The organism is Hydrogenophaga sp. (assembly GCF_019264445.1).
In the GTDB taxonomy this organism is placed as follows: domain Bacteria; phylum Pseudomonadota; class Gammaproteobacteria; order Burkholderiales; family Burkholderiaceae_C; genus Hydrogenophaga.
The window spans coordinates 1-52,035 of the sequence record NZ_JAHVAB010000015.1; the positions used below are offsets into that span (position 1 = coordinate 1).

Sequence of the window (52,035 nt, forward strand, 5' to 3'; positions counted from 1 at the left end):
TCACACGCCGTTCTTCAACAACTACCGCCCGCAGTTCTACTTCCGCACGACGGACGTGACCGGCTCGATCGAGTTGCCAGAAGGCAAGGAGATGGTGATGCCTGGTGACAACGTGTCGATCACGGTCAAGCTGATCGCCCCGATCGCCATGGAAGAAGGCCTGCGCTTCGCCATCCGCGAAGGTGGTCGCACCGTCGGCGCCGGCGTCGTCGCGAAAATCATCGCTTAAGTTAACGCCCTATGTGGGGCAAAAGCCAGTAGGGGTATAGCTCAATTGGCAGAGCGTCGGTCTCCAAAACCGAAGGTTGTAGGTTCGATTCCTACTGCCCCTGCCACCCAACAGGACATCGCCGGAAACTGAATCCACCCTGTTGCGTGGTTGAACAAGCCCACCGAAGTCGTGAAGACCTCTGGTGGGCTTGCGTGTCTCAAGCTTTCGGGTTTTGAGTGCGCTTTTTGAAAAGAATTGTCTGGATCCTCATGGCCACTTCCGAAGTTCAAACCGTCCACACCGGCGCCGACAAGGCCAAGCTGGCGGCGGCTGTTGCCCTGCTGCTGGGTTCTTTTGTGGCCTTCTACCTGCTGTCGTCGCGCGGTGCGCTCGCCCAATGGGGTGCGTTGATCGTGTTGCTCGCCGGGGCGGTGGTGGTGTTCGCGATTTCCGAGTCTGGCAAGCAGTTGATGGCGTTTGGGCGTGATGCCTGGCGCGAAGTCAAGAAGGTCGTGTGGCCCGCCCGCAAGGAGGCCATCCAGATGACAGCTTACGTGTTCGCATTCGTGTTCGTGATGGCCCTGTTCCTGTGGTTGACCGACAAGACGGTTGAGTGGGTGTTTTACGACCTGATTCTGGGCTGGAGGAAATAATGACCGAGCAAAACAGTCCTGTGGCCGCAGAAGGCATGCGCTGGTACGTGGTTCATGCCTACTCCGGCATGGAAAAGGCCGCTGAGCGCAACATCGTCGAGCGCATCAACCGCGCTGGCATGCAAGACAAATTTGGCCGCATTCTCGTGCCCACCGAAGAGGTGGTGGAGATGAAGAATGGCCAGAAGCGCACCACTGAGCGCAAGTTTTTCCCTGGCTACGTGCTGGTCGAAATGGTGATGGACGACGACACGTGGCACCTGGTGAAGCACACCAACAAGGTCACAGGCTTTGTGGGTGGTGCCAAGAACCGGCCGGCGCCCATTTCCGAGGAAGACGTTCAGAAGATCGTCAACCAGATGCAGGAAGGCACCGACAAGCCTCGCCACAAGGTGGAGTTCGTGGTCGGCGAATACGTTCGCGTCAAGGAAGGCCCGTTCACCGACTTCAATGGCACGGTGGAAGAAGTCAACTACGAGAAGAACAAGATGCGTGTGTCGGTCACCATTTTTGGCCGTGCCACGCCTGTCGAGCTGGAATTCAGCCAGGTCGAGAAAACCTGAGTTTCTTTTGTGGTGCAGGCGGGTCGGCCCGACGCTTGTGCCATGGTTTTTCATCCCGGGTCCCCAACCGCGAGGAGGTTGTCTTGATGGCAGCCGTCTGCACTCGCAGGAGCTAAAAAATGGCGAAAAAAATCGTCGGCTTCATCAAGCTGCAAGTGCCAGCTGGTAAGGCCAACCCATCCCCACCGATCGGCCCGGCGCTGGGTCAGCGTGGCTTGAACATCATGGAGTTCTGCAAGGCGTTCAACGCCCAGACCCAGGGCGTCGAGCCCGGTCTGCCGCTGCCGGTGGTGATCACCGCGTTTGCAGACAAGAGCTTCACCTTCATCATCAAGACGCCCCCGGCGACCACCTTGATCAAGAAGGCCATCAAGCTGGACAAGGGCTCTTCGGTGCCCAACAAGAACAAGGTCGGCAAGATCACCCGGGCTCAGCTCGAAGAAATCGCCAAGACCAAGATGAAGGACATGACCGCTGCCGATGTGGACGCCGCTGTGCGCACCATCGCCGGTTCGGCTCGCTCGATGGGCGTGATTGTGGAGGGCGTGTAAATGGCCAAGCTGACCAAAAAACAGAAAGCCTTCGAAGGCAAGGTCGACAGCAACAAGCTGTACAGCCTGACCGACGCCCTGGCGATCATCAAGGAATGCGCCAACGCCAAGTTTGACGAGTCCATCGACGTCGCCATTCAACTGGGCGTGGACGCCAAGAAGTCTGACCAGGTGGTGCGTGGTGCGGTCGTGATGCCCAACGGCACCGGCAAGACCAAGCGCGTTGCTGTGTTCGCGCAAGGCGCCAAGGCCGAAGAAGCCAAAGCCGCTGGTGCAGACATCGTCGGTATGGACGACCTCGCTGCCGACATCAAGGCCGGCAACATGAACTTCGACGTGGTGATCGCCTCGCCAGACGCCATGCGCATCGTCGGTACCCTGGGTCAGGTGCTCGGCCCCCGTGGCCTGATGCCCAACCCGAAGGTGGGTACGGTGACGCCCGATGTGGCGCAAGCCGTGCGCAACGCCAAGGCGGGTCAGGTGCAGTTCCGCGTCGACAAGGCCGGCATCGTGCACGGCACGATCGGCCGCCGTTCTTTTGATTCCGACAAGCTCCAGGGCAACCTGGTGGCGCTGCTGGACGCACTGACCAAGGCCAAGCCGGCAACCAGCAAGGGTGTGTACCTGCGCAAGGTGGCTGTGTCCTCGACCATGGGTGTGGGCGTTCGCGTCGACACGCAATCCATCTCGGCGTGATGGCTGGATAGAAGCAAAGAATTCGGGTGACGCAAGTTGCCCGGGTGTGGTGGGTCCGCAAAGCGGTTGCAAAACCAGGATGCGGAGCCATCCAAGACCGTTGGTGTCGGGTGGTGCTCTTCGGAGTGCGGCCTGACTTAATAGTGACAAGCCAACGCAGATGGCGATCCCGCTGCAGATGGAACAAGTTCCAAAACAGTTGGTCGCTGCAATGAGGCGTGCCCCAGGTCCATTGGACGGCGGGCACATTTAAGGAGTAGACCTTGAGTCTGAATCGCAGTGAGAAAGAAGCGGTCATTTCCGAAGTGACCAGCCTCGCCGCAAAAGCTCAAACGCTCGTGATGGCGGAATACCGTGGCATCACGGTCGCGAACATGGACAAACTGCGCGTGACAGCCCGCAGCAATGGTGTGAGCCTGAGTGTGTTGAAGAACACCCTGGCCCGCCGTGCGGTGGCTGGCAGCCCGTTTGAAGTGGCCGCTGACCAGATGACCGGCCCGCTCATCTATGGCTTCTCTGAAGACGCCGTGGCCGCCGCGAAAGTGGTGGCTGACTTCGCGAAAACCAACGACAAGCTGGTGATTCGCGGCGGTGTGTACGGAGGCAAGGCCCTGGATGTCAACGGCGTGAAGACGCTGGCCAGCATTCCTTCGAAGGAAGTGTTGTTGGCTCAGCTCTGTGGCTTGCTGATGTCCCCCATCTCGCGCACGGCCGTGGTGCTGGGCGCGCTGGCGGCCAAAAAAGGCGAAGGCGCTGCCGCACCGGCAGCCGAGGAAGCGGCTGCCGCCTGATGGGCGCAGCACGTTCGTTCAATCCAATTGTTAGGAAATCAAAATGGCATTCGATAAAGACGCATTTCTGACCGCGCTGGACAGCATGACGGTCATGGAACTCAACGAGCTGGTGAAAGCCATCGAAGAGAAGTTTGGTGTGAGCGCTGCCGCCATGGCCGCTCCTGCTGCTGGTGGTGGCGGTGCTGCCGCTGCTGCCGCTGAAGAGAAGACCGAGTTCAACGTTGTGCTGGTCGAAGCCGGCGCGAACAAGGTGTCCGTCATCAAGGCCGTGCGCGAAATCACCGGCCTGGGTCTGAAGGAAGCCAAGGACCTGGTCGACGGCGCACCGAAGAACGTGAAGGAAGCCGTGGCCAAGGCCGACGCCGAAGCCGCCGTGAAGAAGCTGGTGGAAGCCGGCGCCAAGGCCGAGCTGAAGTAATTCGCCCGGTTTCAGGGGCTGGAGTGCTCGACAAGGGCCTCCAGCCTTTGGTGCTTTCTGAGCACGTCCTTGTTTCATGCCGCAGGCTTGACAAGGGCGTGCCGATGAAACACCGCTAAGCAGATTGCCACAGTCTGCTTAGCAGTGTTTTCTGACCCCGACTGCAGAAAACGACTTGGTTCGGGCCTGTGTGCAACGCACAGGCCGTCCGCCAATGGTTGGTAGAGGCCAGCCACCAAGAAAGTCACCCGGGAAGCTCCCCGGGTAGGCAAGACAGTCGCCGCAGACCTCAAGCCCGGAGATCTCATGGCCTCAGCATCGAATTACTCATACACCGAACGCAAGCGCATCCGCAAGAGCTTTGGTACCCGCGAAAACGTTCTCGCGATTCCTTACCTCCTGCAGATGCAGAAGGACGCGTACACCGCGTTCCTGCAAGCCGACAACGCGCCCAAGAAGCGCACCAACGAAGGCCTGCAGGCGGCATTCGAAGCCGCTTTCCCCATCGTCTCGCACAACGGTTTTGTGGAGATGAAGTTCGTTGAGTACAACCTGGCCAAGCCCGCTTTCGACGTGCGCGAATGCCAGACGCGTGGCCTCACGTTTGCTTCGGCCGTGCGCGCACGCGTGCAGCTGATCATCTATGACCGCGAGTCCTCGACCGCGCAGTCGAAGGTGATCAAGGAAGTGAAAGAGCAGGAGGTCTACATGGGCGAAGTGCCCCTGATGACCGAGAAGGGCTCCTTCATCATCAATGGCACCGAGCGTGTGATCGTTTCGCAGCTGCACCGCTCGCCTGGCGTGTTCTTCGAACACGACAAGGGCAAGACGCACAGCTCGGGCAAGCTGTTGTTCTCGGCTCGCATCATTCCCTACCGTGGCTCGTGGCTCGATTTCGAATTCGACCCGAAGGACGTGCTGTTCTTCCGTGTCGACCGCCGTCGCAAGATGCCCGTCACGATCCTGCTCAAGGCCATCGGCCTGACGCCGGAAACGATTCTGGCCAACTTCTTCGTCAACGACCACTTCCGCGTCATGGACAGCGGCGCGCAGATGGCTTTCGTGCCCGAGCGCCTGCGCGGTGAAGTCGCACGCTTCGACATCACCGACAAGAGCGGCAAGGTGGTGGTGGCCAAGGACAAGCGCATCACCGTACGCCACACCCGTGAGCTGGAGCAGTCGGGCACCACGCACATCAGCGTGCCGGAAGACTTCATGATCGGCCGCGTCGTGGCCCGCAACATCGTGGACGAGGACACGGGCGAAATCATCGCCAAGGCCAACGAAGAGCTGACCGAAGCCCTGCTGAAGAAGTTGCGCACCGCCGGTGTGCAGGACCTGCAGTGCCTCTACACCAACGAACTGGACCAGGGCGCCTACATCTCGCAGACCCTGCGCATCGACGAAACCGCTGACGAGTTCGCCGCGCGCGTGGCCATCTACCGCATGATGCGCCCTGGCGAGCCGCCGACCGAAGACGCGGTGCAGGCGCTGTTCCATCGCCTGTTCTACAACCCGGACACGTACGACCTGTCGCGCGTGGGCCGCATGAAGTTCAACGCCCGCGTGGGCCGCGACGAATCCACCGGCCCGATGGTGCTGTCCAACGAAGACATCCTGGCTGTGGTCAAGATCCTGGTGGACCTGCGCAACGGCCGCGGTGAAGTCGATGACATCGACCACCTGGGCAACCGCCGCGTGCGCTGCGTCGGCGAACTCGCCGAGAACCAGTACCGCACCGGCCTGGCGCGTATCGAAAAGGCCGTGAAGGAGCGTCTGGGCCAGGCCGAGCAAGAGCCGCTGATGCCGCACGACCTGATCAACTCCAAGCCGATTTCCGCGGCCCTCAAGGAGTTCTTCGGTGCATCGCAGCTCTCGCAGTTCATGGACCAGACCAACCCGCTGGCGGAAATCACGCACAAGCGCCGCGTCTCGGCCCTGGGCCCGGGCGGTCTGACCCGCGAACGCGCTGGCTTCGAGGTGCGCGACGTGCACGTGACCCACTACGGTCGTGTGTGCCCGATTGAAACGCCTGAAGGCCCGAACATCGGTCTGATCAACTCGCTGGCCCTGTATGCGCGCCTGAACGAATACGGCTTCATCGAGACGCCGTACCGCCGTGTGGTGGACGGCAAGGTCACGAACCAGATCGATTACTTGTCGGCCATTGAAGAAGGCAAGTACGTCATCGCCCAGGCCAACGCCGCACTCGATGCCGAAGGCCGCCTGACCGGCGACCTGATCTCCGCCCGTGAAAAGGGTGAATCGATCCTCACGCCAGCAGACACCATCCAGTACATGGACGTGTCGCCGGCGCAGATCGTGTCTGTGGCCGCTTCGCTGGTGCCGTTCCTCGAGCACGATGACGCGAACCGCGCGCTGATGGGCGCCAACATGTCGCGCCAGGCCGTGCCCGTGCTGCGTCCTGAAAAGCCGCTGGTGGGCACCGGCATCGAGCGCGTCGCTGCGATCGACTCCGGCACCGTGGTGACCGCCAAGCGCGGCGGCGTGGTGGATTACGTGGACGCGACCCGCATCGTGATCCGCGTGAACGACGCCGAAGCCGTGGCCGGTGAAGTGGGTGTGGACATCTACAACCTCATCAAGTACCAGCGTTCCAACCAGAACACCAACATCCACCAGCGCCCCATCGTCAAGAAGGGCGACAAGCTGGCCAAGGGTGACGTGATCGCCGACGGCGCGTCCACCGACCTGGGCGAGATCTCGATCGGCCAGAACATGCTGATCGCCTTCATGCCCTGGAACGGCTACAACTTCGAAGACTCGATCCTGATCAGCGAGCGCGTGGTCGCCGATGACCGCTACACCTCGATCCACATCGAGGAACTGGTGGTGATGGCGCGCGACACCAAGCTGGGCGCGGAAGAAATCACCCGCGACATTCCCAACCTGGCCGAGCAGCAGCTCAACCGCCTGGACGACAGCGGCATCATCTACGTGGGCGCTGAAGTGCTGCCTGGCGACGTGCTGGTCGGCAAGGTCACGCCCAAGGGCGAGACCACGCTGACGCCGGAAGAGAAGCTGCTGCGCGCGATCTTCGGCGAGAAGGCTTCCGACGTGAAGGACACCTCGCTGCGCGTGGACCAGGGCTCGCAAGGCACCGTGATCGACGTGCAGGTGTTCACCCGCGAAGGCATCACCCGCGACAAGCGCGCCCAGCAGATCATTGACGACGAGCTCAAGCGCTTCCGTCTCGACCTGAACGACCAGCTGCGCATTGTGGAGGCCGACGCGTTCGACCGTATCGAGAAGCTGCTGATCGGCAAGACGGCCAATGGCGGTCCGAAGAAGCTGTCCAAGGGCACGACCATCGACAAGGCCTACCTGGACGACGTCGAGAAATACCACTGGTTCGACATTCGCCCAGCCGACGACAACGTCGCTGCCCAGCTCGAGTCGATCAAGAACTCGATGGAGCAGACGCGCCACAGCTTCGACCTCGCGTTCGAAGAAAAGCGCAAGAAGCTCACGCAAGGCGACGAGCTGCCCGCTGGCGTGCTCAAGATGGTCAAGGTGTACCTGGCTGTCAAGCGCCGCCTGCAGCCTGGCGACAAGATGGCCGGCCGTCACGGCAACAAGGGTGTGGTCTCCAAGATCGTGCCCGTGGAAGACATGCCGCACATGGCCGACGGCACCCCCGCCGACATCGTGCTCAACCCGCTGGGCGTGCCTTCGCGCATGAACGTGGGCCAGGTGCTGGAAGTGCATCTGGGCTGGGCCGCCAAGGGCCTGGGTCAGCGCATTGGCGACATGCTGCAAGCCGAAGCCAAGGTGGCCGAGCTGCGCAAGTTCCTGGAGAGCATCTACAACCAGGCCGGCAAGAAGGAAACGCTGGGCGCCCTCAGCGACACCGAAGTGCTGGAGATGGCGGAGAACCTGCAATCCGGCGTTCCGTTTGCCACCCCGGTGTTTGACGGTGCCTCGGAAGACGAGATCCGCGCCATGCTCAAGCTGGCCTATCCGGATGACATCGCACAACTCAAGGGCCTGACCGAGACCCGCACCCAGGCGCAGCTGTACGACGGCCGCACGGGTGACGCTTTCGAGCGCAAGACCACCGTGGGCTACATGCACTTCCTGAAGCTGCACCACTTGGTCGACGACAAGATGCACGCCCGTTCGACCGGCCCGTACTCCCTGGTCACCCAGCAGCCGCTGGGCGGCAAGGCGCAGTTCGGCGGACAGCGTTTCGGCGAGATGGAAGTGTGGGCGCTGGAAGCCTACGGTGCTTCGTACATCCTGCAGGAAATGCTCACCGTCAAGTCCGACGACGTGCAGGGCCGCACCAAGGTGTACGAGTCCATCGTCAAGGGCGAGCACACGATCGACGCCGGCATGCCCGAGTCGTTCAACGTGCTGGTCAAGGAAATCCGTTCGCTCGGTATCGACATCGAACTCGAACGTTCCTAATTCACCGAAAAGGAAAGAGTCACATGAAATCTTTGCTCGACCTGTTCAAGCAGTTCACGCCCGACGAGCACTTCGATGCGATCCGCATCGGCCTGGCTTCGCCGGAAAAAATCCGCTCGTGGTCCTTCGGTGAAGTCAAGAAGCCCGAGACCATCAACTACCGCACGTTCAAGCCTGAGCGCGACGGTCTGTTCTGCGCCAAGATCTTTGGCCCCATCAAGGACTACGAGTGCCTGTGCGGCAAGTACAAGCGCCTGAAGCACCGCGGCGTCATCTGCGAGAAGTGCGGCGTTGAAGTGACGCAGACCAAGGTGCGTCGCGAGCGCATGGGTCACATTGACCTGGCCGCGCCTTGCGCCCACATCTGGTTCCTGAAGTCGCTGCCTTCGCGTCTGGGCTTGATCCTGGACATGACGCTGCGCGACATCGAACGCGTGCTGTACTTCGAAGCGTATGTGATCGTCGACCCCGGCATGACCCCGCTGAAGAAGTTCGCGATCATGAGCGAGGACGACTTTGACGCCAAGCGCAAGGAATTCGGCGATGAATTCATCGCGAAGATGGGCGCCGAAGGCATCAAGGAACTGCTGCAGGCCATCGACCTCGACATCGAGATCGAGAAGCTGCGCAACGACCTGACCGGCTCGGAGCTCAAGATCAAGAAGAACGCCAAGCGCCTCAAGGTGCTGGAAGCCTTCAAGAAGTCGGGCATCAAGCCCGAGTGGATGGTGCTCGACGTGCTGCCCGTGCTGCCGCCGGACCTGCGTCCGCTCGTGCCGCTGGACGGTGGCCGCTTCGCGACCTCCGACCTGAACGATCTGTACCGCCGCGTCATCAACCGCAACAGCCGTCTGCGTCGCCTGCTCGAGCTCAAGGCACCTGAAATCATCGCCCGCAACGAAAAGCGGATGCTGCAGGAAGCCGTGGACTCGCTGCTGGACAACGGCCGCCGTGGCAAGGCCATGACCGGCGCCAACAAGCGCGCGCTCAAGTCGCTGGCCGACATGATCAAGGGCAAGAGCGGCCGCTTCCGCCAGAACTTGCTGGGCAAGCGCGTGGACTACTCGGGCCGTTCGGTCATCGTGGTGGGCCCCACCCTCAAGCTGCACCAGTGCGGCTTGCCCAAGCTGATGGCGCTGGAGCTGTTCAAGCCTTTCATCTTCTCGCGCCTGGAAGCCATGGGCATCGCCACCACCATCAAGGCGGCGAAAAAGGAAGTGGAAGCCGGCACGCCTGTGGTGTGGGACATCCTGGAAGAGGTGATCAAAGAGCACCCGGTGATGCTGAACCGCGCACCGACGCTGCACCGCCTGGGCATCCAGGCCTTTGAGCCGATCCTGATCGAAGGCAAGGCCATCCAGCTGCACCCGCTCGTTTGCGCGGCTTTCAACGCCGACTTCGACGGTGACCAGATGGCCGTTCACGTGCCGCTGTCCGTGGAAGCGCAGCTCGAAGCCCGCACGCTGATGCTGGCCTCGAACAACATCCTGTTCCCGGCCAACGGCGAGCCCTCCATCGTGCCGTCGCAAGACGTGGTGCTGGGCCTGTACTACGCCACCCGCGAGAAGATCAACGCCAAGGGTGAAGGCATGATCTTTGCCGATCTGGCCGAGCTCCAGCGCGCGCTGGAGGGTGGCACGGTCGAGATCACGGCCAAGATCAGCGTGCGCCTGACCCAGCACCAGCTGGACAAGGCCACGGGCGAGTTCGTGGCATCCACCTCGCTGGTGGACACCACGGTGGGCCGTGCGCTGCTGTCGGAAATCCTGCCCAAGGGCCTGCCGTTCGACGTGCTGAACAAGGCGCTGAAGAAGAAGGAAATCTCGCGCCTGATCAACACCTCGTTCCGCAAGTGCGGTCTGAAGGAAACCGTGGTGTTCGCCGACAAGCTGCTGCAAAACGGCTTCCGTCTGGCCACGCGCGCCGGTATCTCGATTGCGGTGGACGACATGCTGGTGCCGAAGGAAAAGCCGGCCATCATCGACCGCGCCGAAAACGAGGTGAAGGAAATCGCCCAGCAGTACGCCTCCGGTCTGGTGACCGCAGGCGAGCGCTACAACAAGGTGGTGGACATCTGGGGCAAGGCCGGTGACGAGATCTCCAAGGTCATGATGGCCCAGCTGGCCAAGCAGAAGACCACCGACCGCCATGGCAAGGAAGTGGATCAGGAGTCGTTCAACTCCATCTACATGATGGCCGACTCCGGTGCGCGTGGCTCTGCGGCGCAGATCCGCCAGCTCGCCGGCATGCGCGGCCTGATGGCCAAGCCCGACGGCTCCATCATCGAGACCCCCATCACGGCGAACTTCCGTGAAGGGCTCAACGTGTTGCAGTACTTCATCTCCACCCACGGCGCCCGAAAGGGTCTGGCCGACACGGCGCTGAAGACGGCCAACTCCGGCTACCTCACGCGCCGCCTGGTGGACGTGACGCAGGATCTGGTGGTCAACAGCCAGGATTGCGGTACCTCCAATGGCACGCTGATGCGCGCCATCGTCGAGGGCGGCGAAGTGATCGAGTCGTTGCGCGACCGCGTGCTGGGCCGTACCACGGCCGAAGAAGTGATTCACCCCGAGACCCGCGAAGTGCTGGTGCCCGCCGGTGAACTGCTCGATGAAGACCTGCTCGACGTGCTGGAAGCTGCGGCGGTGGACGAGGTGAAGGTGCGCACCGCACTGACCTGCGAAACCCGCTTCGGCATCTGTGCCAAGTGCTATGGCCGCGACCTCGGCCGCGGTGGCCTGGTCAACATCGGCGAAGCCGTCGGTGTGATCGCAGCCCAGTCGATCGGCGAGCCCGGCACGCAGCTGACGATGCGCACCTTCCACATCGGTGGTGCCGCATCGCGTGCGGCGGTGGCCTCCAGCGTGGAAGCCAAGTCCAGCGGTGTGATCGGCTTCAACGCCACCATGCGCTACGTGACCAACACCAAGGGCGAGCTGGTGGTGATCGCACGTTCGGGCGAGATCGTCATTCATGACGAACACGGCCGCGAGCGCGAGCGCCACAAGGTGCCCTACGGCGCGATCCTGTCGGTCAAGGCCGACCAGACCATCAAGGCCGGCGCCATCCTGGCGAACTGGGACCCGCTGACCCGCCCGATCATCACGGAATTCGCCGGTCAGGTGAAGTTCGAGAACGTCGAGGAAGGCCTCACCGTGGCCAAGCAGGTGGACGACGTCACCGGCTTGTCGACCCTGGTGGTGATCGATCCGAAGCGCCGCGGTGTGGCCAAGGTGGTGCGTCCGCAGGTCAAGCTGATCGACAGCACGGGCAACGAAGTGAAGATCCCCGGCACCGACCACTCGGTGACCATCGGCTTCCAGATCGGCTCGCTGATCCAGGTGCGCGATGGCCAGGACGTGGGCCCCGGCGAAGTGCTGGCACGCATCCCGGTTGAAGGTCAGAAGACGCGAGACATCACTGGCGGTCTGCCGCGTGTGGCCGAGCTGTTCGAAGCCCGCAGCCCGAAGGACAAGGGCATGCTGGCCGAAATGACCGGTACCGTGTCGTTCGGCAAGGAGACCAAGGGCAAGGTTCGCCTGCAGATCACCGACCCCGAAGGCAAGGTGTGGGACGACCTCATCCCCAAGGAAAAGAACATCCTGGTGCACGAAGGCCAGGTGGTCAACAAGGGCGAGAGCGTGGTGGACGGCCCGGCCGATCCGCAAGACATCCTGCGCCTGCTGGGTATGGAAGAGCTGGCCCGCTACATCGTCGACGAAGTGCAGGACGTCTACCGCCTGCAGGGCGTGAAGATCAACGACAAGCACATCGAGGTGATCGTTCGCCAGATGCTGCGCCGCGTGATCGTCGACAGCGTGGGCGATTCCTCCTACATCGCGGGCGAACAGGTCGAACGTTCGGAGATCCTCAACACCAACGACGCCCTGCGCGCCGAAGGCAAGATCCCCGCGACCTACTCCAACGTGCTGCTGGGTATCACCAAGGCTTCGCTGTCCACCGACTCGTTCATCTCGGCGGCTTCCTTCCAGGAAACCACGCGCGTGCTGACCGAGGCGGCCATCATGGGCAAGCGCGACGAGCTGCGTGGTCTGAAGGAAAACGTGATCGTGGGTCGTCTGATCCCGGCCGGTACCGGCATGGCCTATCACGAGGCGCGCAAGGTCAAGGAGAAGATGGACGACGAAGAGCGTCGCGCCATCGCCGAGGCCGATGCGATCTCGCTGGCCGCCGACCAGGCCGACTCGGCCGATGCCGCGAGCAGCACCAACGAGGCGGCGGAGTAACACTTCTGCCACTCACCCATAAAAAGCCCCCGGTTGTCCGACCGGGGGCTTTTTTCATGGGTTGCGGTGCCGCGTGGACGACAGGGCGCGGGGTATATTGGCCGCGCCTGCGAGGGAGCAGGTGTTGCACACAAGGAGTCTCGACCATGTCCGTTTCGCTGTGGGTCGCCCTGGCCCTGGGCCTGCTGGTGTTCTTCTGGGCAGTGGGTGCGTACAACCGCCTCGTGCGCCTGAAGAACGCGATTGCCAACGCGTTTGGCCAGATCGACGTGCAGCTCAAGCGCCGCTATGACCTCATTCCCAACCTGGTCGAAGTGGCGCGCCGGTACCTTGCGCACGAAGCGCAAACGCTGGAGGCCGTGATTGCCGCGCGCAACCAGGCGCGCACCGCAGAGCAGACCGCCGCCGGCAGCCCCCTCAATGCCGGTGCGCTGGGCGCGCTGGCGGGTGCCGAGCAAATGCTGGGCGGTGCGCTGGGCAAGCTGTTTGCGGTGGTGGAGGACTACCCCGATCTGAAGGCGGACCAGAACATGCGCGAGCTCAGCGAAGAGCTCACCAGCACCGAGAACCGCGTGGGCTTTGCGCGCCAGGCCTACAACGACCACGTGCTCGAATTCAACGATGCTGCGGCACAGTTCCCCACCTTGATCATTGCGCGCCTGTTTGGCTTTCAGCCGCTCACGATGCTGGCCTCCACCACGACCGAGGCGGAGCGCGAAACCTTGCGCATCCAGATGTGATGCACCCTTCGCGCCGCAAGGTGCGGCCCTGACATGCGCTTCTTCAAGCTCCAGCACGATGCGCGCGGCGAGACGCGGCGCCTGCTGTTTGTCTTCGCGCTCACGGTGGTGGTGCTGGTGGTGGCCGTCAACGCCGCGCTGGCGCTTGCGTGGGGGCTGACCTGGGGGTTCTGGATGCCGGGCGCGTTGAGCTACCCGCGCCACTTTTTTGCCGTCAACACCGGCGTGACCCTGCTCTTCGTGCTCGGTGGCTGGTGGGTGGAAACCTCGCGGCTGGCCGATGGAGGCGGCGTGCGACTGGCGGAGCAAATGGGCGCGCGGCCCGCTCAGCCTTCCGGCCACTTGGACGAGCAGCGCTTCTGCAACATCGTCGACGAGATGGCGATTTCCTCGGGCATGAAACGCCCGCAGCCGATGGTGCTGGCCCGCGACCAGGGCATCAACGCCTTCGCCGCCGGCTGGGATGAAGACGACGCCGTGGTGGCTGTGACGCAAGGCGCGCTCGACCACCTCACCCGCGAAGAGTTGCAGGGCCTCGTGGCGCACGAGTTCAGCCACATCGCGGAGGGCGACACGCGGCTGAACATGCGCCTGGTGGGCATGGTCTTCGGGCTGGAAATGCTCTACCGCCTCGGCCAGACCCTGTTTGAGCCCGACACCCGGGACCGCCGCATGGCGGCGGCGTTGTTGGGGCTGGCCATCATGGCGGCGGGCTGGCTGGGCTGGCTCGCAGGGCGTGCGCTGCAGGCGGCGGTGTCGCGCCAGCGCGAGTACCTGGCCGATGCGCGTGCCGTGCAATGGACGCGCAGCCGCGACGGGCTCGGGGGTGTCTTGCGAAAGGTGCTGAGCCAGCAGCGGGACGGGGTGGTGCCGCGACAAGTGGGATCGTTGGTGCAGCACATGTTGCTGGTGGCCCATACCGGTGGCAAGGCCGAACACTGGCTGGACTCGCACCCGCCGCTGGCCCAGCGCATTCGCCGCATTTACGGTCGTGACATGGGGCCGCTGCCCTTGCTGCGCACCGATGAGCCGAAGGCGTCTGCCGTGGAGCCCCCGGTGGCCGCCGATGGCGGTGGGCCCGGCTGGACCTTGAGCTGAGCTCGCCCGCACGGGTGTGTGACACTCGCCGTCTTCGCCGTTCTCGGCGCTTCCCACGGAACCCGTCTTGACCGCCTCGGCCCCGCCCCGCCCCCCCGCCCCCCAAGGCCCCGCGCTGGCCACCCAGCTGCGCCACACGGCAGCCTGCGTGCTCGCGGTGGAGCAAGGGCGTTCGCTCAGCGAGGTCTTGCCTGAGGTTGTGGCCGCTTTGCGTCCAGGCGTGCAGGCGCTCACTTTCCACGCGCTGCGCCACCTGGGTACCTCGCGCGCATTGGTGGGGCTGCTGGTGCAGCGCAAGCCCGCGCCGGCGTTGCAAGCCCTGCTGTGCAGCGCCATGGCGCTGCTGCTGGACGGCGCTGGCGAACAGGCCCCGAGCTACCCCGAGCACACCGTGGTGAACCAGACCGTGGAAGCTGCGCGCCAGGACCGGCGCACCGAGCGCCAGGCGCCCTTTGTCAATGCGTGCCTGCGCCGCTTTCTGCGCGAGCGCGCCGCGCTGCGCGCGCAGGTCGAAGCGGACCCGGTGGCCCGCTGGAACCACCCGCGCTGGTGGATCGAGCGCCTCCAGCGCGATCACCCCGATCGTTGGCAGGCCATTCTGGCCGCCAACAACGCGCCCGGCCCGATGGCCCTGCGGGTGAACCGCCGCCACACCGACCGCGCCCGCTACCTGGCGGCGCTGCGCGACGTGGGTCTGGATGCCACCCCGGTGGGCAGCGACGGGCTGGTGCTGCAGTCCCCCCAACCCGTCGAGCGCTTGCCCGGCTTCGCGCAGGGCGACTGTTCCGTGCAGGACGCCGCCGCCCAGCTCGCGGCCGATGTGCTGCTCGACGGGCGCGACTGGCCTGCTGGCAGCCGCGTGCTCGACGCCTGCGCTGCCCCCGGCGGCAAGACAGCGCACCTGCTCGAACGGGCCGATCTGGACCTGCTGGCCCTGGACGTCGACCCGCGCCGCTGCGAGCGCATTCAGGACACGCTGGCGCGCCTGGGTCTGCAGGCGCGGGTGCGCAGCGCAGATGCCGCGCGGCCTGCCGACTGGTGGGACGGCCAGGCGTTCGACGCCATCCTGCTGGACGCACCGTGCACCGCCTCCGGCATCGTGCGCCGCCACCCGGACGTGCGCTGGCTGCGCCGGGCCAGCGACGTCGAGGCACTCGTCGCCACGCAGCGCTCGCTGCTGGAATCGCTCTGGCCGTTGCTCAAGCCCGGAGGCCGGCTCGTCTACGCCACCTGTTCGGTGTTCCGTGCCGAGGGCTCGGAGCAGGTGCGATCGTTCCTTGTGCACCACACTGATGCAGTGCAGCGGCCTTCACCGGGCCATTTGCTGCCCGGTAACGCCGGTGTGCAAGAGGAGTTCAACGACAATCCTCCAGGTGGATACGACGGCTTTTTCTACGCCTGCATCGACAAGGCCCTGCCTTGAACGAGCGACGCCCGCCCCCCGCGGCACCCGCGCCATGATTCATGGTTTCGGGCTCTGCCTGGGGTTGGTGCTGTCGTTGCTGATGTTCTGGCCCGCCCATGCGCAGGCGCCGCAGGTGCAGCAAATCAGTTTGCTGCGCACCCCCGAGGGCTTGCTGCTCTCCGCCCGCATGGGCCTCCAGCCCGCGTCCGTGGTGGAAGAGGCCCTGTACAAGGCCGTTCCCCTGTATTTCGTGTGGCACGCCGATGTGTACCGCGCCCGCTGGTACTGGACCGACAAGCGCGTGGCCACCGCCACCCGCACGTTGCGGCTGGCTTACCAGCCGCTCACGAGGCGCTGGCGGGTCAGCCTGTCCAATGACATGGCCGCTGCCGCTGGCGGGGCGGGCATGCAGTACGCGCTGCACCAGAACTTCGACTCCCTCAACGAGGCGCTGGCAGGCGTCGGGCGGGTGGCGCGGTGGCGGGTGGCCGATGCCGCACGGCTGGAGCCCGGCGCCGACCACGAAGTCGAATTCTCCTTCCGTCTTGACCTGTCCTTGCTGCCTCGGCCCTTCCAGATCGGCATGGGCAACCAGGCGGAATGGAACGTGGAAGTTCGACAGACGTTGCCCGTGCCCGAGCGCATCGAGCCCGAAAAGGCCGCAGACCACGCCGCGGGCGTGCACGCCATTGAGCTCACCGGCGAAGCCAGCGTGAGCGAGCCCACGCGCTGAACATCATGCGCAGCGCACACGGCCAGACCGGTGTTGACGCCGCCATGACGCCCGTCCACACCACCCCGCCCAAGGCCAAACCGGCGGCCGTGCGATGGGCCATCGGTGCGGGCCTGGTGTTCATGGCTGGCGTGGGCATGGTGTTGTTGTTCCTGCTCACGCTGGCCACCAACAACCGTGCCTTCTACGAGCAGAACTTCAACTGGCTGGTCGGCATCAACGTCGCCGTGGCGGCCTTCCTCCTGCTGGTCATCCTGTGGCTGGCCATGCGGCTGACGCTGCGCCTCAAGCGCGGCAAATTCGGCAGCCGCCTGCTCATCAAGCTCGCGGGCATCATCGGCCTCGTCGGCATCCTGCCGGGCCTGCTGATCTACACCGTGTCGTACCAGTTTGTCTCGCGCTCGATCGAGAGCTGGTTCGATGTGCGGGTCGAGTCGGCGCTGGCTGCAGGCCTCAATCTGGGGCGCACGACACTCGATACCCTCACGGCCGACCTGACCAGCAAGACGCGCGTGGCCGCCGAAGGGCTGTCGCGTTTGCCGAACTCATCGGCGGTGCTGGCGCTGGAGCGCCTGCGCGAGCAACTCGGTGTGACCGACCTGGTGCTGTGGGGTGCGAGTGGCCAGGCGCTGGGCAGCTCGGGCATCTCCCGCTTCGACATCAACCCCGAACGGCCCACGGCCGCGCAGTTTCGCAGCGCACGCTCCGCCCGTGTGGTGGCGCAGATCGAAGGCCTGGAAGAAGACGGCAGTGGCGAGATCGAGGCGCTCATCGCGGCCAGCCAGCCGCGCATCAAGGTGCTGGCCCTGGTGAGCCCGCCCAACTTCGGCTTCAGCGCCGAGTCGCGCTACCTGCAGGTGGTGGTGCCGTTGCCCGGTGCGCTGGTGACCGACGCGCTCGCGGTGCAGGTGGCCAACCGCGAGTACCAGGAACGCGCCCTCACCCGCGAAGGCCTGCGCCGCATGTACATCGGCACGCTCACGCTGGCGCTGTTTCTGGCGGTGTTTGGCGCGGTGCTGCTGGCCGTGCTGCTGGGCAATCAGCTCGTGCGACCGCTGCTCGTGCTCGCCGAGGGCATGCGCGAAGTGGCGGCTGGCAACCTCGCGCCCAAAATGGCCCTGACCTCGCGCGACGAACTCGCCAGCCTCACCCGCACCTTTGCGCACATGACGCAAGACCTGGCGGATGCGCGCACGGCCGCCCAGCAAAACATGGAGCAGGCCGATGCCGCGCGCGACAACCTGCAGACCATTCTGGACAACCTCACGGCCGGCGTCGTCGTGCTCGACGAGCAAGGTCGCGTGCACAGCGTCAACCCCGGTGCGGCGCGCATCCTGCACACACCGCTGGCCCTGCACCTGGGCCAGCCGCTGGCCGATGTCCCCGGGCTCGAAGCCTTCGGTCAGGCGGTGCTGCAGCAGTTCGAGCGGTTCCTGTCGGAGCAGACCCAGCACGAGGGTGGGCACTGGCAGCAGTCGTTCGAGCTCAATGCGGACGGCAGCACCCCGTTTCAGGAAGGACTCACCCTCATTGCGCGCGGCGCGCTGTTGCCCAACAACGAACGGCTGCTGGTGTTTGACGACGTGTCCGAAATGGTCTCGGCACAGCGCGCCAAGGCCTGGGGCGAAGTGGCGCGGCGCCTGGCGCACGAGATCAAGAACCCGCTCACCCCCATCCAGCTGTCAGCCGAGCGGCTGGCCATGAAACTCGAGGGCAAGGTGCAGCCGCCCGAGCAGGCCATCCTCAACAAGTCGGTGCGCACCATCGTCGATCAGGTCGATGCCATGAAGCGCCTGGTCAATGAATTCCGCGACTACGCGCGCCTGCCCGCTGCCCAGCTCGCCGCGGTCGACCTCAATGCCCTGGTGCGCGACATCGTGGTGCTCTACGACAACGCGGCCGTGCCGGTGCGCCTCGAACTCGCCGACGACCTGCCACAGGCCAAGGCCGATCCGCAGCAGGTGCGCCAGACGTTGCACAACCTCGTGCAGAACGCGCAAGACGCCATGGCCGGCGTGCCCGGTGCGCAAGTGGTGCTGCGCACGCGCCGCTCGGACTCCGGCCAGTGGGTGCGCCTGTCGGTGCTCGACCAAGGCCCGGGCTTTGCCGAGCACATCCTCAAGCGCGCCTTCGAGCCCTACGTGACCACCAAGGTCAAGGGCACCGGCCTGGGGTTGGCGGTGGTCAAGAAAATCATGGACGAGCATGGCGGGCGCGTGGACCTGAGCAACCGCATGACCGAAGGCAAGGTGATCGGCGCGCAAGTGTCGTTATCATTCGCAGTTGCAAATTGACAACACGCTCCGAGGGACACACTCCGCGCCATGGCAACTATTCTGGTCGTAGACGATGAACTGGGGATTCGGGACCTGCTCTCGGAAATCCTCAACGACGAAGGCCACACGGTCGAACTCGCTGAAAACGCCGCGCAGGCGCGCGCCGTGCGTGCCCAATTGCGCCCCGACCTCGTGTTGCTCGACATCTGGATGCCCGACACCGATGGCGTGACCCTGCTCAAGGAATGGGCCAGCGGTGGCCTGCTGTCCATGCCTGTGATCATGATGAGCGGCCATGCCACCATCGACACCGCAGTGGAAGCCACACGCATTGGTGCCACCGCGTTCCTTGAGAAACCCATCACCATGGCCAAGCTGCTCAAGGCCGTGGACCAGGGGCTCAACAAAACGCCTGCCAAACCCGGCGGCAACCTCGCGCCCACCCTGCGCATGGTGGGCTCGCTCTCGGCCGACCTCGCCGTGGACACCACGATGGCTGGCGCGGCATTGCCCGAGCCTGTGCTGGACCTGGGCCCGCAGTCCCTGCAGTCGTTCAACCTCGACGGCCCATTGCGCGAAGCGCGCGACGAATTCGAAAAAGCGTACTTCGAGTACCACCTCGCCAAGGAGTCGGGTTCCATGACCCGCGTGGCCGAAAAGACCGGCCTGGAGCGCACCCACCTCTACCGAAAGCTCAAGCAGCTGGGCGTCGACCTGGCCCGAAGCAAGCGCAGCGCACTCTGATCAACGCCCGTCGTCGGGGTGGGCTTTTGAAGCTGCTACAATCTCGCTTCTTTCCAAGGCCCGGTAGCTCAGTTGGTAGAGCAGCGGATTGAAAATCCGCGTGTCGATGGTTCGATTCCGTCCCAGGCCACCAAATCTCGCAAAAGCCCATCCACCGCGATGGGCTTTTGCATTTCTGGGCTGGCTCATTCCATGCGAATGCCGAGCGGCCCCACGCTCTTCTCTGGAGACACGATGGCTGATGTGAATGCGGCGCTGCTGCGCGACGACTTGTTGAACCGGTTCACTGAAGGCCTTGTCATCCGCACCGCCGCGCAGCTGGCCCACGAGGCGCGCGAAGATGGTGAGAGCCTGAAGGACCTGGTGACGCGCTACGAGATCGACTATGCGTGGCACGTGCTCGGTTCGGACCGCACGCGCCAGGCTTGTCTGGCCGTGCTGGAGGCGGGCGGCGCCCGCCCCGCGTCGGACGCACACCGTGCGGTGCTCAATGCGCTGCTGGACGCCGCCGCTGCGGCGCAGCCGGTCGATGCGTTGATGAGTTTCGACAACGACGTGCCGGCTCAGCTGGGCGCGTTGCTGGGCGCGTGGTTCGAACGCGAGGCTGTCACCGCCGTTTGATGGCCTGAGAGAGCGGGTGGCGCCGGGGTGGCGCGCCTGCCCTCGCGGTCAGCGCCAGCCAGGCGCTTTCTTCAGCACGAAGTTCATGACCGGTCCCTCGCCGGTGCGGCCCTGGGCGGGCCTGCGAATGCCGCGCAGTTCCTGTGCGCAACTGGCAGGGGTGACGTTGCCTTCCCACACCGCGTCCATGGTGACGCCGTCGGCCGATTCATCGAGGTTGAATTCGCCGTCGGTGACGTCGCCCGACACCAGGGCCTGCCGGTCGTTGCCGACGGTGCTGCGCTTGAGGTTGCCGCGCACGCTGCCGGGGTACTCGGGGTGGCGCTCGAAGAGCAGCGCGCCGGTGGATGCCGGGGCGGCCTCGCTGCCGCCCTCCTGCGGCCACAGTGTGAGTTGCCACAGGCCGTAGAGCTGGCTGGGTGCCATGTCAGCGGGCTGGGTGCAGGCGGAGGGTGGCGCGCTGGCGGGCTGCGCGGATGCGACGGAGCCCAGGAGCAGGGCCAGCAGGGTGGCACTCACGGAGGGGATGCAGCAACGGGTCATGGGGTGAGGTCGGCCGCTTTCTGTGCGGCCTGATCGTTGGCGCGCTTGGCGAACTCGGCGCGCAAGGCGCGCAGTTTCTCGCGCGGGTCTTCCTTGATGGTGGCCTGGTCCAGCGCCATTTCCTGGATGAAGCGGCTGGCCTGGCCCGGGATGCTTTCGCGCCCCTTCTTGCGCCGCTTGAGCCAGCTCACCGCCAGCGTGCGTTGCGCGCGGGTGATGCCCACGTACATCAGTCGGCGTTCTTCCTGCAGTCGCTGCGCCATGTTCTCGGCCGCGGCGTCGCTCTGGCCCGGCTCTTCTTCCAGCTTGAAGGGCAGCAGGCCTTCGTTCACGCCCACCAGCATGACGTGGGGCCACTCCAGCCCTTTGGAGGCGTGCAAGGTGGAGAGCGTCACCACGTTCTGGTCCTGCTCGCGCTCGCTCAGCGTGGAGAGCAGCGCAATCGTCTGCACCACTTCCAGCAGGCTCTTGCGTTCGGTCTCCACCTGCACGCCCGCGTCGTCCTCCAGCTTGCCGCCGCAGCGCCCGGCGACCCAGTCGCAGAAGTCCATCACATTGGTCCAGCGCGCGGCGGCGACCTTTTCGTTGTCTTCGCTGTCGTACAAGTGCTTCTCGTACCCGATGTCCTTGAGCCAGTCGTTGAGGAAGGCGCGCGCGGCTTCATGGCCGACGGTGCTCTTGGCGCGGTACTCCAGGTCGTTCACCGCGCGGCCGAATTCGTGCAGCGTGGCCACAGCGCGCGCGGGCAGGGCGGTGCCCAGTGAGCTGGCGAAGAGGGCCTCGAACAGGCTGAGCTTGTACTGCGTGGCAAAGGTGCCCAGCGCCTGCAAGGTGGTGTGGCCAATGCCCCGTTTGGGTGTGGTGGCCGAGCGCAGGAACGCCGGGTCGTCGTCGTTGTTCACCAGCAGGCGCAGCCAGGCGCAGAGGTCGCGGATCTCGGCCTTGTCGAAGAAGCTCTGGCCGCCCGAGACCTTGTACGGAATCTGGGCCTTGCGCAGCGACTGCTCGAACGAGCGCGCCATGTGGTTGGCGCGGTACAGGATGGCGAAGTCGCGCCACTCCTTGTGCTGCGAGCTCGACCGCAAGCTCTGGATGCGCGCGACGGCGCGCTCGGCCTCGTGCTCTTCGTTGTCCGCGTCCACCACGCGCACGGGCTCGCCCTCGCCCAGATCGCTCCACAGCGTTTTGGGAAACAGCTTCGGGTTGGGGCCGATCACGTTGTTGGCCGCGCGCAGGATGGCGCTGGTGGAGCGGTAGTTCTGCTCCAGCTTGATGACTTTCAGCTCGGGGAAGTCCTGCGGCAGCTTCTTCAGGTTGTCCAGCGTGGCGCCGCGCCAGCCATAGATGGACTGGTCGTCATCGCCCACGGCGGTGAAGCGTGCGCGCTCGCCCACCAGCAGCTTGAGCAGTTCGTACTGCGTGGCGTTGGTGTCCTGGTACTCGTCGACCAGCACATGGCCCATCTTTTTTTGCCAGCGCGCGCGCACGTCCTCGTGTTCGTTCAGCAGCTTGAGCGGCAGGCTGATGAGGTCGTCGAAATCGACGCTCTGGTAGGCGGTGAGGCGCTCTTCGTAGCGCGCCATGATGGTCGCCATCACGCGCTCGTCCTCGTCCTTGGCCTGCGCGAGCGCCTGCGCCGAGTTGAGACCCGCGCTCTTCCACGCGCTGATGCCCCACTGCCAGCCCCGGGCGGTGGCCGCGTCGGTGGTGCCGCCGCAGTCCTTGAGCAGGCTGGTGATGTCGTCGGTGTCGAGGATGGAGAACTGCTTCTTCAGGCCGAGCGCGGCGCCGTCTTCGCGCAGCAGGCGCACACCCAGCGCGTGAAAGGTGCAGATCAGCACCTTCTTGGCATCGCGGCCCACGAGCTGCGCGGCGCGCTCGCGCATTTCGGCGGCGGCCTTGTTGGTGAAGGTGATGGCCGCGATGCGGTCGGCCGCCAGGCCTGCCTGAATGAGGCGCCCGATCTTGTGCGTGATCACGCGCGTCTTGCCGGAGCCCGCGCCGGCCAGCACCAAGCAGGGTCCGCCCAGGTGGTTCACGGCTTCGAGTTGGGCAAGGTTCAGGCCGTGGGACATGGGAGCGGGAGGGCGTCTCGAAGCGTCAAAAAAGAGCGTTGGATCATACCGGGCGGGGTGTCGGCGGCGGCCCGCTGGCACCTGAGACAATCGGCGCCGTGTTGCACATCCTGCTGGTCACCTTCCCGTTTTTTGCGCTCGTGCTGGCCGGCTACGTGGCGGCACGCCGGCGCATGCTCCCGCTGGAGGCCATTCCGGGGCTCAACGGCTTCGTGCTGTTCTTCGCGCTGCCCTGCATGCTGTACCGCTTCGGCTCCACCACGCCCATCGCGCAACTGCTGGACGCCTGGGTCGCGGGCCTTTACCTTTTGTGCGGCCTGGTGGTGGTGGCCGTCACCATCGCCTTCACGCTGAATGCGCGCACGCGCTGGAACGACGCGGCGCTCGGTGCGCTGGTGGCGGCGTTTCCCAACTCGGGCTTCATGGGCGTGCCGCTCATCGTGGCGCTACTCGGTGCGTCGGCGGCGGGCACCGTGATTCTCACCATGGTGGTCGACATGGTGATCACCAGCTCGCTGTGCATTGCGCTCTCGCGCCTGGACGACGCGCAGGGCAATGGCCGCTCGGCGGTGTTCGATGCCGCGCGCAAGGCGCTCAAAGGCGTGCTCACCAACCCGATGCCCTGGGCCATCATTCTGGGCGGCGTGGCCTCGGCCTGGGCGTTCACCTTGCCCAAGCCGCTGGAGCAGACCGTCTGGCTGCTGGCCGATTCGGCCTCGCCGGTGGCGCTGTTCACCATTGGCGCCGTGCTGGCGCGCGCGCAAATGACGGCCAACCACCCCATGCCGCTGGCCGACTATGTGCCGGTGGCGATGATGAAGCTCTTCGTGCACCCGCTGCTGGTGCTCGCGGTGGGCTCGCTGGCCATCCGTGCGGGCGCGCCGCTCTCGCCCTCAGCGCTCACCGTGATGGTGCTCGCGGCCGCGCTGCCCAGTGCCAGCAACGTTTCGTTGCTGGCCGAGCGCTTCGGCGCGGACAACGGGCGCATCGCCCGCATCATCCTGGTCACCACGGCGGTGGCCTTCCTGACCTTCTCGGGCGCTGTCACGCTGCTGACGTGAGTCGACCCCCACGATGGGTGGGGCGCAGGAACAATAGTCATAGACTATTGAATAAATCTTCTCAATTGTTTTGACATATGCTCTTGGGCTCTTTAAAGTCCATCGAGTCGATTTCAGGAGATGTCCATGCGTTCATTGCCCAAGCCCAGCACCCCGCTGGTTTCTCCCGCGCCCTCGTGGCTGGAGCGACTCGCTGCGCTGGCGTTGGCCCATTGATCCGCACGCTCCCCGCGCGCCCTTTCGTTACCTCTCAGCCCATCCACAACAAGGAGATCCCATGAGCGAAGCCAAATGCCCTTTCCACCACGCTGCCGGTGGAGGCACCACGAACAAGGACTGGTGGCCCAACCAGTTGCGCGTGGACCTGCTGAACCAGCACTCGAACAAGTCCGACCCGCTGGGTGAGGCGTTCGATTACGCCGAAGCGTTCAAGTCGCTGGACTACAAGGCGCTCAAGGCCGATCTGGTCAAGCTCATGACCGACAGCCAGGACTGGTGGCCCGCCGACTTCGGTCACTACGGCCCCCAGATGATCCGCATGGCCTGGCACTCGGCCGGCACCTACCGCCTGGCCGATGGCCGGGGGGGTGGCGGCCGTGGCCAGCAGCGGTTTGCGCCGCTCAACTCGTGGCCCGACAACGTCAACATCGACAAGTCGCGCCGCCTGCTCTGGCCGATCAAGCAGAAGTACGGCCAGAAGATTTCGTGGGCCGACCTGTTCATCCTCGCCGGCAACGTGGCGCTGGAGACCATGGGCTTTCGCACCTTCGGTTTTGCGGGTGGCCGTGAAGACGTGTGGGAACCCGACCACGACGTGAACTGGGGCGCAGAAACCGCGTGGCTGGCGACGGACAAGCGTTTCCACGGGGACCGTGAGCTGGACGACAACCTGGCCGCCACGCACATGGGCCTGATCTACGTGAACCCCGAAGGCCCGAACGCCAGCGGCGACTACCTCGCCGCCGCCAAGGACATCCGCGTCACCTTCAGCCGCATGGCCATGGACGACGAGGAAATCGTGGCCCTGATCGCGGGCGGCCACACCTTCGGCAAGTCGCACGGTGCTGCACCCGAGCACCACAAGGGCCCCGAGCCGGAAGCCGCGGGCATTGAGGCGCAAGGCCTGGGCTGGAACAGCAACTACGGCAGCGGCCACGGCAAGGACACGGTGTCCAGCGGCCTGGAAGTCACCTGGACCAAAACGCCAGCGCTGTGGAGCAACAACTTCTTCGAGAACCTTTTCAACTTCGAATGGGAACTCACGAAGTCGCCAGCCGGTGCCAAGCAGTGGGTCGCCAAGGACGCGCCCGAGATCATTCCGGACGCGCACATCCCGGGCAAGTTCCACAAGCCCACGATGCTCACCACCGACCTCACGCTGCGCTTCGACCCCGAGTTCGGCAAGATTTCCAAGCGCTTCCACGAAGACCCGCAGTCGTTTGCCGAGGCCTTCGCCCGCGCCTGGTTCAAGCTGACCCACCGCGACATGGGCCCGAAGGCACGCTACCTCGGCCCCGAAGTGCCGAAGGAAGACCTGATCTGGCAAGACCCGCTGCCCGCGGCCACGCTCAAGCCCACGGCGGCGGACATCGCCGATGCCAAGGCCAGGATCGCGGCGTCGGGTTTGTCGGTGTCGGAGCTGGTGTCGGTGGCCTGGGCCTCGGCGTCCACCTTCCGCGGTGGCGACAAGCGGGGCGGCGCCAACGGCGCGCGCCTGGCGCTCGCACCGCAGAAAGACTGGGCGGTCAACCAGGTGGCCGTGAAGGCGCTGGACAAGCTGCGCGGCATTGCCGGCAAGGTGTCGCTGGCGGATGTGATCGTGCTCGCCGGGGTGGTGGGCGTGGAGCAGGCGGCGCAGGCCGCGGGCGTGGCGGTGCAGGTGCCGTTCGCCCCGGGCCGTGTGGACGCCACGCAGGCGCAGACCGACATCCCCTCGTTCGAGGTGATGGAGCCCCAGGCCGACGGCTTCCGCAACTTCCGCAAGGGCCGCATCGGCGCCGCCACCGAGGCCTTGCTGGTGGACCGCGCGCAGCTGCTCACGCTGACCGCGCCCGAAATGACGGCGCTGGTCGGTGGTCTGCGCGTGCTGGGCACCAACGCCGACGGCAGCGCACACGGTGTGTTCACGAACAAGGTGGGCGCGCTGACCAACGACTTCTTCGTCAACCTGCTCGACATGGGCACGGAATGGAAGGCGGTGGACAGCGAGGCCGAGGTGTTCGAGGGCCGTGACCGCAAGACCGGCGCGGTGAAATTCACCGGCACGCGCAACGACCTGATCTTCGGCTCCAACTCGGTGCTGCGGGCCTACGCCGAGGTGTATGCCAGCGCCGACGGCCAGCCGAAGTTCGTGCGCGATTTCGTCGCCGCCTGGACCAAGGTCATGAACCTGGACCGCTACGACCTCGTGTGATCCACACCCGCGCGCAGCGCCAAAGCCCCGGGCTTCACCGCCCTGGGCTTTTTCATTTCTTGCCCAGCGCCTCCTGCTCCAGCAGCAGGTAGGTGTTGTAGGCGTTCATGCGGTTGGCCGGGCCAAACATCGGCATGGCCGCGAAGGCCGACCAGTCGGTCTTGTCGTAGGCCTCGTCGAACGGCACGAAGTTCTCGACCGCGTCGCCCATGCTCTGGCGCAGGTGCTTGAGGTAGTCGCGCGTGGTGCCGATGTCTTTTTTCGGGTCGGTGGACACCGCGCCATGGCCGGGCACCACCGCCTTGGCATCGAAGGCGAGCAGGCGATCGAGCGAAAGCACCCACTGCCGGCTGTTGGCCTGGCCCACGAACGGCAGGCGTCCGTGGAAGAACAGGTCGCCGGCGAACAGCACTTTTTCCGACGGCACGTACACCGTGAGGTCCTCCGGCGTGTGCGACGGACCCACCGGCGTGAGCTCGAACACCACGCCGCCGACCTTGAGCGAGGTCGCACCGTCGAGCCAGAGGTCGGCCGGGACGATGCGCGTCTGGTCGTCGATCCAGGGCGCGAGGTCGGTGCGCGAGGCCTCCAGGCGCAGGCGCGCCGTGTCCGACTGGATGTACTCGCGCGAGGCACGGTGCGCAACGATCTGAGCGCCCAGCTGCTTGAAGTGCTGCAGGCCGTAGATGTGGTCGGCGTGGTAGTGGGTGACGATGACGTGGGTGATCGGCCGGTCGGTCAGCTGGCGGATCGCCTGCGTGAGCCGCTCGGCCAGGCGCGGCGAGCCCAGCGCGTCCACCACCACGACGCCTGCGGGCGTGATCACGAAGCCGGCGTTGCTGATGAAGTTCTGGTTCCTCGTCGATCCGAGCTGGGTCAGGCCCTGCACGTAGTGGCTGTGGGGCCCCACCTGCTCCACGCGCATGGGGGGGCCGGCTTCGGTGGAGGGTTGTGCCCAGGTGGCGTTCAGGGTGAGGGCGAGCAGGGGCGCGAGCCACCAGCGGGGTGCGAATCGGGGCACAGGCACGTCTCCTTGGGTGTGATGCCGCTCTTATATCGCAGTTTGCTTATATTTAAGCGCGCCACGGCCGGCGGCCGTTGCGGACTCAGATGGCCAGGGGATCGACGTCCACCGCGAAGCGCACCAGCCCGCGCGCCTCGGGCAGGCTGCGGCAGGCCAGCAGCACGGGTTGCCAGGCGTTGAGGAAACGCTGCAGCGCAGCGCGCGAGGCGGCTTCCACCAGCAGCTGCGCGCGCTCGACGTTCGCCACGCGCTGGATGGTCAGCGGCACCGCCGGGTACAGCGTGACGTCGTCGCGGTGCGGCAGTCCGTCGGCGGCCTGCGCGGCGGCGTTCAGGTAGGCCTGCGCCGCCTGCTGCGTGCGGGCGTCGGCGCGCAGCAGCGCCTGGTGCCCAAACGGCGGCATGCCGGCGCTTTCGCGCTCGGCCAGTTGCTGCGCGGCGAAGGCCGGGAAGTCGTGGCGGCGCAGCGCGTCGAACAGCGGGTGCTGCGGCGTCCAGGTCTGTACCCAGAGCTCGCTCTCGCTGCCCTGGCGGGTCACAAAGGCGGCATCGCGCCCGGCGCGCCCGCCGGCCTGCATGAGCAGCGCAAACAAGCGCTCGGGTGCGCGGTAGTCGCTGGCAAACAGGCCCGAGTCGGCGTTGATGCCCGCCACCAGCGTGATGCGCCGGAAGTCGTGGCCTTTGGCGATCATCTGGGTGCCCACCAGCACGTCCACCTCGCCGCTGTGCATGGTCGCCAGCTGCACCTCCAGGCTGCCCTTGAGGCGGGTGGAATCGGCGTCCATGCGCGCCACGCGCGCCGGGCCTCCGTCGGGGCGTTGCACGTCGGCCAGCAGGCCGGCGAGCTGTTCTTCGAGCTGTTCGGTGCCGCGACCCACCGGCGCAATGTCGAGGTTGCCGCACTCGGGGCAGGCGCGCGGCACGCGTTCGGTGAAGCCGCAGTGGTGGCAGCGCAGGGTGCGGTCGAGTTTGTGGAAGACGCGGTAGGCGCTGCAGTGCGGGCAGGCGCTTTTCCAGCCGCAGTCGTGGCAGGCCAGCACCGGTGCATAGCCGCGCCGGTTGAGCAGCACCATGCATTGCTCGCCGCGCGCGATGCGCTCGGCCATGGCCGCCACCAGTGGGGGCGCGAGCAGCGCGCCCTTGGGCTGGTGGTTCATGTCGACCACGCGCAGGCGCGGCAGCGCGCCGCCCCCGATGCGCGCCGGCATGGACAGGCGCAGGTAGCGGCCCTGGTCGGCGGCGTGCCAGGTCTCCAGCGAAGGCGTGGCCGAGCCCAGCACCACGCGGCATCGGGGGGCGGGCGCAGCTGCGGTGGCTTCTGCCGCCAGCGCCTCGCTTTCCACCTTGGCGCGGTACACCGCCAGATCGCGGGCCGAATACCGCGCGCCTTCCTGGCTCTTGTAGCTGGGGTCGTGTTCCTCGTCGACCACGATCAGCCGCAGCCCCGGCAGGCTGGCGAGCACGGCCATGCGCGTGCCGAGCACGATGCGCGCCTGCCCCGTGTGCGCCGCCAGCCAGCCGGCCAGGCGCTGGGCGGGCGTCATGCCGCTGTGCAGGCAGACCAGCGCACCGGCGCCAAACAAGGGCTCGAAGCGCTCCCGAAAGCGCGCCTCCAGCTGAGGCGTGAGGTTGATCTCCGGCACCATCACCAGCGCCTGCGCATCGGGCTGCGATTGCAGCGCGTGCTCGGTGGCCTGCAGGTAGACCTCGGTCTTGCCGCTGCCGGTGGCGCCAAACAGCAGCACCGGGGCGGTGGCGGCTTCCAGGGCCTGGAGCGCTTCGCGCTGTTCCTCGCTCAGCGCGGGGGCGTGCTGGCCGGGCGCATCGGCGGGTGCGCTCGCGGCGCCAGCGCGCGCGCCCTGCTGCTTTTTCAGGCGCCGTGCGAGCTGCACCGTGCTGAGGTCGCGCAGCTGGGGCGGCAGCGCGGCCAGCGCCACCTCACCCAGGCTGCGCTGGTAGTACTGCGCTGCAAAACGCACCAGCTGGCGCCAGCGGGCGTTGAGCGGCGGCAGGCCTTCGAGCACGCTGGCCACCGCGCGGGTCTGCGCTTCGCTCAAGCCTTCGGGTGGTTCGGTGGGGCATTCCCACACCACGCCCAGCACCTCGCGCGCGCCCAGCGGCACCCGCACCAGGGTGCCCGGCGCGAGCGACAACTCACTTCGGTAAGTGAGCAGGGCACCCACGCCGCTGTGCGCGGGCGTGGCCACGACGACGCTGGGCCAGAAAGCCATGCTTAGCGCCCATTCCTCAGCTGGACTGTCGAAAAGCGCGCTAAGTTGTTGATTTGACAGTGCATCGAAACATATCCAGACTTTTTGTGGATAACTTTGTTGATAGATTGCTTTTCTGCTGCCGGAAGCCTTGCAAATCAAGGGTTTGCTTAAACTGCCTTCAAAAAAAGCACAAATTAAAAGCTATATGAATCAATGGCTTACGCCGGTATTGGAAGAAATGCCTAGTGTGCCGACGGGGCTCGGGTTTATGGCGCACCGCAGCACAGGTTTTGTGCATAAGTGAGCCTTGTCAAGTGCGATTTTTGGCATTTTTTGTGTTATGGCCGCATGTGCCCCGGTGTTTGACAGGCCTGTGACGCTGTCATACAGGCTGGGGAACGGCCAGGAAAAACCACCGGAGCGGGCGCACTGGGCCCCGGTTGCGCTGCGAAAACCGCAGCGCTTCAGGCGGGCTGGCGCAGCCGCTTCGAATGCGAATGCACCGCATCCACCAGCACCGACACGTGTTCCGGGGGCGTGTGCTGGCTGATGCCGTGGCCCAGGTTGAAGATGTGCGTGGGCCCGGTGCCACTGCCCTGGTGCGGGGCACCGAAGCTCTCCAGCACCGCGGCCACTTCGGCATCGATGCGCTCGGGCGGTGCAAACAGCACGTTGGGGTCGATGTTGCCTTGCAAGGCCTTGCCGTGGGCGCCTTCGCCCACCTGCGCGCGCGCGCGCGCCAGGTTCACGGTCCAGTCCAGGCCGAGGGCGTGGCAGTCCAGGTCTTTCATGTCGTCGAGCCACAGGCCACCGCCCTTGGTGAACACGATGCGCGGAATCACGGCGCCTTCGTGCTCGCGCTTGAGCTGTGCCAGCACGCGCCGCGTGTAGGCCAGGCTGAAGTCCTGGAACTTGCCGTCGGCCAGCACGCCGCCCCAGCTGTCGAACACCATGACGGCCTGTGCGCCGGCTTCGATCTGGGCGTTGAGGTAGGCCGCAACCGCGTCGGCGTTGATCGCCAGGATGCGGTGCATGAGGTCCGGGCGGCTGTACATGAGCGACTTGACGGCGCGGTAGTCGTCGCTGCCGCCGCCCTCGACCATGTAGCAGGCCAGCGTCCAGGGGCTGCCGGAAAAGCCGATCAGGGGCACGCGGCCGTTGAGCGCACGGCGGATCGAGGTGACCGCGTCGAACACGTAACGCAGCTTGTCCATGTCGGGCACGGCGAGGGTGGCCACGTCGGCTTCGGTGCGCACGGTCTTGGCGAACTTGGGGCCTTCACCGAGCGCAAACGACAGGCCCAGGCCCATGGCGTCGGGCACGGTGAGGATGTCGCTGAACAGAATGGCCGCGTCCAGTGCGTAGCGGTCCAGCGGCTGCAGCGTCACCTCGGTGGCGTAGTCGGTGTTGGTGGCCAGCCCCATGAAGCTGCCTGCCTTGGCGCGCGTGTCGCGGTACTCGGGCAGATAGCGACCCGCCTGGCGCATGAGCCACACGGGGGTGTGGTCGGTGGACTGACGAAGGCAGGCGCGCAGGAATGTGTCGTTTTGCAGTGGGGCGAAGGGCATGTCGTTGGACCAGTACAAGGGGTGGGGGTATGCGCAGATTATGGAAGGTCTGGCTACGGTGCCAGCACGAGTGGCAAAACCCGAGCTGCCTGTTGCAATGGTGCTGCGCTCACGGCTGTGATGCGCAGCACCCATCGAACAGAAAGGAAGCGCCACCATGGCCGACATCATTTACCCGTGCTACCGGGAAACCAAGGACCACAAAGGCCAGTGGTACTGGGTCTATTACGCGAAGAACGGCAAGGCGATCGCGCGCAGCAGCGAGAGCTATGTTCACCAGAAGGATTGCACGCACTCGATCGAGCTCATGAAGACCTCCCGGGCCGACCCGGTGTTTCTGGAGGGTTGAACGGCGCGCGGCTCAGGCCGCGCCGTTTTTGTACTTGATGCTGCAGCCATAGGCGCGGCTGGTGGCGACGCTCACCGGCTTGCCCGCGCGCAGTTCGGCCAGGCCCTGGCGCACGTAGTTGGTGGCCTTGGAAATGTCGTCCACCCGCGCCGAGGGAATGCTGTCGATGCCGCCGGCGTACACCAGCAGGCCTTGGGCGTTGACGATGTACATGTGCGGCGTGACGCGCGCGCCATAGGCTTCGCCCACCTTGCCGTCTTCGTCCATGAGGGTGGCGGTGGGGCTGGCCTTTTGCTCGGTCATCCAGCGGCCGAGCTGGGAGGGGGACTGGTAGTCCGCGCTGTCGTCGCGCGTGGAGTTGATCGCCAGCCACACGGCACCCTGGCCCGTGGCCTCCTTCTGCAGCGCCTGCATGTTGCCCTGGTAGTGCTTGCGCACGAAGGGGCAGCCCGGGTTGTTCCACTCCAGCACCACGGTCTTGCCCTTGAAGTCGGAGAGCTTCACCGGCTTGCCGGCGGTGTCGGTCAAGGTGAAGTCGGGCGCGGCCTGGCCCAGGCCGGGGGCGGCGATGGCCGGCGTGACCAGCAGCGTGCCCAGGGGTGAAAAAGCGGCGAAGGCGAGCAGGGGACGGCGTTGCATGGGGAAACCTCCTGAAGGCGGACGATTGAAACGGAGCAGCGCTGGCCTACAAACCCGCCAGCGCGGCGCGAACCTCCTCGACACGAAGCACTTCGGTCAGCACCTGCGGGGCCTGACCGTTCTTGTAGATCGCATACACCGGCACGCCGTTGCGTCCCAGGCTGGCCAGCGCCGCCGTGACGTCGGGGTCGCGGCGCGTCCAGTCGGCGCGCAGCAGCGCCACGTTCTTGCGCGCCATGTCGCCGAGCACGCTGGCATCGGCGAGCGTGGTGCGCTTGTTGTACTGGCAGGTCACGCACCAGGCGGCGGTGAAGTCGACAAACACCGGGCGGCCCTGCGCCACCAGTTCGGCCTGCGCCTGCGGGCTCCAGGGTTGCCAGCTCACGCCTTCCACGGCGGTGGCCACGGCCTGGCCGGGCGTGGCGTCTTGCAGTCGGATCACGTTGGGACCGATCGCCCAGCCCAGCCACGCCAGACCCGCCAGCGAGAGCCCGGCGATCACGGTGCGCCCGCGCCCGCGCAAGCCCAGCGCCCACACCAGCAGCGCCAGCACCACCAGCAGCATGAGCAGCGCGGCCGCGCCGTCGATGCCGCTTTGCTGGCCGAGCACCCACAGCAACCACACCACCGTGGCAAACATCGGGAAGGCCATGAGGTGGCGGAAGGTGTTCATCCAGGCGCCGGGGCGGGGCAGCGCCCGTGCCACCGCCGGCACCCAGCTGGCCAGCAGGTAGGGCAGCGCCATGCCCAGGCCCAGCGCACCAAACACCGCCAGCGCCTGCGCGGCCGGCAGGGCGATGGCCAGGCCGAGCGAGGCGCCCATGAAAGGTGCGGTACAGGGCGATGCGATGGCCGTGGCCAGAACGCCCGTGAGGAAGGCATCGCCAGTGGGGTGGCGCGCCTGCAGGCTGGCCACGCGGCTGGGCAGCACATGGCCAAACTCGAACAGGCCGGCCAGGTTCAGGCCGATCAGCGTGAACAGCGTGGCCAGCACCGCCACCACGGCGGGGCTCTGCAGCTGGAAGCCCCAGCCCAGTTGCTCGCCGGCCGAGCGCAGCCCCAGCAGCAACGCGCCCAGCGCCACGAAAGACAGCACCACGCCGGCGGTGTAGGCCAGGCCGTTGGCCCGGTGGGCGCGCCGGTCCTGTGCGTGCTGGGCGAAGGCCATCACCTTGATGGCCAGCACCGGAAACACGCAGGGCATGAGGTTGAGGATGAGGCCGCCGAGCAGCGCGCCCAACAGCGCTGCGACCAGTGTGAGCGGCGGCGCGCTGCTGACCGGGGCGGCAGCCGACGCGCGCGCGGCGTTGGCGTCCAGCGCAGCCTGGAGCGCCGCCGGCACGGCCACCGGCAGCGGTGCCGCGGCGGGCCAGGTGCCCTGCACCGGCACCTCCAGGCGCACGCCTGGGCTGCCTGGGCCCTGCCCGGGTGGCGAGGCCTGCGCCACCACCAGCGCCATGTGCGCCGGGCTCTCGGCGCGGTGGGGCGAGAGCGGCACGCGCGCGGTCCAGCGCTCACCGTCCCAGGCCTGCGTCCAGGGCTGGCCGGGTTCGATCAGGCCCGGGGCTTCGGGGAAGAACTCCAGCGGCTGGCCGCGCCAGCGGGCCGGTAGGCCGGTGAGCACCACATTCAGGGCGTCTGCTTCGGGCGCCACGCGGCTCTCGCCTGCGGGCTGGTCCTTGGGCGCAGCCTGGAAGCTGGCGTCAAACGCCGCGCCATTCAGGCCGGTGGAGCCCTGCACCGGCAGGCGCAGCGAGAAGTGGCCCTCTTCGGGAATGCACTCCTTGCGGCACACCAGCCAGGCGGCATAGAGCTTGATGTCGATGTGGCTGCCCTTGAAATCGGGCGCCACCGTGAGCGGCACGGGCAGCACCACCGTGCCGTCGTAGCCGTAGTTGGCCAGGTTGCCGATGGGGAACTTGCGCGGGGTGGGCCAGGCAATCGGGCCGGCGCTCACACCGGGTGGCAAGGTCCACTGCAGTTCGGTGGGCAGGCCCGAATCGCCCGAGTTTTTCCAGTAGGTGTGCCACTCGGGCGCGTGGGTGATCTGCAGCCCGACCCAGACCGGCTGACCGGGCGTGGCGCCTTGGGGCGCGTGGGCCAGCAGCTCTGCGCGGGCCTGGTCGCTCTGCACCACGGTCTGGGCGGGGGTGCCCGAGAGCAGGCCCTGGGCCAGCGCGCCCCAGGGGGCGAGCGCCACCAGCAGGGCGACCAGCAGGGCACGCGGAGCGCGCAGGACCGACAAAAAGGCGTTCAGGGACATGGGAGAGCGGGGCGGGGATGCAGAGGGCGGCGGTGCCCACCGGAGGTATGAGGGGCTGGGCCCGCCCAAGTTCCTGGGCGGCGCCGCGCCAATATAAGCGAGGGCTGTTGATTTGTCTGGCGCCGGGGGGCCGGTTTCGGCGCTGCGGCTTCACAGCGCCGCCCTGTTTCGGTACAACACGGCGGGTAGAGGGTTGACCAAGCATGGAGGCCAGTGCATGGGATCGATCGTGGAGCGCGCCCTGTTGCCTTGGGCACAACGCATGCGGACGCGGGTGAACCTGCCCGTGCGCCTGAGCTGGGGTGAGGACGGGGCTTCCTCGCTGGCGCTGGGTGAGTTCGAGCAGCCGCGGGTCGAGATCCGTGTGCGCGACCTGTCGGCGCTGCCGCTGTTGATCGACCCGGGCCTGGACACGCTGGGCCAGGCCTATGTGGAAGGGCTGATCGACGTGGAGGGCACCATGGCGGACATCCTGGCCGTGGCGCACCGCCTGGCCGAGACCGCCGAGCCTGAAGCGGGCCTGCTCGGGCGCCTGCGCCGGCGCTTCTCGCACACGCGGGAGAGTGACAGCGAAGCCATCCAGTACCACTACGACGTGTCCAACGAGTTCTACGCCCAGTGGCTCGACGAGCGCATGGTGTATTCGTGTGGCTACTTCGAACACGGCAACGAAACCCTGGCCGAGGCCCAGGTCAGGAAGATCGACCACATCCTGACCAAGATCCAGCTGCAGCCCGGCCAGCGGCTGCTTGACGTAGGCTGCGGCTGGGGCGCGCTGGTGCTGCGCGCCGCGCAGAAGTTCGGCGCGCGATGCGTGGGCGTGACCTTGTCGAAAAACCAGCACGCGCTGGCGTGCGAGCGGGTCAAGGCCGCTGGCCTGGAAGACCGCATCGAGATCCGCCTGCAGGACTACCGCGACGTGAGCGACGGGCCGTTCGACCGCATCACCAGCGTGGGCATGTTCGAGCACGTCGGCATTGACCATCTGGCGGCCTACTTCGGCCACATGCGCGCGCTGCTCAAGCCCGATGGCTGGGCCATGAACCACGGCATCACCAGCACCGACGCGTTTGACGGCGAAACCCGCCACGGTGGCGGCGCGTTCATTGACCGCTATGTGTTCCCGCAGGGCGAGCTGCCGCACATCGGCACGGTGCTGCGCACCATGCAGGAAGGCGGGCTGGAAGCGTTTGACGTGGAAAGCCTGCGCCGCCACTACATGCGCACCACGCAACTCTGGAGCGAAGCGTTCGAAGCCCACACCGACCGCATCCGGCCGCTGGTGGACCCGAAGACGTGGCGCATCTGGCGCATCTACCTGGCGGGCTGTGCCTGGGCCTTCGAGCACGACGAGGTGTCGATCTACCAGGTGATCTGCCGACCCGCAGGCCTGGGCGCGCAGGGGCTGCCGTGGTCGCGGCGGTACATCTACGGTTGAGGCCTGCGGCGCAGGCGGAGCGCGGGCTTAAGATGCGCGCATGCCCGCCCCCACCCGCTTCTGGTCCGAGCTCTCCACCGCCGATTTCGCCACGCTGGACACCGCACGCGCCATCGCCGTGCTGCCCGTGGCTGCCATCGAGCAGCATGGCCCGCACCTGCCGCTCTCGGTCGACACGGACATCGTCAACGGGGTGGCGCAAGCCGCCGTGCCGCACATTGCCGCCGATCTGCCCGTGCTCTTCCTGCCCACGCAGGCCGTGGGTTTCAGCCCTGAGCACACCCGCTTTGGCGGCACGCTCACCCTCAAGATCGAGACCCTGCTGCGCGTCTGGACCGAGCTGGCCGAATGCGTGGCCGCCAGCGGTGTGAAGAAGCTCGTGCTGTTCAACGCGCACGGCGGTCAGGTGGGTGCGCTCGACCTCGTGGCGCGCGACCTGCGCGCGCGCCTGGGCATGCTGGTCTACAGCGTGAACTGGTTTCACCTGCCGCTGCGCGATGCCCAGGGCAACGACCTCAACGCGATGTTCAGTGCCGAAGAGCACCGCTTCGGTATCCACGGCGGCGAGATCGAAACCTCGCTGATGCTGGCCCTGGCGCCCGAGCGCGTGCGCATGGCGCAGGCTGCCTCATTTCGCTCCACGGCCCAGGACCGCGCGCAGCAGTTTCCCATTCTGGGCAACGGCAAGAGCGCCAAGCTGGCCTGGCAGATGCAGGACTACAACGTGCAGGGCGCGGTGGGCAACGCCAGCGCCGCCACCGCCGACAAGGGCCGCGCGGTGCTCGAAGCGGCCGGCCGTTCGCTGGCGCAGTTGTTCAGCGAGATCGACCAGCTCCCGCCCGACACCCTCACCGGGCACACCGCTTTCCCACGCCAGGGCTGACCCGCCTGCTGCCGCGTGCGCGTCACGCGTACGTGACCCACTCGCGAAAGTCGGCGCGGTCCAGGTGCGGCAGCGTGTTGTAGCTCAGCAGCGAATGGCGTTTGGGGTTGAACTGGAACTCCGTCACCGCGCTGTTGCGGATGCGCAGGTTCAGTTCGATGGTGGCCTCCGGGCTCAGGCCCAGCACGTGGCCCACGGCAGTGGAGATCGGCCCGCCGCTGGAGACGAGCAGCACGTTCTGGCCATGGTGGTGGGCGCGCACGTGGTCGAGCGCGCTGGTGATCCCCCGCACGAACTCGTTGTAGCTCGGCATGCCTTGCGGGCTCACCGTGCCCGCCATCCACTGGGTGAGGCCATCGCGCAGCAGCCGGAAGTGATGGCGGTAGAGCTCGGGGGCTTCTTCGGCGTTGCGCGGCTTCTGCAGCGGGTGGGGGTGAATGGCGCGGATCACGGCTTCGCTGTCGTACTCGTTGAGGCCCGGCCAGGCCAGGGGCTCATGCGCGAAGCCCGCACCTTCGGCAATGCCCGCCCAGGTCTGTTGATGCCGGCGCAGCGTGCCCGTGATCACCGCGTCGAACACCATGCCGCGCTCGGCCCAGTAGCGGCCCAGCTGCACGCTCTGCCGCTGGCCCATCTCGCTGAGCTGGTCGTAGTCGTCCGCACCAAACGAGGCCTGGCCGTGGCGCACAAGGTAGAGGGTTCCCATGGGCGGCATTCTGTGGCGCACGCGGGTCGACTTTTGTCCCGGCAGCGACTGCGTGGCGCGGGGCAGTCGCGCAGGTGTCTGTGAGCGAAGGTGCGCGATTCGTGACGGAATGCGGAGGCTGGAACTCGCTGGGCTTTGCGGTCCTTTTTGCGGCCTAGGCGGCGGCGCCCCTGTGCTTCAATCATTGGCATGTGCGTCTCTCACCGTGCCTATGCCTTTTGACATGCCCACCCTGCTCGCGCTGCGGGTGGGCTTTCACACGCTGGTTGCCCTGGCCTTTTTTGCGCAGATGAGGCGCTACCCCACCATTGGTGGGCCGGGCTGGTGGGCGCTCTCCGCGCTGGCGGCCATCGTGGGTTCGATCGGGTTCTGGTTCCGGGACAGCTGGCCCGATGCCGTCACCTACGGCGTGGGCAACGCATCGCTGTGCATCGCGCCCATGCTGGCCTGGCTGGGCCTGCGCAGCCACCTGCATTTTTCCCTGCCGCTGCGCCGTGCGGCGCTGGCCGCGCTGGCCATGCTGTTGATCCAGGTGCTCAGCGTTTCGGTATGGGACCTCCCGCTGGTGCGCCAGGGCCTGTTTGCGTTGTCGGTGCTGGTGACGATGGGCCTGGGTTACCGCGACCTGACGCGCGCCGATCCGCAGCGCCGGGTGCCCGAGATACAGGCCCTCAAGCTGCTGACCGCGGTCGAGTTTCTGGCCATGGTCGGTTTTGTGGCGGCGGCACCGGTGGCCGGGCTGCCCTTGCCACAGGTGGCTGCCGCCACCATGTTCTTCTTCCTGCTCTCCGGGCTGCTGCGCGTGGTGCTGTTCGGTGCGCTCGTGACCTACCAGCTGCGCCTGGAGGGCGATCGCGCGCGCCAGGGTTTGCAGATTCGCGAGGCCGATTCGCGCGCCTTGATCGACAACCTCAGCGCCGGTGTGGTCGTGTACCGGCCCAACCACACGATCTCCAGCATCAACAGCGCGGCCCGCCGCTTCTTTGGCTGGAGCGAAGGCGGCGCGAATTCGGCCCTGCCCGAGCCGACGGGCCCGGGCTGGCAGATGCTGCGCGAAGACGGGCAGCCCATGCGCCTGCACGACATGCCCTTCGAGCGCGTGCTGGCCACCGGCCTGCCGGTGAAAAACGTGGTGGTGGGCGTGCCCGTGGGCGATGGCGACGATGTGCGCTGGGCGGTGTGCAACGCGTACCCCGAGAACAACGCCCAGGGCGGCCTGCGCCATGTGGTGCTCACCTTCATCGACATCACCTCGCTCAAGGTCGCGCAGAGCGAGCAGAAGGCGCTGCAGGCGCAGCTCTCGCAGTCGCAGAAGATGGAAGCGCTGGGCACGCTGGCGGGCGGTGTGGCGCACGACTTCAACAACATCCTGGCGGCCATCCTGGGCAACGCCGATCTGGCCCGGCAAGACCTCTCCCGCGAAGCGCCTGCGCGCGAGAGCCTGCACGAAATCAGCACCGCTGCGCGCCGCGGGCGCGAGCTGGTGCGGCAGATTCTGGCCTTCAGCCGCCAGCAGCCCGCCGAGCGCACCCGCGTCGATGTGGGTGCCATCCTGGCCGAGACCTGCGGGCTCATGCGCGCGGCCACGCCACCGCAGGTGCAATTGCTGTACGACCGCCACCCGGAGACGCCCGACATCCTGGCCGACGCCACCCAGCTCGGACAGGTGCTCATCAATCTGTGCACCAACGCCATCCACGCGCTCGAGGGGCGCTCCGGCCGCGTCGAGTGCCATGTCGACGGCTTGCCCGGCAACGACCCGCGCCTGCCTGCGGACATGGCCCGGGCGTGCGCCAAAGGCGGCGTGGACGCCGTTCGCCTGCGCGTGAGCGACAACGGCTGCGGCATGACCGAGGCGGTGCGCAGCCGCATTTTTGAACCCTTTTTCACCACCCGCGTGGTGGGCCGGGGCACGGGCCTGGGCCTGCCGGTGGTGCTGGGCATCGTGCAGGTGCACGGTGGCACGATCGAAGTGGAGAGCGAGCCCGGGCAGGGCACCACGTTCACGCTGTACTTTCCGGCGGCGCCCAAGGGAGCGGCGTGGTCGTCTCATGGCAGTGGTGTTGGACAGACCTCTGGCGATCCCGTCACAATGGCCCCTCGCCCGCCCGACGGCCCCGAGACCGACCCAATGGAGAGCCCACCCATGGCCGAAGCCCCGCCAGCGGACCCGCCCCACATCCTGTATCTCGACGACGACGACACCCTGGTGTTTCTGGTGCGCCGTCTGCTGGAGCGCCGCGGCTACCGTGTGACCGCCTTCACCGACCAGCAACAGGCCATCAAGGCCGTGAGCGAGGCACCGCAGCAGTACCACCTGCTGCTGACCGACTACAACATGCCGGGCATGTCGGGGTTGGACGTGGCGCGCGCGGTGCTGGCCATTGCCCCGGAGCTGCCGGTGGCCGTGGCCTCGGGCTACATCACCGACGAGCTGCAGACCGAAGCCCGGGCGGCCGGTGTGCGCGAGGTGGTGTTCAAGACCGATGCGGTCGAGGCGTTCTGTGAGGTGGTGGCGCGCCTCGCACGCCCTGCCTGATCATCCCCGGCCGCCCAGCACGTCGGCCATCACGTCGCTGTCGACGTTGCCCCCGCACAGCGTGGTGCCCACCACCTGACCCTTCAACTGCTCACGCTCCTGCCAGGCGGCGGCAAAGCTGGCCGCTCCAGCCCCTTCGGCCACGTTGTGCGTGTCGGCAAACAGCAGGCGCATGGCATGCGCCACCTCGGCGTCGCTCACCTGCACGATGCGCTCCAGGTGCGGCATGAGCACCGCAAGCGCTTCGGCATCGGCGACGCGGCAGGCCATGCCGTCGGCCAGCACGGTGCTCACCGGCGCCTCCACCACGCGACCGGCGGCCCACGAATCGGCGTAGGTGGTGGCGTGGGCGCTGACCACGCCCACCAGGCGCACCCGGTGGCCCAGCGCCAGCTTGGCCGCGATGGCCGAGCAAGCGCCCGAGCCCTGGCCGATGGGCACATAGACCACATCGAGCGCGGGCACGGCGCGGAAGAATTCCCACCAGTACGTGCTGACGCCGCGCAACAGGTCGAAGTGAAAACTCGGCACCATGTGCGCGCCGCGGTCGGCGGCGAGCTGCATCGCGTGCTCGCGGCTGGCCTGAAAGTCGTCGCCATGCTCGATGAGTGTGGCGCCCAGGGCGCGCATGGCCGCGTTCTTTTCCACCGAGTTGCCGCGCGGCACGACGATGGTGCAGGCCACGCCATGGGCGCGAGCCGCCCAGCCAATGCTCTGGCCATGGTTGCCGCGCGTGGCGCTGATCACTTCGCGCGGCAACTCGCCGCGCGCCTTGAGCTGGTCGAAGTAGGTCAGGCCGCCGCGGATCTTGAACGCGCCCACCGGGGTGTGGTTCTCGTGCTTGACCCAGCAGTCCGTGCCCAGCCGCGCGCTCAGCGTGGCCCAGCGGTACTGCGGCGTGGCCGCAAATTCGCGGTAGACCACCTGGGCGGCGGCTTCGATGTCTTGCAGGTGGGGCAGCGTGTGGTTCATGGCGGTGACAACAGTGAAAAGCGCCCGCGCGCCGGGGTGTCGAGCTCGACGGCCAGCCCCGCCGGGCCATCGCTCACACCGATGTCGGGCAGGCCGATGGCTTGCAGCGCGGCGCGCAGGCCGGCCGCGCCGGGGTGGCGCAGGTGCAGGCGGCGCAGCACCGCGCCGCAGCCAGGCATGTGCGCGGTCGGGTGCGTGCCGTTCCACTGGATCAGCGTGGGCAGGGCGCCGTTGAACAAGCGTTGGCCGTCGTCGCGCACGCTGATGCGCCACTGCAGCAAGCCGTGCGCCGTCTGGCGCGAGGCGCTCACCACCGGGCCGCGCTGGATGCCGATGGCGCCCAGCGACGCAAGGGCGGTGTCGATGTCGGGCACGCGCGCGACCCAGTGCACCAGCTGCGGCCCGTCGCGGCGCAGCCGCTGCTGCAGCGCCGGCTCGTCCAGGTCGAACCAGCGGCGCTGGGTCGGCGGGCGCGTGGGCGTGGCTTTCGGGTCGATGGCGATCACCTCCAGGTAGGCCGCTGGAGCGTCCACCGCGTCGAGGCGCAGCAGCCGGTTGTGCGTGCCAAACAGCGGGTGCTCCCCGCCCGCGCCCGGCGTGATGCCCAGCGTTCGTTCGCACCAGGCCACGCCCTCGTCGAGCGTGTGTGCGGCGACCACCAGGTGGTCGATGTGCGCGCGGGTGTCAGCCACGGCGCGCCGCCCGGGTCACAGCGTCACCTCGCCGGCGATGCAGGTCACGCTGGCGCCGCCGACCCAGACCGTGCCGTCGGCATCGCGGTCGAGGTGCACGCGGCCCGCCCGGCCCATGGCGGCGCCCTGCGCGGCGATGTAGTTCGCTGGCGCCAGGCCCGCTCCCATCAGCCACTGCGCCACGGCCGCGTTGAGGCTGCCGGTGACCGGGTCTTCGCTGAGGCTTTGCAGGCCGGGGAAGAAGGCGCGCACCTCAAAAGCGGTGTCGGCGCCGGTGGCTTGCGGGCCCACCAGGCCGATATCCAGACCGGCCAGTGCCACGGGGTCGGGCCGCACCGAGAGCACCTGCTCGGCCGAGCGCAGCATCACCCCGCGCCAGCCCGGGCCGTTGTCGCACCAGGCATGCGCCACGATGTCGTTGCGCTCGATGCCCAGGCCTTGTGCGATCAGCGCCACGTCGGCGTCGTCCAGCGGCCCGCTGCGGCGCAGGGGTGGCGCGGCGAAAGCGAGGCGTTCGCCGTCGCGCCGGATGCGCACCAGGCCCACGCCACATTCCTGCACCACGTGCTGCCCGGCGCGGGGCTGGCCGCCCGCGGTCAGCCAGGCGTGGCAGGTGCCCAGCGTGGGGTGACCGGCGAAGGGCAGCTCGCGCCCCGGGCAGAAGATGCGCACGCGGTAGTCGGCACCGGCCGCGTGGCCTTCGGCGGTGGGCGGCAGCACGAAGGTGCATTCCGAGAGGTTCGTCCAGTCGGTGAAGTGCTGCATGGCCTCGGTGCTCAGGCCCGTGCCGTCGAGCACCACGGCCAACGGGTTGCCGAGGTACGGCGTGGCGGTGAACACATCGACTTGTTGAAACGGGCGCGCGGTCATGGGGCTTTCTCCGGGGGTTCAGGACAGGGGCAGATCGAGCACGCCGCGGCTGGCGGGCAAGGCCAGCCAGCCGGCGTACCAGCGCTCCAGGTGCGGCCACGACGGGCGCGGCTGCGGCAGGCCCCACCAGCGGTGCACTTCGCAGGCGATGGGGATGTCGGCCATGGTGAGCGCGTCGCCCGCCATGAAGGGCTGGCGCGCGAGGTGCGCATCCAGCAGGGCGAACAAGGGCTCGGTGGCCGCCACCGACTGCGCGATCACCCCGGCGCTGCGTTGCTCCGCGGGTGTGCGGAACCATTGCCTGAAGGCGGCGCTGCCCGCCGGGTTGAGCGTGGTCTGCTGCCAGTCCATCCAGCGTTCGGCATTGAAGCGCTGCACCAGGTCGATGGGGTAGAGCGCGTGTGTGTCCGCGCCGTAGCGCGCGCTGAGGTATCGCACGATGGCGTTGCTCTCCCAGAGTGTGAAGTCACCGTCTTGCAGCAGCGGCACCAGGCCGTTGGGATTGTTCGCGCGGTACTCGGGTGTGTTCACCACGCCGTGGGCGAGGCCAGCGTCGGTGCGCGGCAGCTCCAGGCCGAGCACCTGCGCGCACAGCACGACCTTGCGCACGTTGATCGAACTCAGACGGCCCCAGAGGTGCAGCATGGTGTTCAGCCTTTGTGTTGTTCGCGAATGGCCTGCGCCAGCGCGGCGATGCCGATGCGGATCTGCTCGACGCTGGCCGTCACGAAGCTCAGCCGCAGCGTGCGTGCGTCGGGCTCGCTGGCGTAGAACGCAGCGCCGGGCACGAAGGCCACGCCCTTGTCCACGGCGTGCGGCAGCAGGTCGATGGCGCTCATGCCTGCGGGCAGGCGCACCCACAGGAACATGCCGCCGTCGGGCGAGTTCCACTGCACGTCCAGCCCGCTCATGTGCTCGGTCAGGCTGCCCAGCATGGCCGCGCACTGGCTTTTGTAGAGCGCGCGGATGGTGGGCACGTGGCGGTCCAGAAAGCCGTCCTTGATCACCTCGGCCACCATGCGCTGGTTGAAGCCCGGGCTGTGCAGGTCGGCCGCCTGCTTGGCCTGCAGCAGTTTGGGGAACACCGACGGCGGCGCGACGATGAAGCCCAGCCGCAGGCCCGGTGCGAGCACCTTGGAAAACGAGCCGAGGTAAATGCCGCCTTGCGGGTTGCGCGCGGTGAGCGGCAGTGGCGGCGGCGTGTCGAACCAGAGGTCGCCATAGGGGTTGTCTTCCACGATGGGCAGGCCCAGCGCGGCGGCGCGCTCCACCAGCGCGGCGCGGCGTGCCTCGCTCATGCTGCGCCCGGTCGGGTTCTGGAAGTTGGGCAGCACATACAGGAAGCGCGCGCGGTCGGCGCCCTGGCCGCACAGGCGCTCGAGGTCGTCCACGTCGATGCCTTCGGCGTCGCTGGCCACGGCTTCAATGGTGGGCTCCATGGGCGTGAAGGCCTGCAGCGCGCCGAGGTAGGTGGGCGTTTCCACCAGCACACGGCTGCCGGTATCGACCAGCACCTTGGCCACCAGGTCCAGGCCCTGCTGGCTGCCGGTGGTGATCAGCACTTGCGCCGGGTCCACCGCCCAGGGCAGTTGCGCGGCCACCGCTTCGCGCAGCGGCGCGTAGCCTTCGCTGGCGGCGTATTGCAGCGCGGCCTGCCCGTCCTCGCGCAGCACCTTGGCACAGGCCTCGCCAAATGCGCTCACCGGAAAGGTTTTGGGCGAGGGCAGGCCGCCCGCAAAACTGATGATCCCCGGCTTCTCGGTGACCTTGAGGATTTCGCGGATCACCGACGGGTTCATGCGCTCGGCGCGGCGCGCCAGGGTCCAGGCCGTGGTGGGGTGGGGCAGGTCGTTGGGTTTCATCAGGGTCTCCGTTCAAATGCGTTCGGGTGTGGGACGGGCGTGCACAGGCATTTTCTTTCCCATGAAGACGGTGGCAATCACCGCCACGGCAAACCCGAGCGTGACGGCATCCAGCCGCTCGCCGAGCAGGGGCACCGCCATCAGCATGCCCAGGAAAGGCTGCACCAGCTGAATCTGGCTCACACGCACCGTGCCGCCCAGCGCCAGGCCGCGGTACCAGGCAAAAAAGCCCAGCCACATGGAGAACACGGCGGTGTAGGCGAAGCCCCACCAGGCGGAGGCATTGAGCGCGGTGGTGGGGCGCGTCACCACGGCCAGCGGCAGCGTGATCGGCAGCGCGATGAGCAGCGCCCAGCAGATCACGTGTTCGGCGCGCATGCGCTGCGACAGGCGCGCGCCATACGCGTAGCCCACCGCCGCGCAGAGCATGGCGGCCAGCAGCAGCATGTCGGCCGGGTGCAGCGTGAGGCCCGCACTGCCCGAGCGCAGCACGGCAAAGCCCACCACGAGCGCGCTGCCCAGCACTGCGCACAGCCAGAAGCCGGTGGACGGGCGCTGGCGGTGCAGCAGGGCGGCCACGGCCGCTGTGGCCAGCGGCAGCACGCCCACGATCACGCTGGCGTGCACCGCTTCCACGTAGCGCATGGCGACCGACGTGAACAGCGGGAAGCCGAACACCACGCCGCCGGCGGTGATGGCCAGGGGCAGCAGGTCTTCGCGCCGGGGGCGTGGAGCGCGCGTGGCCCACAGAAATGCCGCCGAGAGCGCAGCGGCCACCACGGCCCGGCCCAGCGCGATGAACACGCCCGACATCTGCGGCGCCTCCACCGTGCCCACGGCCAGCCGCGTCATGGGCAGCGTGAGCGCAAAGATCACCACGCCCAGCAGGCCGAGCAACAGGCCTTTGTTGGCCGGCTGGTCGAGCCAGCGGGTGGGTGAGAGCGTTTGTGTGTTCATACCGTGAGCATCCAGAGAGCGGTGGCCACCAGCACCAGCGCCAGCACGCGGTTGAACCACACCAGCCGCGCGCCCTGCGAAAGCCACTGGCGCAGCAGCGAGCCCGCCACGGCGTAGGTGAAGTTGCTCGTGAAGGCAAAGAACATCATCACCACGCAGATGATCGCCAGCCGCTCGCCGGGGTTGGGCGCGGGCAGGCCGCCGGCGTTGACGACCCAGCCCGCAGTGAGCGTGAGCGCCAGCATCCAGGCCTTGATGTTGAGAAACTGCAGCCCCACGCCTTGCAGGAAGGTGACATTGAGCCGGGCGCTGTCCACCTCCGACAGGCGCGACGCGCCGGCCAGCTTCCATGCCAGCCACAGCATGTAGGCCACGCCGAACAGCTTCACGCCCCAGCGCAGCGCCGGCACGCCGAGCACCAGCGCACCCAGGCCGAGCCCGCAGGCCAGCATGAGCAGCGTCCACCCCGCCGGCACGGCCAGGCAAAAGCGCAGGGCGCGCTTGAGGCCGAGGTTGGCCGCCAGCGCCGTGGACAGCGTGGTGTTGGGCCCCGGCGAAAAACTCATCGCGGTGCAGAACAGCAAAAGGGCGGTCAGCTCGGTGGCGCTCATGTCTTGGCTTGTCAATGCGGGAGGTTCAATGTAATCTTTCGAGCCAATACACCACCAGTACAGTTGGCCAGCGCACGGGTAGAACTGTATTGGTCGTCGCAACAGTACAGGCTGCCCTGGAAGGATGCCCCCTCATGTTGATGAAGACCTCCGCACAATCCCTGACCGACCAGCTCGCTGCGCGGTTTGCCGACCGCATTCGCAGCCGCCTGTTGCCGCCCGGCTCGCGCCTGCCCTCGGTGCGCCAGTGCGCCCAGCAGCACGGCGTGAGCCCGTCCACCGTGGTGGCCGCTTACGACCAGTTGCTCGCCCAGGGCCTGGTGCACGCCCGCAAGAACCGCGGCTTCTTCGTGCGCGAGATGGCAGCGCCCAGGGCCGAGGGCCCGTCGGGCGAAGCCAAGGCGGCGGCGCGCGCCGGCGCGTCGCCCATCAATGCCACCGCGCTGATTCGCGGCATGTTCCACAAGGTGAGCAACAAGCCGCACCCGGGCATGGGCGTGTTCCCGCCGGACTGGCTGGAATCCACCTTCATGCCCGCCGCGGTGCGCAAGGTGACCAGCGCGCGCGGCTTGCAGGATGTGTCGTTGCAGTACGGCGAACCGCTGGGCGACAGCGGCTTGCGCCGCGTGCTGTCGCAAAAGCTCGCGGGCCTGAACATCCATGCAGAGCCCGACCACATCATCACCACCATTGGCGCCACGCACGCGCTGGACATCGTCAGCCGCACCCTGCTGCGCCCGGGCGACCCCGTGATGGTGGAAGAGCCCGGCTGGGCGGTGGAGTTTGCGCGGCTGGCCGCGCTGGGCATGCGCATCCTGCCGGTGCCGCGCCGCGCCGACGGCCCGGACCTGGACGTGATGGCGAAGTACTGCGAGGCGCACCAGCCCAAGCTGTATGTGAGCGTGAGTGTGTTCCACAACCCCACGGGCTATTGCCTGTCACCTGGCAGCGCGCACCGGCTGCTGCAGCTGGCCAACCAGCACCAGTTCCACATCGTCGAGGACGACACCTACAGCCACATTGCGCCCGAGCACGCCACGCGCCTGACGGCACTCGACGGCTTGCAGCGCACGATTTACGTGAGTGGTTTCGCCAAGATTCTGGCGCCCAACTGGCGCATCGGCTACCTGGCGGCGCCGCCGGCGCTGGTGGAGCCGCTGCTGGACACCAAGCTGCTGTCCACCCTGACCACGCCCGCGCTGCTGGAGAAGGCGCTGGCCCTGTGCATCGAGCAAGGCCAGCTGCGCCGCCACGCCGAGCGCATCCGCACGCGCCTCGATGCCGCGCGGGCGCGCAGCGTCAAGCTGGCGCTGGGGGCGGGCTGTACGTTCGCGGCCGAGCCGGTGGGGCTGTTTGGCTGGGTCGATACCGGGGTGGACACCGATGCGCTGGCGCAGCGCATGCTGGACGAGGGCTACCTGATCGCCCCCGGCGCGCTGTTTCACGCGGCGCGTGCACCGAGCACGCTCATGCGCATCAACTTCACAACCGCGCAGGACGCGGCGTTCTGGCGCGTGTTTGCCCGTTTGCGCGCTGCGGCCTGAGCCGGCCGCGGCCTCAGAGGCGGGTGTCGAACAGGTCGCGGCCGCCCGAGGCGAGCAGCTGGGCGAGCGTCATGTCGATCTGGCGCGCTTCGGCTTGCAGCAGCGGCAAAGCGCGGGCAAAAAGCTGCCAGTCGCCGGAGCGCGCTGCCAGCTCCAGGCCTTTGGCCAGGCGCGCGCCGCGTTCGGCGGTCATGCTGCCCAGCGAGCCTTTGAGGCCGTGCGCATGCGCAATGGCGGCGGCCGTGTCGCGAGACGCCAAGGCCTGCTGCAACTGAATCTGGCGCGACGCCAGATCCGCGCGCATGGCGTGCGCCAGTTCACTCAGCGTGTCTTCGTCGCCGTCCAGCCGGCGCAGCAATTTTTCCAGGTCCAGCGCATCGGGGTGCGCAGCATCGCGGGCGGCGGGCGCCGGCATGTCGGCTGGCGCGGCCGCCTGCGGTGCCTCAGGCAGGGGCGCATCCACCTGCGGCGCATCCGCTTCGCCGCTCTGCAGCACCCGTTCCATTTCCTTGATCAGCGCTTGCGGGCTCACGGGCTTGGCCGTGTAGCCGTCCATGCCCGCAGCCAGGCACGCCTCGCGGTCGCCCGGCATGGCGTTGGCGGTGACGGCCACGATCGGTGTGCGCGGCAGCTTGCGGCGCGCTTCGATATCGCGAATCTCCTGCGTGGCCTGCAGGCCGCTCATGCCGGGCATCTGCACGTCCATGAGCACGAGGTCGATGCCGCCCTGTTCCCACTGCGCCACGGCATGCACACCGCCGCGCGCCACACGCACGATGCAGCCCAGCCGCAGCAGCAGCTGGCGCATCATCAGTTCGTTCACCGGGTGGTCTTCGGCCAGCAGGACCACCAGCCCCACGTAACGCGAACTCGCCTGCGCCATTTCCAGCAGCTCGGCCGACGCACTCAGCGGGTTCTGCTCCGCTTGCACTTCGCGCAGCGGGAGCGTCAGCGTGAACGTGCTGCCTTGCTGGTGCGCACTTTGCAGCTCGATGTTGCCGCCCATGAGCCTCGCCAGGCGCACGCAGATGGCCAGGCCCAGGCCGCTGCCGCCGTACGGCCGCGCGGTGGACGCATCGGCCTGCGTGAAGGCCTCGAAGACATTGGCATGGTGTTCTGGTGCAATGCCCACGCCGCTGTCGCGCACCTGCAGCTGCAAGCGCGAAGGCTGCTCGCCGGCCGGTTCCAGGGCGATGGCCCGAACCTCGATGCGGCCACCCCGCGGCGTGAACTTGATCGCATTCGACAGCAGGTTGTTGAGCACCTGGCGCAGGCGCGAGACGTCACCCATCACCCATTGGGGCAGCGTGGGGGAGAGGTCGAACCGGAAGTCCAGCGGTTTCTCGCTGGCCTGTTCGGCAAAGGGCACGATGGCCTGTTCCAGTGCCTGGTGCAGGTCAAAGCGCAGGTTCTCGATGTCGAGCTTGCCCGCCTCGATGCGAGAGAGGTCGAGGATGTTGTTGAGCAGATCCAGCAGACCGTGCGCCGACTGGTCCATCAGCGACACCCAGTTCGACTGATCCGCGTTGAGCGGTGAGTCCATCAGCATGCGCGTCAGGCCCATCAGCGCATTCAGGGGCGTGCGCACCTCGTGGCTGATGTTGGCCAGGAACTCGCTCTTGGCACGGCTGGCCTGGTCGCTCAGGACGCGCGCGCGCTCCGCTTCCTGCTCGATCCGCTTGCGTTCGCCGATGTCCGCCAGGGTGCCCATCAGTCGCAACGGCTTGCCCTTGCTGTCGTGCTCAGCGACCATGCCATGCACTTCCACCCACCGCCATTCGCGGCCGGCGCGCACCCGGTGTTGCACCACCGCGCGCTGGCTGCGGCCTTCGAGCAATGCCGTGATCTCCTCGCGCAGTGACGCCGTGTCGTCGGGGTGCAGGCGGGCACGCAACGCGGCCACGTCCCAGTAACCATCGGTCGCTATGTCGCCCAGCAGTTCGCCCCAGCGCGCGGTCATGAAAACCTGGGTGGCCGGCAGTTGCCAGTCCCACAGGGCCAGACCGGCGGCATCCACCGCCAGTTGCAACCGGTCGCGGGACTCGTCCAGCGCCTCCTCTGCCAACAGGCGGCTGTTCGATTCGCGGTGCATCGCGCCACGCAGCCGGTCGAGCTCCCGGTTCTGCCGATCCACCTCGCCCAACAGCTTTTGCGTGCGTTCGCGCTCCTGCTGGAGCTCGTCCAGCGTGCGTTGCAAATCAAAAGCGAGACGATCAGGCGTCATGGGCATGTGTGAGGTGGGGCGGCGCACAGAGGTTCCTGCGCTGGGTCCTCAGCTGCCGCCAAGCGCTTCCCAGCGCTCCAGCGCCTGAAGCCATTCCCCCTCGACTTCGGCATGGCGGGCGCCAAGTTGAGCTGCGCGGGCAGGATCGCTGTGAAATAGTTGGCCATCCTCGAGGTCTTTGCCAATGGCGGTTTGTTCGCTTTCCAGGGCGGCAATCAGCGCCGGCAAAGCATCGTACTCGCGCTGCTCCTTGTAACTCAGCTTTCTTTTGGCTGCGACAGGCATGGCAGCGGTGGCCTGTCTGGCGGGCGCCGCAGCCGGCGGCGTCGCCGTGGGCGCCTGCGCATCGCGCTCTCGCTGCAAGGCGGCGGAGCGTGCGGACTGGGTCAACCAGTCATTCACGTCGCCGACGTACTCGCGCCACCGGCCCTCTCCCTCGTGCACGAGCGTGCTGGTGACCACGTTGTCGAGGAATCGCCGGTCGTGGCTCACCAGGAACACCGTGCCGTCGTACTGCTGCAGAAGATCCTCCAGCAGTTCCAGTGTGTCGATATCGAGATCGTTGGTGGGCTCGTCGAGCACCAGCACATTGGCAGGCCTTGCAAACAGGCGGGCCAGCAGCAGGCGGTTGCGTTCTCCGCCCGAGAGCGTTCGCACCGGGGCGTTGGCGCGTGCGGGCGAGAACAGGAAGTCGCTCAGGTAGCTCTTCACGTGGGTGCGCTTGCTCCCGATCTCGATCCACTCGCTGCCCGGACTGATGAAGTCCTCCAGGGTGGCGTCCAGGTCCAGCTGGTCGCGCATCTGGTCGAAATACGCCACTGTGACCTTGCTGCCTTGTCGCACCGTACCGCTTGTGGGCGCGAGTTCACCGAGGATGATCTTGAGCAGCGTGGTCTTTCCTGCGCCGTTGGGGCCGATCAGGCCAATCTTGTCGCCGCGCAGGATCGTCGCCGAGAAGTCGCGTATCACGGTGCGCTGTCCACCATCTGCCGTGGCAAACGACTGCGTGACCTTGTCCAGCTCCGCCACGATCTTCCCGCTGCTGTTGCCGCTGGCCACCTCCAGCTTCACGCTGCCCACCGCGTTGCGTCGCTCGGCGCGCTGCTCGCGCAGCCGCTCCAGTCGCGTGATGCGCCCTTGTGCCCGCGTGCGGCGTGCCTCCACACCTTTGCGAATCCACACCTCTTCCTGGGCGAGCAGTTTGTCGGCGCGAGCGTTGATCACAGCCTCCTGCGCCATCTGCTCTTCTTTCAGCAGCTGGTATTGCGCGAAATTGCCCGGGTAACTCAGGAGACGGCCGCGATCCAGTTCGACCATCCGGGTGGCCACGCGGTCCAGAAAGGCGCGATCGTGGCTGATGGTCACCACGCTGCCCTGGTACTCCAGCAGCAACTCCTCCAGCCAGGTGATGCTGTCCAGATCCAGGTGGTTGGTCGGCTCGTCCAATAAGAGCACATCCGGCCGACTGACCAGCGCCTGTGCCAGCGCGACCCGCTTCTTGTTGCCACCCGAGAGCTGCCCTACAAGGACGGAGCCGTCCAGATGAAGCCTCTGGAGCGTCTCCTCCACACGCTGTTCCCAGTTCCAGGCGTCAAGGGCCTCAATGCGGTTCTGCAGCGCATCAAGGTCGAGGTCATCGGCGCCACTGAGATACAGGTCTCTGGCGGCGCGAGCATCTACCAGCCCCACACTGGCAGCCTCGAAAACAGACGACTGCAGGTCCAGCAGGGGCTCTTGAGGCACGTACGCAACGCGCAGACCCGTCTGGACCTGCAGCACACCATCGTCTGCCTTCTCGATAGATGCCAGGATCTTCAGCAGTGATGACTTGCCTGTGCCGTTGCGCCCAATAAGTCCGACCCGCTCTTGGGCCTCAAGAGCAAAGTCGGTGTGGTCGAGCAGGGCGACGTGCCCGAAGGCCAGCTGCGCATCCTGCAAGGTGATAAGTGCCATGAATAACCCGAGTCAAAAGGAGCCCCGATTATCCGTGCCTCACCTTGGCGAGCGATCCCTCAATCCGGAGGCTGCCTATATATAGAGCGGCCGCGCCTGCCTTGTGCTGGCATGCCCACACGAGGGCACCATGAGCTTGGCAGGAGATTGAAAATTTTTTTGGCCAGTTTGACGAGGGGCAAAAATCTGTCGTATACTGCAAGGCTTCGCTGCTCAGAGACGTTCTAGAAAAACGAACCCAGCAGCAAGGCAGACTCAGAAATGAGCAAGTCAAAAAAGTTAGTAAAAACCCTAAAATTTTTGACAGACCTCAAAATTCTGTGTCATAATACGAGGCTCAGCTGATCGCAGCTAAGCAGGCAGACGAAGCGGTGAAGACCGGTGAGTTTGTGGATCATTAAAAACATACAGCCGATAAGCGTGGGCGTTTGAAGGCGATTGCGAAACGGGCTC

The 52,035-nt window shown here is 66.7% G+C and carries 39 protein-coding genes, 2 tRNA genes and 1 pseudogene; 25 read left to right on the forward strand and 17 right to left on the reverse strand.

All coding sequences use genetic code 11. From position 1 onward, the window contains the following. The 18 genes and pseudogenes from tuf to KXJ60_RS01770 form a co-directional block, all read left to right on the forward strand. Positions 1–229 (forward strand): annotated as a pseudogene (tuf, locus tag KXJ60_RS01685) (elongation factor Tu); the annotation flags it as partial. Between the two features lie 30 nt (positions 230–259). Next, positions 260–335: transfer RNA gene (locus KXJ60_RS01690), tRNA-Trp, on the forward strand. A gap of 145 nt (positions 336–480) precedes the next feature. Then, positions 481–864, forward strand: a complete 384-nt coding sequence (gene secE / locus KXJ60_RS01695; protein WP_291123676.1) for a preprotein translocase subunit SecE — start codon at positions 481–483, stop codon at positions 862–864. Next, entirely contained in the window at positions 864–1,427 is a 564-nt protein-coding gene (nusG, locus tag KXJ60_RS01700; RefSeq protein WP_291123677.1) for a transcription termination/antitermination protein NusG, read from the forward strand. Before secE ends, nusG begins: the two co-directional genes overlap by 1 nt. Before the next feature lie 119 nt (positions 1,428–1,546). After that, a complete protein-coding gene (gene rplK / locus KXJ60_RS01705) occupies positions 1,547–1,978 on the forward strand; it encodes a 50S ribosomal protein L11 (protein ID WP_137922451.1) in 432 nt (143 codons plus the stop codon). Beyond that, positions 1,979–2,674, forward strand: a complete 696-nt coding sequence (gene rplA, locus KXJ60_RS01710; protein ID WP_291123678.1) for a 50S ribosomal protein L1 — start codon at positions 1,979–1,981, stop codon at positions 2,672–2,674. A gap of 263 nt (positions 2,675–2,937) precedes the next feature. Continuing rightward, entirely contained in the window at positions 2,938–3,465 is a 528-nt protein-coding gene (gene rplJ, locus KXJ60_RS01715; protein WP_291121846.1) for a 50S ribosomal protein L10, read from the forward strand. Between the two features lie 43 nt (positions 3,466–3,508). After that, positions 3,509–3,886 (forward strand): 50S ribosomal protein L7/L12, encoded by a 378-nt coding sequence (rplL, locus tag KXJ60_RS01720; RefSeq protein ID WP_291123679.1) that lies wholly within the window; start codon positions 3,509–3,511, stop codon positions 3,884–3,886. Positions 3,887–4,192: 306 nt separating this feature from the next. Beyond that, positions 4,193–8,317, forward strand: a complete 4,125-nt coding sequence (gene rpoB / locus KXJ60_RS01725) for a DNA-directed RNA polymerase subunit beta (protein ID WP_291123680.1) — start codon at positions 4,193–4,195, stop codon at positions 8,315–8,317. Positions 8,318–8,340: 23 nt separating this feature from the next. Next, complete coding sequence (rpoC, locus tag KXJ60_RS01730) at positions 8,341–12,567, forward strand: DNA-directed RNA polymerase subunit beta' (protein WP_291123681.1); 4,227 nt, start codon at positions 8,341–8,343, stop codon at positions 12,565–12,567. Positions 12,568–12,713: 146 nt separating this feature from the next. Beyond that, positions 12,714–13,307 (forward strand): LemA family protein, encoded by a 594-nt coding sequence (locus tag KXJ60_RS01735; protein ID WP_291123682.1) that lies wholly within the window; start codon positions 12,714–12,716, stop codon positions 13,305–13,307. Positions 13,308–13,340: 33 nt separating this feature from the next. After that, the gene (locus KXJ60_RS01740; protein ID WP_291123683.1) at positions 13,341–14,405 is read left to right on the forward strand and encodes a M48 family metalloprotease; all 1,065 of its coding nucleotides are present in this window, start codon (positions 13,341–13,343) and stop codon (positions 14,403–14,405) included. A gap of 67 nt (positions 14,406–14,472) precedes the next feature. Next, positions 14,473–15,828: a 16S rRNA (cytosine(967)-C(5))-methyltransferase RsmB gene (rsmB, locus tag KXJ60_RS01745; RefSeq protein ID WP_291123684.1), complete on the forward strand. Its 1,356-nt coding sequence runs from the start codon at positions 14,473–14,475 to the stop codon at positions 15,826–15,828. A 34-nt stretch (positions 15,829–15,862) separates the two neighbouring features. Continuing rightward, positions 15,863–16,543 carry a DUF4390 domain-containing protein gene (locus tag KXJ60_RS01750; protein WP_291123685.1) on the forward strand — a complete coding sequence of 227 codons (681 nt, stop codon included), beginning with the start codon at positions 15,863–15,865 and terminating at the stop codon, positions 16,541–16,543. Between the two features lie 44 nt (positions 16,544–16,587). Then, on the forward strand, positions 16,588–18,837 hold the full coding sequence (locus KXJ60_RS01755; protein WP_291123711.1) for an ATP-binding protein: 2,250 nt from the start codon (positions 16,588–16,590) through the stop codon (positions 18,835–18,837). Positions 18,838–18,867: 30 nt separating this feature from the next. Further along, on the forward strand, positions 18,868–19,563 hold the full coding sequence (locus KXJ60_RS01760) for a response regulator (RefSeq protein ID WP_291123686.1): 696 nt from the start codon (positions 18,868–18,870) through the stop codon (positions 19,561–19,563). Between the two features lie 57 nt (positions 19,564–19,620). Next, a tRNA-Phe gene (locus tag KXJ60_RS01765) sits at positions 19,621–19,696 on the forward strand. A 101-nt stretch (positions 19,697–19,797) separates the two neighbouring features. Next, a complete protein-coding gene (locus KXJ60_RS01770; RefSeq protein ID WP_291123687.1) occupies positions 19,798–20,184 on the forward strand; it encodes a hypothetical protein in 387 nt (128 codons plus the stop codon). 48 nt (positions 20,185–20,232) lie between these two features. On the opposite strand, the gene KXJ60_RS01775 is transcribed toward KXJ60_RS01770, so the two are convergent. Both KXJ60_RS01775 and KXJ60_RS01780 read right to left on the reverse strand, forming a co-directional pair. Beyond that, on the reverse strand, positions 20,233–20,703 hold the full coding sequence (locus KXJ60_RS01775) for a hypothetical protein (RefSeq protein ID WP_291123688.1): 471 nt from the start codon (positions 20,701–20,703) through the stop codon (positions 20,233–20,235). Between the two features lie 20 nt (positions 20,704–20,723). Further along, positions 20,724–22,802 (reverse strand): UvrD-helicase domain-containing protein, encoded by a 2,079-nt coding sequence (locus KXJ60_RS01780; RefSeq protein ID WP_291123689.1) that lies wholly within the window; start codon positions 22,800–22,802, stop codon positions 20,724–20,726. A gap of 98 nt (positions 22,803–22,900) precedes the next feature. Here KXJ60_RS01780 and KXJ60_RS01785 point away from each other — a divergent pair, with 98 nt between their 5' ends. Together KXJ60_RS01785 and katG are read left to right on the forward strand one after the other, a co-directional pair. After that, the gene (locus KXJ60_RS01785; protein WP_291123690.1) at positions 22,901–23,863 is read left to right on the forward strand and encodes an AEC family transporter; all 963 of its coding nucleotides are present in this window, start codon (positions 22,901–22,903) and stop codon (positions 23,861–23,863) included. 277 nt (positions 23,864–24,140) lie between these two features. Next, a complete protein-coding gene (gene katG, locus KXJ60_RS01790) occupies positions 24,141–26,276 on the forward strand; it encodes a catalase/peroxidase HPI (protein ID WP_291123691.1) in 2,136 nt (711 codons plus the stop codon). A gap of 52 nt (positions 26,277–26,328) precedes the next feature. Here the strand turns inward: katG and KXJ60_RS01795 are convergent, their stop codons facing one another. The 3 genes from KXJ60_RS01795 to hemE form a co-directional block, all read right to left on the reverse strand. Continuing rightward, complete coding sequence (locus KXJ60_RS01795) at positions 26,329–27,297, reverse strand: MBL fold metallo-hydrolase (RefSeq protein ID WP_363318039.1); 969 nt, start codon at positions 27,295–27,297, stop codon at positions 26,329–26,331. 85 nt (positions 27,298–27,382) lie between these two features. Beyond that, positions 27,383–29,530 carry a primosomal protein N' gene (priA, locus tag KXJ60_RS01800; RefSeq protein WP_291123692.1) on the reverse strand — a complete coding sequence of 716 codons (2,148 nt, stop codon included), beginning with the start codon at positions 29,528–29,530 and terminating at the stop codon, positions 27,383–27,385. A gap of 446 nt (positions 29,531–29,976) precedes the next feature. Then, on the reverse strand, positions 29,977–31,080 hold the full coding sequence (hemE, locus tag KXJ60_RS01805; RefSeq protein ID WP_291123693.1) for a uroporphyrinogen decarboxylase: 1,104 nt from the start codon (positions 31,078–31,080) through the stop codon (positions 29,977–29,979). Between the two features lie 157 nt (positions 31,081–31,237). Here hemE and KXJ60_RS01810 point away from each other — a divergent pair, with 157 nt between their 5' ends. Further along, positions 31,238–31,429, forward strand: coding sequence for a DUF1508 domain-containing protein (locus KXJ60_RS01810; RefSeq protein WP_291123694.1), 192 nt, complete (start codon positions 31,238–31,240; stop codon positions 31,427–31,429). A 12-nt stretch (positions 31,430–31,441) separates the two neighbouring features. Here the strand turns inward: KXJ60_RS01810 and KXJ60_RS01815 are convergent, their stop codons facing one another. Together KXJ60_RS01815 and KXJ60_RS01820 are read right to left on the reverse strand one after the other, a co-directional pair. Then, on the reverse strand, positions 31,442–32,068 hold the full coding sequence (locus KXJ60_RS01815) for a thioredoxin family protein (RefSeq protein ID WP_291123695.1): 627 nt from the start codon (positions 32,066–32,068) through the stop codon (positions 31,442–31,444). A 46-nt stretch (positions 32,069–32,114) separates the two neighbouring features. Then, positions 32,115–34,331 carry a thioredoxin family protein gene (locus tag KXJ60_RS01820; RefSeq protein ID WP_291123696.1) on the reverse strand — a complete coding sequence of 739 codons (2,217 nt, stop codon included), beginning with the start codon at positions 34,329–34,331 and terminating at the stop codon, positions 32,115–32,117. Between the two features lie 217 nt (positions 34,332–34,548). Here KXJ60_RS01820 and KXJ60_RS01825 point away from each other — a divergent pair, with 217 nt between their 5' ends. Both KXJ60_RS01825 and KXJ60_RS01830 read left to right on the forward strand, forming a co-directional pair. After that, complete coding sequence (locus KXJ60_RS01825) at positions 34,549–35,769, forward strand: cyclopropane-fatty-acyl-phospholipid synthase family protein (RefSeq protein ID WP_291123697.1); 1,221 nt, start codon at positions 34,549–34,551, stop codon at positions 35,767–35,769. A 40-nt stretch (positions 35,770–35,809) separates the two neighbouring features. Continuing rightward, on the forward strand, positions 35,810–36,652 hold the full coding sequence (locus KXJ60_RS01830) for a creatininase family protein (protein ID WP_291123698.1): 843 nt from the start codon (positions 35,810–35,812) through the stop codon (positions 36,650–36,652). A gap of 22 nt (positions 36,653–36,674) precedes the next feature. Here KXJ60_RS01830 and KXJ60_RS01835 read toward each other — a convergent pair whose 3' ends face one another. After that, on the reverse strand, positions 36,675–37,358 hold the full coding sequence (locus KXJ60_RS01835; protein ID WP_291123699.1) for a histidine phosphatase family protein: 684 nt from the start codon (positions 37,356–37,358) through the stop codon (positions 36,675–36,677). A gap of 223 nt (positions 37,359–37,581) precedes the next feature. Between KXJ60_RS01835 and KXJ60_RS01840 the strand changes: the two genes are divergently transcribed. After that, entirely contained in the window at positions 37,582–39,897 is a 2,316-nt protein-coding gene (locus tag KXJ60_RS01840) for an ATP-binding protein (RefSeq protein ID WP_291123700.1), read from the forward strand. On the opposite strand, the gene KXJ60_RS01845 is transcribed toward KXJ60_RS01840, so the two are convergent. Genes KXJ60_RS01845 through KXJ60_RS01875 form a run of 7 tightly spaced genes read right to left on the reverse strand, consistent with a single transcriptional unit; the run spans position 39,898 to position 45,861 of the window. Next, a complete protein-coding gene (locus KXJ60_RS01845) occupies positions 39,898–40,869 on the reverse strand; it encodes a threonine dehydratase (protein WP_291123701.1) in 972 nt (323 codons plus the stop codon). Continuing rightward, positions 40,866–41,561: a VOC family protein gene (locus KXJ60_RS01850; protein ID WP_291123702.1), complete on the reverse strand. Its 696-nt coding sequence runs from the start codon at positions 41,559–41,561 to the stop codon at positions 40,866–40,868. The genes KXJ60_RS01845 and KXJ60_RS01850 overlap by 4 nt, the downstream gene beginning before the upstream one ends. A gap of 15 nt (positions 41,562–41,576) precedes the next feature. After that, on the reverse strand, positions 41,577–42,431 hold the full coding sequence (locus tag KXJ60_RS01855; protein ID WP_291123703.1) for a PhzF family phenazine biosynthesis protein: 855 nt from the start codon (positions 42,429–42,431) through the stop codon (positions 41,577–41,579). A gap of 18 nt (positions 42,432–42,449) precedes the next feature. Beyond that, the gene (locus tag KXJ60_RS01860) at positions 42,450–43,076 is read right to left on the reverse strand and encodes a glutathione S-transferase (protein ID WP_291123704.1); all 627 of its coding nucleotides are present in this window, start codon (positions 43,074–43,076) and stop codon (positions 42,450–42,452) included. A gap of 5 nt (positions 43,077–43,081) precedes the next feature. Continuing rightward, complete coding sequence (locus KXJ60_RS01865) at positions 43,082–44,293, reverse strand: PLP-dependent aminotransferase family protein (RefSeq protein ID WP_291123705.1); 1,212 nt, start codon at positions 44,291–44,293, stop codon at positions 43,082–43,084. A 12-nt stretch (positions 44,294–44,305) separates the two neighbouring features. Beyond that, positions 44,306–45,250 carry a DMT family transporter gene (locus KXJ60_RS01870; protein WP_291123706.1) on the reverse strand — a complete coding sequence of 315 codons (945 nt, stop codon included), beginning with the start codon at positions 45,248–45,250 and terminating at the stop codon, positions 44,306–44,308. After that, positions 45,247–45,861: a LysE family translocator gene (locus KXJ60_RS01875; protein ID WP_291123707.1), complete on the reverse strand. Its 615-nt coding sequence runs from the start codon at positions 45,859–45,861 to the stop codon at positions 45,247–45,249. Before KXJ60_RS01875 ends, KXJ60_RS01870 begins: the two co-directional genes overlap by 4 nt. Positions 45,862–45,995: 134 nt before the next feature. On the opposite strand from KXJ60_RS01875, the gene KXJ60_RS01880 reads away from it, so the two are divergent. After that, positions 45,996–47,405: a PLP-dependent aminotransferase family protein gene (locus KXJ60_RS01880; RefSeq protein WP_291123708.1), complete on the forward strand. Its 1,410-nt coding sequence runs from the start codon at positions 45,996–45,998 to the stop codon at positions 47,403–47,405. Positions 47,406–47,418: 13 nt separating this feature from the next. Here the strand turns inward: KXJ60_RS01880 and KXJ60_RS01885 are convergent, their stop codons facing one another. Next, positions 47,419–49,629, reverse strand: coding sequence for an ATP-binding protein (locus KXJ60_RS01885; RefSeq protein ID WP_291123709.1), 2,211 nt, complete (start codon positions 49,627–49,629; stop codon positions 47,419–47,421). Positions 49,630–49,677: 48 nt separating this feature from the next. Then, a complete protein-coding gene (gene abc-f / locus KXJ60_RS01890; protein WP_291123710.1) occupies positions 49,678–51,582 on the reverse strand; it encodes a ribosomal protection-like ABC-F family protein in 1,905 nt (634 codons plus the stop codon). Between the last annotated feature and the right edge of the window lie 453 nt (positions 51,583–52,035).

Coding starts and splice junctions, on each gene's coding strand:
- KXJ60_RS01875 (WP_291123707.1), bottom strand. CDS start 45,861: ATGAGCGCCACCGAGCTGACCGCCCTTTTGCTGTTCTGCACCGCGATG.
- KXJ60_RS01815 (WP_291123695.1), bottom strand. CDS start 32,068: ATGCAACGCCGTCCCCTGCTCGCCTTCGCCGCTTTTTCACCCCTGGGC.
- rplA (WP_291123678.1), top strand. CDS start 1,979: ATGGCCAAGCTGACCAAAAAACAGAAAGCCTTCGAAGGCAAGGTCGAC.
- KXJ60_RS01825 (WP_291123697.1), top strand. CDS start 34,549: ATGGGATCGATCGTGGAGCGCGCCCTGTTGCCTTGGGCACAACGCATG.
- rpoB (WP_291123680.1), top strand. CDS start 4,193: ATGGCCTCAGCATCGAATTACTCATACACCGAACGCAAGCGCATCCGC.
- KXJ60_RS01870 (WP_291123706.1), bottom strand. CDS start 45,250: ATGAACACACAAACGCTCTCACCCACCCGCTGGCTCGACCAGCCGGCC.
- KXJ60_RS01810 (WP_291123694.1), top strand. CDS start 31,238: ATGGCCGACATCATTTACCCGTGCTACCGGGAAACCAAGGACCACAAA.
- katG (WP_291123691.1), top strand. CDS start 24,141: ATGAGCGAAGCCAAATGCCCTTTCCACCACGCTGCCGGTGGAGGCACC.
- KXJ60_RS01740 (WP_291123683.1), top strand. CDS start 13,341: ATGCGCTTCTTCAAGCTCCAGCACGATGCGCGCGGCGAGACGCGGCGC.
- KXJ60_RS01840 (WP_291123700.1), top strand. CDS start 37,582: ATGCCCACCCTGCTCGCGCTGCGGGTGGGCTTTCACACGCTGGTTGCC.
- KXJ60_RS01755 (WP_291123711.1), top strand. CDS start 16,588: ATGACGCCCGTCCACACCACCCCGCCCAAGGCCAAACCGGCGGCCGTG.
- KXJ60_RS01880 (WP_291123708.1), top strand. CDS start 45,996: ATGTTGATGAAGACCTCCGCACAATCCCTGACCGACCAGCTCGCTGCG.
- KXJ60_RS01770 (WP_291123687.1), top strand. CDS start 19,798: ATGGCTGATGTGAATGCGGCGCTGCTGCGCGACGACTTGTTGAACCGG.
- secE (WP_291123676.1), top strand. CDS start 481: ATGGCCACTTCCGAAGTTCAAACCGTCCACACCGGCGCCGACAAGGCC.
- rplL (WP_291123679.1), top strand. CDS start 3,509: ATGGCATTCGATAAAGACGCATTTCTGACCGCGCTGGACAGCATGACG.
- KXJ60_RS01750 (WP_291123685.1), top strand. CDS start 15,863: ATGATTCATGGTTTCGGGCTCTGCCTGGGGTTGGTGCTGTCGTTGCTG.
- KXJ60_RS01735 (WP_291123682.1), top strand. CDS start 12,714: ATGTCCGTTTCGCTGTGGGTCGCCCTGGCCCTGGGCCTGCTGGTGTTC.
- rplK (WP_137922451.1), top strand. CDS start 1,547: ATGGCGAAAAAAATCGTCGGCTTCATCAAGCTGCAAGTGCCAGCTGGT.
- KXJ60_RS01860 (WP_291123704.1), bottom strand. CDS start 43,076: ATGCTGCACCTCTGGGGCCGTCTGAGTTCGATCAACGTGCGCAAGGTC.
- rpoC (WP_291123681.1), top strand. CDS start 8,341: ATGAAATCTTTGCTCGACCTGTTCAAGCAGTTCACGCCCGACGAGCAC.
- KXJ60_RS01835 (WP_291123699.1), bottom strand. CDS start 37,358: ATGGGAACCCTCTACCTTGTGCGCCACGGCCAGGCCTCGTTTGGTGCG.
- abc-f (WP_291123710.1), bottom strand. CDS start 51,582: ATGGCACTTATCACCTTGCAGGATGCGCAGCTGGCCTTCGGGCACGTC.
- KXJ60_RS01885 (WP_291123709.1), bottom strand. CDS start 49,629: ATGACGCCTGATCGTCTCGCTTTTGATTTGCAACGCACGCTGGACGAG.
- KXJ60_RS01865 (WP_291123705.1), bottom strand. CDS start 44,293: ATGAAACCCAACGACCTGCCCCACCCCACCACGGCCTGGACCCTGGCG.
- hemE (WP_291123693.1), bottom strand. CDS start 31,080: ATGCCCTTCGCCCCACTGCAAAACGACACATTCCTGCGCGCCTGCCTT.
- KXJ60_RS01830 (WP_291123698.1), top strand. CDS start 35,810: ATGCCCGCCCCCACCCGCTTCTGGTCCGAGCTCTCCACCGCCGATTTC.
- KXJ60_RS01760 (WP_291123686.1), top strand. CDS start 18,868: ATGGCAACTATTCTGGTCGTAGACGATGAACTGGGGATTCGGGACCTG.
- priA (WP_291123692.1), bottom strand. CDS start 29,530: ATGGCTTTCTGGCCCAGCGTCGTCGTGGCCACGCCCGCGCACAGCGGC.
- KXJ60_RS01845 (WP_291123701.1), bottom strand. CDS start 40,869: ATGAACCACACGCTGCCCCACCTGCAAGACATCGAAGCCGCCGCCCAG.
- KXJ60_RS01780 (WP_291123689.1), bottom strand. CDS start 22,802: ATGTCCCACGGCCTGAACCTTGCCCAACTCGAAGCCGTGAACCACCTG.
- KXJ60_RS01820 (WP_291123696.1), bottom strand. CDS start 34,331: ATGTCCCTGAACGCCTTTTTGTCGGTCCTGCGCGCTCCGCGTGCCCTG.
- nusG (WP_291123677.1), top strand. CDS start 864: ATGACCGAGCAAAACAGTCCTGTGGCCGCAGAAGGCATGCGCTGGTAC.
- KXJ60_RS01855 (WP_291123703.1), bottom strand. CDS start 42,431: ATGACCGCGCGCCCGTTTCAACAAGTCGATGTGTTCACCGCCACGCCG.